General features: G+C 70.7%; 43 protein-coding genes (2 of these 43 only partly in view). 16 read left to right on the top strand and 27 right to left on the bottom strand.

Translation table 11 applies throughout. The features are described 5' to 3' along the window. Positions 1-281 carry the beginning of an alpha/beta hydrolase family protein gene (locus tag QMG73_RS26370; protein ID WP_281900028.1) on the bottom strand. The gene continues 1,150 nt to the left of window position 1, outside the view, so only the first 281 of its 1,431 coding nucleotides appear in the window; the start codon lies at positions 279-281; its stop codon lies off the left edge, out of view. Positions 282-369: 88 nt separating this feature from the next. Between QMG73_RS26370 and QMG73_RS26365 the strand changes: the two genes are divergently transcribed. Further along, positions 370-936, top strand: coding sequence for a DUF6891 domain-containing protein (locus QMG73_RS26365; RefSeq protein ID WP_281900027.1), 567 nt, complete (start codon positions 370-372; stop codon positions 934-936). A 53-nt stretch (positions 937-989) separates the two neighbouring features. Here the strand turns inward: QMG73_RS26365 and QMG73_RS26360 are convergent, their stop codons facing one another. The 4 genes from QMG73_RS26360 to QMG73_RS26345 all read right to left on the bottom strand — a co-directional run bounded on the left by QMG73_RS26360 (position 990) and on the right by QMG73_RS26345 (position 8,428). Next, positions 990-6,425, bottom strand: a complete 5,436-nt coding sequence (locus tag QMG73_RS26360) for a phospholipase A2 (RefSeq protein WP_281900026.1) — start codon at positions 6,423-6,425, stop codon at positions 990-992. A gap of 108 nt (positions 6,426-6,533) precedes the next feature. Continuing rightward, positions 6,534-6,737: a hypothetical protein gene (locus QMG73_RS26355; protein ID WP_281900023.1), complete on the bottom strand. Its 204-nt coding sequence runs from the start codon at positions 6,735-6,737 to the stop codon at positions 6,534-6,536. A 32-nt stretch (positions 6,738-6,769) separates the two neighbouring features. Next, positions 6,770-7,531 (bottom strand): alpha/beta hydrolase, encoded by a 762-nt coding sequence (locus QMG73_RS26350; RefSeq protein ID WP_281900021.1) that lies wholly within the window; start codon positions 7,529-7,531, stop codon positions 6,770-6,772. Positions 7,532-7,567: 36 nt separating this feature from the next. Beyond that, the gene (locus QMG73_RS26345) at positions 7,568-8,428 is read right to left on the bottom strand and encodes a CPBP family intramembrane glutamic endopeptidase (protein WP_281900019.1); all 861 of its coding nucleotides are present in this window, start codon (positions 8,426-8,428) and stop codon (positions 7,568-7,570) included. A gap of 157 nt (positions 8,429-8,585) precedes the next feature. On the opposite strand from QMG73_RS26345, the gene QMG73_RS26340 reads away from it, so the two are divergent. Continuing rightward, the gene (locus QMG73_RS26340; protein ID WP_281900017.1) at positions 8,586-9,167 is read left to right on the top strand and encodes an RNA polymerase sigma factor; all 582 of its coding nucleotides are present in this window, start codon (positions 8,586-8,588) and stop codon (positions 9,165-9,167) included. Between the two features lie 8 nt (positions 9,168-9,175). Further along, positions 9,176-9,808, top strand: coding sequence for a hypothetical protein (locus QMG73_RS26335; protein WP_281900015.1), 633 nt, complete (start codon positions 9,176-9,178; stop codon positions 9,806-9,808). Positions 9,809-10,235: 427 nt separating this feature from the next. Here QMG73_RS26335 and QMG73_RS26330 read toward each other — a convergent pair whose 3' ends face one another. From QMG73_RS26330 to QMG73_RS26305, 6 genes are all read right to left on the bottom strand, one after another. Beyond that, positions 10,236-13,514 carry a S8 family peptidase gene (locus QMG73_RS26330; RefSeq protein ID WP_281900013.1) on the bottom strand — a complete coding sequence of 1,093 codons (3,279 nt, stop codon included), beginning with the start codon at positions 13,512-13,514 and terminating at the stop codon, positions 10,236-10,238. 246 nt (positions 13,515-13,760) lie between these two features. Further along, complete coding sequence (locus QMG73_RS26325) at positions 13,761-14,675, bottom strand: ADP-ribosylglycohydrolase family protein (protein ID WP_281900010.1); 915 nt, start codon at positions 14,673-14,675, stop codon at positions 13,761-13,763. A gap of 72 nt (positions 14,676-14,747) precedes the next feature. Continuing rightward, positions 14,748-15,329 (bottom strand): dihydrofolate reductase family protein, encoded by a 582-nt coding sequence (locus tag QMG73_RS26320; RefSeq protein ID WP_281900008.1) that lies wholly within the window; start codon positions 15,327-15,329, stop codon positions 14,748-14,750. Positions 15,330-15,395: 66 nt separating this feature from the next. Continuing rightward, positions 15,396-16,226, bottom strand: coding sequence for a helix-turn-helix domain-containing protein (locus QMG73_RS26315; RefSeq protein WP_281900006.1), 831 nt, complete (start codon positions 16,224-16,226; stop codon positions 15,396-15,398). A gap of 103 nt (positions 16,227-16,329) precedes the next feature. Then, positions 16,330-17,817, bottom strand: a complete 1,488-nt coding sequence (locus QMG73_RS26310; protein ID WP_281900004.1) for a M23 family metallopeptidase — start codon at positions 17,815-17,817, stop codon at positions 16,330-16,332. Positions 17,818-17,932: 115 nt separating this feature from the next. After that, entirely contained in the window at positions 17,933-18,310 is a 378-nt protein-coding gene (locus QMG73_RS26305; RefSeq protein WP_281900002.1) for a hypothetical protein, read from the bottom strand. 331 nt (positions 18,311-18,641) lie between these two features. On the opposite strand from QMG73_RS26305, the gene QMG73_RS26300 reads away from it, so the two are divergent. Both QMG73_RS26300 and QMG73_RS26295 read left to right on the top strand, forming a co-directional pair. Continuing rightward, positions 18,642-19,247, top strand: a complete 606-nt coding sequence (locus QMG73_RS26300) for an isopentenyl transferase family protein (protein WP_281900000.1) — start codon at positions 18,642-18,644, stop codon at positions 19,245-19,247. A 98-nt stretch (positions 19,248-19,345) separates the two neighbouring features. Further along, positions 19,346-19,681, top strand: a complete 336-nt coding sequence (locus QMG73_RS26295; RefSeq protein ID WP_281899999.1) for a cold-shock protein — start codon at positions 19,346-19,348, stop codon at positions 19,679-19,681. 292 nt (positions 19,682-19,973) lie between these two features. Here QMG73_RS26295 and QMG73_RS26290 read toward each other — a convergent pair whose 3' ends face one another. Then, on the bottom strand, positions 19,974-23,246 hold the full coding sequence (locus tag QMG73_RS26290) for a proprotein convertase P-domain-containing protein (protein ID WP_309299527.1): 3,273 nt from the start codon (positions 23,244-23,246) through the stop codon (positions 19,974-19,976). 223 nt (positions 23,247-23,469) lie between these two features. On the opposite strand from QMG73_RS26290, the gene QMG73_RS26285 reads away from it, so the two are divergent. Beyond that, positions 23,470-25,743: a DUF1707 domain-containing protein gene (locus QMG73_RS26285; RefSeq protein ID WP_281899996.1), complete on the top strand. Its 2,274-nt coding sequence runs from the start codon at positions 23,470-23,472 to the stop codon at positions 25,741-25,743. A 191-nt stretch (positions 25,744-25,934) separates the two neighbouring features. Then, positions 25,935-26,546, top strand: a complete 612-nt coding sequence (locus tag QMG73_RS26280; RefSeq protein ID WP_281899994.1) for a hypothetical protein — start codon at positions 25,935-25,937, stop codon at positions 26,544-26,546. A gap of 250 nt (positions 26,547-26,796) precedes the next feature. On the opposite strand, the gene QMG73_RS26275 is transcribed toward QMG73_RS26280, so the two are convergent. Further along, positions 26,797-28,248: an MFS transporter gene (locus tag QMG73_RS26275; protein WP_281899992.1), complete on the bottom strand. Its 1,452-nt coding sequence runs from the start codon at positions 28,246-28,248 to the stop codon at positions 26,797-26,799. A gap of 101 nt (positions 28,249-28,349) precedes the next feature. Here QMG73_RS26275 and QMG73_RS26270 point away from each other — a divergent pair, with 101 nt between their 5' ends. Beyond that, positions 28,350-28,874 (top strand): MarR family transcriptional regulator, encoded by a 525-nt coding sequence (locus QMG73_RS26270; protein ID WP_281899991.1) that lies wholly within the window; start codon positions 28,350-28,352, stop codon positions 28,872-28,874. Here QMG73_RS26270 and QMG73_RS26265 read toward each other — a convergent pair. The 8 genes from QMG73_RS26265 to QMG73_RS26230 form a co-directional block, all read right to left on the bottom strand. Next, positions 28,871-29,524 carry an isochorismatase family protein gene (locus tag QMG73_RS26265; protein ID WP_281899989.1) on the bottom strand — a complete coding sequence of 218 codons (654 nt, stop codon included), beginning with the start codon at positions 29,522-29,524 and terminating at the stop codon, positions 28,871-28,873. The genes QMG73_RS26270 and QMG73_RS26265 overlap by 4 nt on opposite strands. 17 nt (positions 29,525-29,541) lie before the next feature. Beyond that, positions 29,542-30,315, bottom strand: coding sequence for a 2,3-dihydro-2,3-dihydroxybenzoate dehydrogenase (locus QMG73_RS26260; protein WP_281899987.1), 774 nt, complete (start codon positions 30,313-30,315; stop codon positions 29,542-29,544). A 14-nt stretch (positions 30,316-30,329) separates the two neighbouring features. Then, positions 30,330-31,691, bottom strand: a complete 1,362-nt coding sequence (locus QMG73_RS26255) for a phenylacetate--CoA ligase family protein (protein ID WP_281899985.1) — start codon at positions 31,689-31,691, stop codon at positions 30,330-30,332. After that, on the bottom strand, positions 31,691-32,497 hold the full coding sequence (locus QMG73_RS26250; RefSeq protein ID WP_281899984.1) for an amidohydrolase family protein: 807 nt from the start codon (positions 32,495-32,497) through the stop codon (positions 31,691-31,693). The genes QMG73_RS26255 and QMG73_RS26250 overlap by 1 nt, the downstream gene beginning before the upstream one ends. Next, positions 32,494-33,594 carry a 3-dehydroquinate synthase II gene (locus tag QMG73_RS26245; RefSeq protein ID WP_281899982.1) on the bottom strand — a complete coding sequence of 367 codons (1,101 nt, stop codon included), beginning with the start codon at positions 33,592-33,594 and terminating at the stop codon, positions 32,494-32,496. The genes QMG73_RS26250 and QMG73_RS26245 overlap by 4 nt, the downstream gene beginning before the upstream one ends. A gap of 11 nt (positions 33,595-33,605) precedes the next feature. After that, entirely contained in the window at positions 33,606-34,466 is an 861-nt protein-coding gene (locus tag QMG73_RS26240; protein ID WP_281899979.1) for a 2-amino-3,7-dideoxy-D-threo-hept-6-ulosonate synthase, read from the bottom strand. Between the two features lie 15 nt (positions 34,467-34,481). After that, complete coding sequence (locus QMG73_RS26235; RefSeq protein ID WP_281899978.1) at positions 34,482-35,726, bottom strand: aspartate kinase; 1,245 nt, start codon at positions 35,724-35,726, stop codon at positions 34,482-34,484. 124 nt (positions 35,727-35,850) lie between these two features. Beyond that, the gene (locus tag QMG73_RS26230) at positions 35,851-37,446 is read right to left on the bottom strand and encodes an FAD-dependent monooxygenase (protein WP_281899976.1); all 1,596 of its coding nucleotides are present in this window, start codon (positions 37,444-37,446) and stop codon (positions 35,851-35,853) included. Positions 37,447-37,605: 159 nt separating this feature from the next. On the opposite strand from QMG73_RS26230, the gene QMG73_RS26225 reads away from it, so the two are divergent. Genes QMG73_RS26225 through QMG73_RS26215 form a run of 3 tightly spaced genes read left to right on the top strand, consistent with a single transcriptional unit; the run spans position 37,606 to position 41,413 of the window. Continuing rightward, a complete protein-coding gene (locus QMG73_RS26225; protein ID WP_281899974.1) occupies positions 37,606-39,120 on the top strand; it encodes an FAD-binding oxidoreductase in 1,515 nt (504 codons plus the stop codon). A gap of 12 nt (positions 39,121-39,132) precedes the next feature. Further along, positions 39,133-39,726, top strand: coding sequence for a UbiX family flavin prenyltransferase (locus tag QMG73_RS26220; protein ID WP_281899972.1), 594 nt, complete (start codon positions 39,133-39,135; stop codon positions 39,724-39,726). After that, entirely contained in the window at positions 39,716-41,413 is a 1,698-nt protein-coding gene (locus QMG73_RS26215) for a non-oxidative hydroxyarylic acid decarboxylases subunit C (protein WP_281899971.1), read from the top strand. Before QMG73_RS26220 ends, QMG73_RS26215 begins: the two co-directional genes overlap by 11 nt. Before the next feature lie 82 nt (positions 41,414-41,495). Here QMG73_RS26215 and QMG73_RS26210 read toward each other — a convergent pair whose 3' ends face one another. From QMG73_RS26210 to QMG73_RS26190, 5 genes are all read right to left on the bottom strand, one after another. Continuing rightward, a complete protein-coding gene (locus QMG73_RS26210) occupies positions 41,496-42,668 on the bottom strand; it encodes a 3-deoxy-7-phosphoheptulonate synthase (protein WP_281899969.1) in 1,173 nt (390 codons plus the stop codon). A gap of 65 nt (positions 42,669-42,733) precedes the next feature. Further along, positions 42,734-45,493 carry an AAA family ATPase gene (locus QMG73_RS26205; protein ID WP_281899967.1) on the bottom strand — a complete coding sequence of 920 codons (2,760 nt, stop codon included), beginning with the start codon at positions 45,491-45,493 and terminating at the stop codon, positions 42,734-42,736. Positions 45,494-45,711: 218 nt separating this feature from the next. Further along, positions 45,712-47,607 (bottom strand): anthranilate synthase family protein, encoded by a 1,896-nt coding sequence (locus tag QMG73_RS26200; protein ID WP_281899965.1) that lies wholly within the window; start codon positions 47,605-47,607, stop codon positions 45,712-45,714. A 13-nt stretch (positions 47,608-47,620) separates the two neighbouring features. After that, positions 47,621-49,006: an FAD-binding oxidoreductase gene (locus tag QMG73_RS26195; protein WP_281899964.1), complete on the bottom strand. Its 1,386-nt coding sequence runs from the start codon at positions 49,004-49,006 to the stop codon at positions 47,621-47,623. Continuing rightward, on the bottom strand, positions 49,003-50,061 hold the full coding sequence (locus QMG73_RS26190) for an aldo/keto reductase (RefSeq protein WP_281899962.1): 1,059 nt from the start codon (positions 50,059-50,061) through the stop codon (positions 49,003-49,005). The genes QMG73_RS26195 and QMG73_RS26190 overlap by 4 nt, the downstream gene beginning before the upstream one ends. Before the next feature lie 207 nt (positions 50,062-50,268). Between QMG73_RS26190 and QMG73_RS26185 the strand changes: the two genes are divergently transcribed. From QMG73_RS26185 to QMG73_RS26165, 5 genes are read left to right on the top strand one after another with little or no spacing between them, the layout of a single operon-like run. After that, entirely contained in the window at positions 50,269-51,621 is a 1,353-nt protein-coding gene (locus QMG73_RS26185) for a glycoside hydrolase family protein (protein ID WP_281899961.1), read from the top strand. Positions 51,622-51,673: 52 nt separating this feature from the next. Beyond that, positions 51,674-52,591, top strand: coding sequence for a pseudouridine-5'-phosphate glycosidase (locus QMG73_RS26180; RefSeq protein WP_281899959.1), 918 nt, complete (start codon positions 51,674-51,676; stop codon positions 52,589-52,591). 1 nt (position 52,592) lies between these two features. After that, positions 52,593-53,279 (top strand): HAD family hydrolase, encoded by a 687-nt coding sequence (locus tag QMG73_RS26175; protein WP_281899958.1) that lies wholly within the window; start codon positions 52,593-52,595, stop codon positions 53,277-53,279. Beyond that, entirely contained in the window at positions 53,276-54,328 is a 1,053-nt protein-coding gene (locus QMG73_RS26170; RefSeq protein WP_281899956.1) for a methyltransferase, read from the top strand. The genes QMG73_RS26175 and QMG73_RS26170 overlap by 4 nt, the downstream gene beginning before the upstream one ends. A 25-nt stretch (positions 54,329-54,353) precedes the next feature. Continuing rightward, positions 54,354-55,115, top strand: coding sequence for an SDR family NAD(P)-dependent oxidoreductase (locus tag QMG73_RS26165; RefSeq protein WP_281899954.1), 762 nt, complete (start codon positions 54,354-54,356; stop codon positions 55,113-55,115). Between the two features lie 83 nt (positions 55,116-55,198). Here the strand turns inward: QMG73_RS26165 and QMG73_RS26160 are convergent, their stop codons facing one another. After that, positions 55,199-57,671, bottom strand: partial view of a DUF2961 domain-containing protein gene (locus tag QMG73_RS26160; protein ID WP_281899952.1) — the 3' portion only. It continues 476 nt past the right edge of the window; only the last 2,473 of its 2,949 coding nucleotides appear in the window; its start codon lies off the right edge, out of view — the gene reads right to left on this strand; its stop codon occupies positions 55,199-55,201.

The raw sequence follows: 57,671 nt of genomic DNA, 5'->3' as shown, positions 1-57,671 counted from the left end.
CATGCCTCGGTCCCGGACCGGTCCGGCGGCCGGTTCGAAAGCCAGATCCCGCCCGGTGGCGGGAAACCGACCGGCCAGTTGCCATGGCTGAACAGCACCAAGGTGCCGTTCCACCGCTGCGGCGTCTCGACCCTGAAGTCGGCCCCGTCGATCGTGCCCAGATAGGTGTGACGCCCCGTGGCGGCCGCCACGCCCGGTGCCACCGCCTTGGCCGGCGACCCGCTGACCAGTAACCCCATCAGCAACCCGGCCACAGCCAGGCCACGTAGTCCTTTACGCATCTCGCGCCTCCTGTCCCGTGGAGTCGCTGCAGTAAACCAGCCGGCGACTTCAATCCGGCTTCACTCTCTTGATGTCATGATCTCGTGTGTGAATGACTGGACCTACAACGACCGTCCCGAGGACAAGATGTGGTCCTGGATCCTGCGCGGGGAGGACGACGCCGCCGATTTCGCGGCCGCCTACGAGAGGGCGCTGGAGGTCCGCCGAGCCCAGCAGCGTGAGCTGGGTGACGTGCGCAGCAACCTGACCCAGGCCTTCGACGAGCTCAACCAGCTCGGCGTGCTGGCCCGCGAGAACTTCACCTGCTGCGGCACCTGCGCCGCCGCCGAGATCCACGACGAGCGCGACGACTCCCGGCACTGGCACGGATACCTCTGGTATCACCAGCAGGACACCGAGTCGCTTGTTTCCAGCCCCGACGGTTCGGTCTACCTCGGCTACGGCGCCTACCCACCCGAAGACTTCGACGAGGCCGCCTATGCGGCCCTGCCGGAAGAGCAACGGCAGGCTGGCTACCAGTCCGATGTGGAGCGGATGCTGGACGAGCTGGTCTTCCCGGTGCTTCGCAAGTACGGCATGCGGGTCGAGTGGAACCGGAGCCAGGCCACCAGGGTCCTGGTCACCGGTGCACGCTGGTATGCGCCCCTGGCCTGAAGGCGGCCCGTTGGGTACGAGCTTGAGCGCTCGTACCCAACGTCTTGAACCGGTCAGGAATCGGCCCAGGCGCCGTCGCCGAAGTCTCGCACCGCGTTGTAGTAGATCGAGGCGATCCCTAGACAGGTGGTTCGGTCACCTGATGGGAGTGCCCCGCACATTCTGCTCAGGTCCCACAGCAGGGTTCCGTCGATGCGTTCCCGGTAACGCTCAGCGCTGAGGCCGACCGTGCGGTGGTTTCCGTAGCCGAAGTCGTGCCGGTCGCACGCCGGCTTGAAGTTGTATCCGAACGGATAGTCCGGCGAGTTGCTGCATCCGTTGTTGGCCCAGTCGAACCCGTACGCACTCCACGCGCCGGATCCGGCCTGGAACGAACTGCGTCCCTGGCTGGTCGGTTCCGTTATCAACCAGTACGCCTGTGGACGGGAGAGCATCACGTTGGCGGCGGCCACGTTGGACACCGATTGGGTGATCCGCTCGGCGATGAGGCGGTACTCGATGCGCTGGCCCCGCGCGAACGCGGTGGTGTCGAAGTGGAAGGACTGTTCACACAGCCCCACCGAGTGCACCACCGGAAGCGGCAGGCGCCGCCATGCGCCGCTGGTGCGGTATTCGATCCAGAGGTAGACGTAGCCGCCGGGGAACAGCGTGCACTGCCAACTGAGCCGTGCGTACCCTGGCCGGGCGGACGCGCTCAGCGTCGGCACGTACGGGGGTGGCGGCAGCGGGCGGGCGCTGACGGTGTTGGAGTAGCCGCTCTGGCCGGCTTGGTTCGCGGCGGTCACCTTGAACTCGTAGGTGTAGCCGTTCGCCAGCCCCGTGGCCACGAACCTGGTGTTCGTCGTCGGGTACTGGAAGTAGTACCAGTTCGCGTGTCCCTGCGGCCGGAAGTACACCCAGTAGTACACGTTGGACGTCGCACTGGCGTTCCAGGTCAGCGTGACCTGGGCGTCTCCGGCCACCGCACTGAGCCCGGACGGCGCGGCCGGCAGGGGCAGGAACGGTGTGGCCGCCGCCGTGTTGGAGAACCCGCTCTGCCCGCCGCCGTTGGCCGCGGTCACCTTGAACTCGTACCGGAACCCGTTCAGCAACCCGGTCGCCACGAACCGGGTGTTCGTCGTCGGGTACTTGAAGTAGTACCAGTCGGTGTGACCCTGCGGCCGGAAGTACACCCAGTAGTACACATTCGGCGTCGCACTGGCATTCCAGTTCAACGTGACCTGGCCATTGCCGGCCACCGCGGTCAGGCCCGACGGTGCGGCGGGCGGCGGCTGGAACGGCGTGGCCGCGACGGTGTTGGAGAACCCGCTCTGGCCGCCCAGGTTCGCGGCGGTCACCTTGAACTCGTACCGGAACCCGTTCAACAGCCCTGTCGCCACGAACCGGGTGTCGAGCGTGGGGTACTGGAAGTAGTACCAGTCCGTGTGACCCTGCGGCCGGAAGTACACCCAGTAGTACACATTCGGCGTCGCACTGGCATTCCAGTTCAACGTGACCTGGCCATTGCCAGCCACCGCGGTCAGGCCGCTCGGGGCCTGCGGCGCGGGTGGTACCGGCGTGGAGCTGACCACATTGGACGGGCCGCTCTCCCCCGCGGCGTTGACGGAGGTGACGCGGAACTCGTACCGGTGACCGTTGGTCAGGTTTTCGACGGTGTGCCACCACTCGGGCACCGAGTACGGCAGCTTCGTCCACGCCGTCTGCCCGGCGGTGACGTCGCGCAGGTAGATGTTGTAGGTCGTGGCGGTCGCGTTCTGGTTCCAGCCGAGGCCGACCTTGCCGTCGGCCGCGATCGCGTTCAGGCCCGTCGGCGCGGTGGGCGCGGGCGGCAGCGGTCGAGCCTTGACCACATTGGATGGCTCACTGTCGCCCGACGCGTTGGTCGCGGCCACCTTGAACTCGTACTCCGTGCCGTTGGTCAGGCTGCCCACGGTCGCGGTGGTTCCGGTCGCCGGCCACTCCAGCCGGGTGAAGCCGTCGTTTCCGGCCGTCTGCCGGTAGTAGATCCAGTAATAGACGTTGGGTGTGGTGCTGGCCGTCCACGACAGCCTGACTTCGCCGTTGCCGGCTACCGCGGTCAGGCCGGTCGGCGGGCGGGGCAGGCCGCCCTGGGCGGTGACCTGGATGGTGTTCGAGGCGGGTCCCTCGCCGCCGCCGTTGATCGCGGTGACCTTGAACTCGTACACGTGGCCGTGCACGAGCGCACCGCTGGTCGCCGACGTGGTGGTCGCGGGGTAGATGCCCTTGGTGAAGGCGGTCTGCCCGGCGGTCACGTCGCGCTGGTACACCCAGAACCACAGGTCTTCGCCGGGCGAGTCCCAGCTCAGGTTGACGGTGCCGTCGCCGGCGGTCTGCCCGCGCAGGTTCGTCGGCGCGCTCGGCAGGGCATAGTGGACGGTCGCGCGGACCGGGGCGGCGGTCGGCCCGTCACCGGCCAGGTTCGTGCCGGCGACCGTGAACTCGTACACGTGCCCGTGAGTGAGCCCCTTGACGGTGATCGCCGTGCCGTCCGTTACCGGGTACGCCAGCTTCGTGTAGTCGGACTCTCCCGCCGTCACGTCCCGCCGGTACACCCAGTAGTAGAGGTTCGGGCCGGGCGCTGTCCACTCCAGACGGACGCCGCCGGTGTCGTTGGCCGTGGCGGTCAGACCGGTCACCACCTTGGGCAGCGGCGGCATGGGCTTCGCCTTCACCACCGCGCTGGCGCCGCCCTCACCGGCCGCGTTGACCGCCGACACCTTGAACTCGTACTCATGGCCGTTGGCCAGCCAGCCCAATGTCGCCGTCGGGCCCTCGGTCACCGGGTACTGCGCCTTGGTGAACTGGGTGTCGCCCGCGGTGATGTCGCGGTAGTAGACCCAGTACCAGGAGTTGGGAACCGCTGTCCACTCCAGAACGACCTCGCCGTCGCCCGGTGTCGCCCGTAGACCGGTCGGCACACCGGGAAGGTCGTGACGGGCGGTCACCCGTACCGTTGCGCTGCGCGGCCCGTCACCGGCGGCGTTGATGCCGGCGACCGCGAACTCGTACTCGTGCCCGTCGAGCAACGCTCCCGGCCGCGCAGCCGTGCCCTGGGTGACCGGAAGCTCCAGCCTCCGGAAGTCGGCTTCGCCGCTGGTCACGTCGCGCTGGTAGACCCAGTAGTAGAGGTTCGGGGCGGGTGCCGTCCACTCCAGACTGACGCTGCCGTCGCCGTTGGCGGTCGCCACCAGACCGGTTGGCGCACCGGGCTTGTCGTGCCGGGCGGTCGCGCGGATCGTGCCGCTGCGCTGGCTCTCCCCACCCTGGTTGATGGCCGACACCGCGAACTCGTACTCGTGCCCGTCAAGCAGGGCTCCCGGCCGGGCCGTGGTGCCCTCGGTGACCGGGTACTCAAGCTTGCGGAACTCGGTCTCGGCGGCGGTGACGTCCCGCAGGTACACCCAGTACCAGACGCCGGCGCCGGAACCTGTCCAGTTCAGCGTCACGCTGGCATCGGCGTTCACCGTCGCGGCCAGCGCGGTCGGCACGCCGGGCAGGCCGTAGCGGGCCGTCGCCCGGACCGGCGCGGTCGCGACGCCTTCACCGCCGCCGTTGATAGCGGAGACCTTGAACTCGTACTCGTGCTCGTGCAGCAGCCCCGCGGCGTTGAACGACGCCCCCTGCGTGACGGGGTACTCCAGCTTGGTGAACGCGGTCTCGCCGGCCGTCACGTCCCGCTGGTACACCCAGTACCAGACGTCGGGGCCGGCCGCCTGCCAGGCCAGCCGCACCGCGCCGGCACCGTCCGCGGTGGCGGTCAGCTGCCCTGGCGTACCCGGAAGGGCGTAGGACGCCCGCGCGGTGACCGCCGCGCTGCGCGGACTGTCCCCCGCGCCGTTGCGGGCGACGACCACGAACTCGTAGTCGTGCTGGTGGACGAGCTTGCGCGCCGTCGCGGTCGTGCCGAACGGGGAGTCCGGTTCGAGCGTCGCGAACTCCTCCTGCTGCTCGGTGAGGTCCCGCAGGTACACCTGGTACTGCGCCGGCCCCGTCACCGCCGCCCAGCTCAACGCGATCTCGCCGTTGCCGTTCGGGGTGGCCGTCAACCCCGTCGGCGCGGCTGGCGCCACGACGTCGATCGTGATGGACCTGGTGTCGCTGGGCTGGCTCTCCCCGACGGCGTTGACCGCCGCGATCCGGAACTCGTACGCGTGCCCGTCGGTCAGTAACGCGACCTCGGCGCTGGCCTGCGACTCTACCCGCGGTGAACGAGTGAAATGAGTCTGGCCGGCCGTGACGTCCCGGCGATACACCCGATACCCGGTGGCGCCCGGAACCGGCGTCCACGCCAACCGGATGGGGTCACTGCTGCCCTCGACGGTGAACCCGGCGGGGCGGGCCGGCACCGTCGCCGGGTCCGGCGCCGGCAACGGCCACGCGAACTCGACGAAACGCGGCCGATAGATACGGGCGTCCGCGGTGTTGTCGCCGTCCCGCAGGCTGTTGACGTTGTACGAGATCAGCAGCTTCCCGTCCGCCGCCAGCGCCGGATGGGTACGGGCGTCGTAGATGATGTGCGCCGGGTTCGCGGCGGGCTCCGGCGCGTCGACCAGATACCGCGGCGCACCGAACGGCCCGGTCGGGCTCGCGGCCACATGCGCCACCACCGACGGACCGAACATCGTGTTGGTGTCCTGAGTCACCAGCACGTAGTCGTCGCCGATCCGATCGACGGAGTAACCACCGACACCACTCATCAACCGGCTCGACTGCGCCTCGTTCGCCGACCAGGCCGAGCCGGTCCAGAACTGCCAACTCCCCGCCAGGCCACCGGTGGCCCGGGCCACATGCGCGAACTTGAGGCCGTCGACGTCTTCCAGACCGTACACATAGGTCTGCCCACCATCCTGCAGGATCGTCGTGCCCCAGGCGATCCGGTTGGTGAGCGGCAGCGCTGTCACGCTGCTCAGCGTCAGGCCGGGCAGCGCGAACGTCGCCAGCGCGGTCCCGACGAGTTCGACATCCAGCGGGCCGGTGCCGGTCTTGCGGTAACGGTTGTAGAGCACCTTCAACGCGCCCTCGTCGACGACACCGTCCGTGACCCAGAACAGCTCGTCGGCCACGCCGGTGTCCACAAGGGCCTTCGGCGCCGCGGCGGTGCCGCCGTGCAGCGTCTGCCCCAGGGTGTTGCCCTGCTGAACGACCAGGGTGTTGTTCACCATGGGCGCGTCGGCGGGCCGGCTGTGGTCGGCGTTGACCGCGCCGAGATAGGTGTCGGAGTACAGCCAGGCGACCCGGCCATCCGGCAGCGCCACCGAGACGGTGGAGTCGCCGCCGGTCCAGTGGCCGCCCGCGTCGCCGTACGCGCCCCACAAGGAGTTCAGGGCACTAGCGGACATTGTGGACGCCTGCAGGGCGGCGGAGCTCGGCACCGCCCACAACAGACTCACGACCATGAGGGCGACCAGCGCCCGTACCCCGAACTTGCGCCTCTTGACCGCACTCACCGACGCTGTGCTCACCGACATGGCGAGCATCGTCGCCGGCAGCCCTTTCAAAAAGTCTTCATTTCTGCGTCATCAGCACCCGCGACGCCGGAGGGGCGCCTGCCACCTCCGCGTCACGGGGCCGGAACCCTACTTCGGGCGGCCCGTGCCTTCCGCGGCTTTCCGCTGCGCGTCCATCTCGGCCTGCACCTGCTCGTCTGTCAGCGGCACGCACGTGCCCGGCTCACTGTCGAACAGCGTGATGGTGGAGCCCAGGTCCCCGTTCTGCCCTCGGCCAAAGACCACGAAGCTGAGGACGGACCCCTCGGGCATGGCCTTCGGTGCAATGACCATGCGTACATCAACGTTTGAGCCCCGCCCTCCACTTACTCTGGCTTGAGAACTTCGTCGAGGAAGTCGAGGGACGCCTCGATCAGCGCGGCGACGTCGGGCGCGCCCTCGAAGCAGTGGTCGGCGCCCGGCACGGGGTAGAGATCGCAGCGCACGCCGTGCGCGTGCAGCGCCGCGGCCAGGCGCTCGCTCTGGGAGTACGGGACAAGCCGGTCGCCGGTGCCGTGCACGCATAGAAACGGCGGGGCGCCTGGGTGGGCCTGCTCGACCGGGCTGGCCAGCGCCCGCTCCCGCGGCGACCGGACGCCGCCCAGCGGCCCCGTGCCCGGGTCGTCCGCGTCACCACTGTCCATGGTGGATAGATCGGACACGCCGAACCAGTCGACGACCGCGTGCACCCGCGGCCCGTCCGCCGCCAGCCCGGCCAGCGCGGCGAGAGTGCCGCCCGCGGACTCACCCCACACCGCCAAGCGCCCCACGTCCAGGTGGAAGCCGGCGGCATTCCCCCGCAGCCACCCGATCGCCGCCCGCACGTCGTCCAGCTGGGCCGGGAAGGTCGCCTCGGCGGACAGCCGGTAGTCGACGCTGGCCACCGCGTACCCGCGGCGCTGGATGCGGTCGAAGAAGCCCAGCGTCCCGTACGTGTCCGGCAGGCTCTTGCGGTCACCCATACGCCAGGCACCGCCGTGTATCCAGACGACAAGCGGCCAGGGGCCCTCACCGGCGGGCGCGTACAGGTCGAGGCGCAGGGGGCGGTAGCCGAGAATCGCGGCATAGACCAGGTTCGCTTCGAACATACCGACAGCGTAGCCAGGACGTTCATCGAGTCCTGATCATGGGAGGAAGATGGGGAGGAGGATGAGGGAGTTGACCGCGCCATGCGCCGCGATGATGGCCGGCAGGCTGCGATACCTGGCCCACAGGTACCCGACGAACAGGCCGAAGCCGCCGTTGAACAGCACGATGACGGCCAGCATGACGCCGGGTGGCCCGTCGTGCAGCCGATTGATGTGCATGAGCGCGAACAGCAGCGCACTCGCCACGATCGCCGGCCAGCGCCCCAGCAGCTCCTCGAGCCGGGTTTGCAGCATGACGCGGTAGAACAGTTCCTCGGTGACGCTGGCGGTCAGAAACGTCAGCAGCATCGTCACGGCCAGGTAGGCGCGGTCGAGCTCACGGTATTCGGACAGGTCGCGGTCACCGGCGAGCGGGCTGTAGTAAGTGAGGTACGCCCACGCGGCGAGCGCGGGCAGTGGCTCCAGCCAGCGTGCGGCCGCGCCGACCGCGCGCCGGTGGGCGGCGGCCGCCGCACCAGCGAGCCGGGCGTCCCGGTCCGTGCGCCAGGTCCGCAGGATCAGCCAACCGCCGCCGAGCAGCACGGTCACCTTGAGGATGCCGTACCAGAGGCCGGTGCCGGTGAGCACGATCAGCGCCGGGTACGCGAACGCGAGACCAACCAGGGCGTACGCCTGGCGCTCCCGAACCCGGCCGCGGACGAGGGTGGGAAGTCGCGGCGGCAGCAGCCTGATGAGCAGTAGAGCGACCGCCAACGGTACGACGACCGCCGCCAGCGGTACCAAGGGTGCCTCGTCATCGGCGGAGGTGCGCACCTCGGTGTGCCCGGTGAGCAGCAGCCCCGCGAACGCGACAGCGAACACGACGCTGCCCGCGGCGGTGAATACCCGTAGTCGCATGGGCCAAGTGTCAGGGCGCGGTCGCGGCCGTCCCTCCACCCGCGAGATGGTCTTGCGGTACATACTTCGACGGACCCTTGACCAAGTTGCTGTGTAACACCGGTCCACGGGCGCCCAAGTACGGATGAAACCATCCCTACGACATGGACGGAGCCCAGTGCCTGACACCGAGAGGGAGAAACGCGACCTGGCCACGATCGGCCAGGACCCAGACGCGTTCGAACGCTTCTACCGGGCCCACGTCGACATGGTCGGGCGCTTCATCGCCCGGCGGGTCACCGACCCGCACACCGTGGCGGATCTGACCGCCGACGTGTTCATGGCGGCGATCGCCTCCGCGCACACCTACCGGCCCGACCGGGGCAGTGTGGCCGGCTGGATGCACGGCGTGGCTCGCAACGTCGTCGCCAGCGAGTTCAAGCGGCGGGTCCGCGAGCGCGACGCGGCCCAACGCGCCGGCGGTCGCCGGGCGGTGGGCAGCGAGGACATCGCCCGCATCGAGGAGCGCATCGACGCCGAGAAGACCGCCCGGCGCACGTACGAGGCGCTCATCACCTTGCCCGAGTCGGCCCGCCAACTGATCGAGCTGGTCGCGGTCGACGGGCTCACGGTCGGTGAGGCCGCGGCAGCGCTCGGTATCACGCCGATCGTCGCCCGCGTCCGCCTGCACCGCGCCCGCAAGCTGCTCAAGGGCGTCACCGAACGACACCTGTCCATGCCTGCCTCGTCGATCGCCTGAGGAGCATCATGAACACCACCGAACGCCCCCTCGCACCGTACGAGGAGCGCCTTCTCGCCGAACTGCGCGGCGTCGTAGCCGAGCGGGCCACCTCGACCGCCGCGCCCGTCCGCACCTTCCGCGCCAGCCGGCCCCGCGCGCGCTTCGCCGTCGGGCTCGGCGCCGCGGCCGCCCTGGCCATCGCGGCTGGCATCGGCGGGCCGGCCCTGCTCGGCGCCGGAGACGGCCCTGCCTTCGCCGCCGACAAGGACCCGGACGGCTCGATCCGCATCTACATCAGGGAGTACAGCGACCCCAAGGGTCTGCAGGAGCGGCTGCGCCAGCTCGGCGTCGACGCGGTCGTCGACTACGTACCCAATGGCAAGCAGTGCCGGGAGCCGCGTGCGACGTACGTGCCGTTCGACCAGCAGCCGGCCGACCTGGTGACCATCTCGCCGCCGCCCAAGGGCGACGAGGGCACCTACCTGAGGCTGCACCCCGAACTGATCGGGGAGGGACGCACCTTCGTCTTCACCACCACCATCATCGGCGACCTCGACGACGAAGAGCACCAGGCCAAGGCTCAGGTCAGGCTCGCCACCGGGCCGGTCGCCGACTGCGAGCAGGTCCCTGGACCGGTGCTGCCCCGCAACGGGGGCTGATCGGTTCGCCCGGAAAGCCGGTGTGGATCCCCACACCGGCTTTCCCCCCGCGCCGTTCGCCGCACCGCGCCGCGCTAGCCGCGCCCACCGCGCCGCGCTCACTGCGCCGCGCCCGCCGCGCCCGCCGCGCCGCGCCCGCCGCGCCCACCCCGTCGATCAAGGGCAAACGCACGTGGTTCGATCTCTTTTCCGCGTGCGTTCGCCCTTGATCCATGCGAATGGCCTTGATCGACGGCCCGTCGCGGGGCAAGGGCAAGCCCAGAACCAGGACCGAGCTCTGAGCTACCGCGACGTCCGTCGTGCGCGAGACCGCTGCTCCCGCGGCCTCACCGTCCGCGCCCCCCACAACCCGGCCGGACGAGACCGAGGGCGTCCCTCAAGTAGTTACGACTACTTGAGGGACGCCCTGACATGTGGGGGCGGTGGGTCAGGACAGGGCGTACGCGCGGAGGATGGTCTGCTCGACCGCGTTGCCGTTACTGTCCACAGCGGACGCCTTCAGCGAGACGTGGCCGCTGCCGGTGGGATGGTCGAGCAACGCCAATCGGTCGACGCCGGAGCCAGCGAGCCGGACCCGCTGCCAGGTCTTGCCATCGTCATACGAGGCGTCAACCGTCAAGCCGGTCAGCTTGCCGTGCTCCGAGCCGGTATTCCACTGCACATGCACCGGTATCGCGAACCGCCTGCCGGCCGGCGCCCGGTTGAGGTCGTCGAGCTTGGGCGCGAACCGCACCGCCATCAGCGGCGTCCTGCTGACCGACCCGTCAGTCGGGCGGGCGGACGAGAACGTCCACGTCGCCGAGACCTCTGTGGACAGTGGTGACACCGACCGCTTCGCCGCCGCCTCCAGGCGGTACGTGGCGCGCTCGGCCGGCACCGGAAAGACCGCTGACATGCTGGCTTCCTCGCCGACCTTCACGCCGTCCCGAGACAGGACCAGCCGGGCGGTGTCGGTGCTGGACGAGCCGCTGCGCTGCCGGCCCTGGTCACCGAACATGTGCAGGTCGAAGCCCAGCCAGTCTTCCTCCCGCCTGGCGAGACTCCACTCGTAGCCCGGGAACGAAGGCCCGAACACACCGGCGTTCCAGCGCTCGACGACCGGCTTACCGCGCTTGTAGGTGACCGGAGCGCTGCCGATGGCGCCGATGTCCTCACCGTCATCCCCCGGCAGGTCCAGGGAGGGTTCGAACGGCATGCCGGGGCTGTAGTACTCGGTGATGGTCGCCGGCGCGGTCAGCTCGACAACATGGTTCTTGACGACACGCTGGCCGAGGTAGGCCGCGGCGATTCTGCTGTGGACGGTCGCGAGATCCCGGTCGCGGATGCGGCGGTCCACGTTGGTGGTGACCCTGCCGGCCTGCGCCCACTGGATCTTGTACAGGTACGGGCTGCCGTCGAAGCCGCCCTGACCGTCGGGGCGGGCCAGGTCAGCGTGGAGCGTCATGGTGAACTTCTCCGGCATCGAGGCGGTGGTCGCCGATGGCATGACGGAGATGTCGGCAAGATTGTCGAACCCCCCGATCACCGCGAAGTGACCGCCCCACGCGGTCCTCCGGTCGAACACCAGAAACGCCCCTACGAGGGTCGCGTCGGGCCGGTCCAGCAGGGTGAGGCCGAGCGGCTTGGCGCGCCGGGCGTCGACGACCAGCTCAAGGTCTCGGTCCACCACCACCTCCGGCTCGCTGAGAATCGCGATTTTCCGCTCGGTCCACACATTCGCCTCGAAGAGGTACCGGCCCTTGGGCACGCGGGTCGTCACGGTGCCCGGCGCGGGAACGACCCACAGTCTGCGCTCCACGGCGAGGTCGATGAAGCTGGCGAAGTACATCGCGGCTGGCTCACCATTGGCGTCTACAAAGGACAGCTTGACGTCGTAGCTCTCCTCCTCGCGCACGACACCGACGGGAGTACGTATCGACACGTCACCGCCGGTGGCGACGACGGTGCCGCCGTAGACGCCGTCCGGGGCGTCCACTGTGGTATCGGTGACCAGCTTCACGCTGGCCGTGCCGCCGGCGGGTACCGTCACCCGCGCCGGGTCGAGGGTGAACATGCCGGCGGGCGCCGGAGCGCCGGTGGGGCCGCGCACGTCGACGGCCAGGTCCAGCGTCATCGGCTCAGACCCGAGGTTGCGATATCCGACCTTGTCGCTGATCGGTTCGTCGTCGCTGTGTGGCCAGCGCACCACGCCGTTGCTTATCGAGCCCAGTGTCGACACGATTGGCTGGCTGACGGCGCGGGCTACGTCGAGACGGCCGGCGCCCTGCTGGTAGACGCTGAGGTCGGGGTTGGGTTTGGCGCTGCCCATCAGTGCCGGTTTGAGTTCGTCGGCGTCCCAGTCCGGGTGCTGCCCGGCCAGGATCGCCGCCGCGCCCGCGACGTGCGGCGTGGCCATCGAGGTACCGGGAAGCTGGAGATACTGGCCATCCACCACCGGATAGCTGTTGCTCAGTACGGCACCCTTGGCCAGCGGCGCGACGATGTCGACGCCGGGTGCGGTGATGTCCGGCTTGACCGCCTGATCGCCCAGGCGCGGGCCGACGTTGGAGAACTCGGCGATCGCGTCCCGCTTGTCGACCGCGCCGACGGTCAGCGCCTCATCCGCCGAGCCGGGGCTGGCCACCTTTCCCTCCGGTCCGCTGTTGCCGGCGGCGATGACGAACAGCGTGCCTGTGTCGCGGGTCAGTTGGTCGACCGCCTGGTCCATCGGCTCGACGCCCGCGCCGGACTCGCCGCCGAGGCTCATGTTGATCACGTCGACGCCCTGCTCGGCTGCCCACTGCATGCCGGCGATGATCCAGGACTCGAAGCCGTCGCCGGCATCGTCGAGGACCTTGCCGTTGAGCAGCTTGGCGTCCGGTGCGACACCCTTGTATTTCCCGCCGGAGGCGGCGCCGTCGCCGGTCACGATGCCGGCCACGTGGGTGCCGTGCCCGTACCGGTCGTCGGCGCCGCTCTCGCTGCCGGTGAAGTCCCGCGCACCGACGACCGCATCAGCCAGGTCGGGGTGGTCGGTGTCGATCCCGGTGTCGAGCACCGCAACCGTGGTGTCTTTGCCGGTGTGCCCGGCTTGCCAGGCGGCGGGCGCGCCGACCTGTGGCACGCTGGTGTCGAGCGAGGCGGTCACCTTGCCGTCCAACCAGATCCGCCGCACGCCGGCACGGGCGGTCGCCGCGTTCGTGACGGCGCCCCAGAATCCGGACGCGTCCTTTTTGGACACCTCGATCGCGTCGCCACCGACGCTGGGCAGCTCCGAGGCCACCCGGGCACCGGAGGCGGTCACGCGGGCTTCGGCCGAGCGGGCCTGCGCGCCACCGTACGCGACGATCAGCCGCACCGATCCCGTCGCCCTGTCGTCGTACCCGAACTCCAGCAGCTTGGAAACGTTGAACAACCGGCCGTCGACGCGGCCGGCGGCGACCAGCGGCGCCGCGTCATCCGGGACGACGTACAGGTCGCCGCTCTCCTTCCGCTGCAGGAAGCGCACGTGGTCGCGGCCCTTGCCGTGTCGCTCGGTGACGACCCGCTCCTGCCCGCCGCTGGTCTGGATCAGCAGCCGGTCGCCGGTCACCAGCGTCAACCAGCGGTTCTCGCCGGGTGGCGTCGCCGCACGGGCCTCCTCGGCCTCGGACGCGGACATGGACAGCGCCACGGGTGTGGCCAACGCGCACGCGACGAGCGCGGCCAGCGCCGTTCTGACTTTCATCGATCCTCCCTGGGGATGGGCCTTCGAACCCATCACCGATGACTTATTCGTCAGGAGAGCGGCGTTACAGCCTCACAGGATCTTTTTCGCTGACCGCCAACCACGCGGGTGTTGGGTTACTTCGCAGCCGTTGGCCCTGGGGTGGGGGACATAGTCGGGGAGCCGCTGCGGTGCCTGTAGCCACCCTCGTGGTCGGCCCCGGCGCGGTCGAAAGGGGGTGTGCGCCAGCGCCGCGAAAGGGGCTGATCATTCGGTCCGACCGACCGGTGATCGCAGGTCGTTCGGAAGAGGCTCGCGGTTGTGTAGCCAGGACGCTGGAATGCCGTTGTCGGCCCGTCCGGTGTAGGCGGCGACGATGCCGCCGACGATGGCGGCCGTGGTGTCCATGTCGCCGCCGGCCTCGATACACGCCAGGATGGCCGCTCGATAGTCGTGAAGATGCGTCGCGGCGACCCACAACGCGAACGGAACGGTGTCTTGCGCCAGGACCTGTGAGCCGTTGCCCAACTCGTAGGCGGCCTCGGCGACACTGACACCCAGCAGACGCCGCGCGCGGACGATGCCGGCATAGGTACGGCAGGGCACCAGGTAGGCCAGTACCGCATCCAGGTAGTCCCGCGGTGCGGGACGATCCTGAACCTGCCGTGCCCAGCCGGCTTCGGCGGCGGCCACCGCGACCGCGGCGGCGCCCAGCACCGCTTCGGCGTGGGCATGGGTGACCTCGGCCGAGCGCATACCTTCCAGCGCCGCCGTACGGGAATCACCGGCGTGCCAGGCTCCCAATGGTGCGACGCGCATCGCGGCGCCGTTGCCCATCGATCCCTGGCCGCCAAACGCGGCCTCGGCGGCCGCGCGCCAGCCGATGCCGTTGCGGATGCTTCGCAGGATGACCACCGCGCCGCCGCCGTAGCCACGGTACGGATCGAAACGCTCGGCGAACGTGGCGGCCAGGGCGTCCTGATGCACGTGGTCGTATCGACGCAGGACCTCGACCAGGCAGCAGGCCATCTCGGTGTCATCGGTCCACGGCCACGCCTGCTCAGGTGCATGGCTGCCATCCAGAATTCCCAGCGAGGTGCCGGGAACGAAGAACTGGGCGCCGACTGCGTCGCCGACAGACAGCCCATCCAAACTGTCCAAACACAGGGTCCAACTGGTCATGTCGCACGCAATCCTGCCATGCGAACCCCAGACCCGACGACCGGTCCGGCGCCGGGTCTCCGCTCAGATCGGTCAACGGCGCACCCGATAGCGCAGGTGAAGCACCCGGTTGCCCTGAATCATCACGTCGGGATCCTCCAGCAGGTGCTGTGCGTCGACCGAGCCGAAGTAGCGCTTGCCGGACCCGAACACGACGGGTGCGACGTCCATGCGTACCTCGTCGACCAGACCCGCGGCAAGCGCCTGGCCACCGACGTCGCCGGCGGCGACCTCGACTATGCGGTCACCCGCGAGCTCCTGCGCCTTGGCCACCGCTGCCTCGACGCCGTCGACGAAGTGGAACGGCGCCTCGGGGTCCCAGCCCTCGGGCGGCGGCCGGTGCGTCACGACGACGACGTGGTCGATGCCGCTTGGAGGCTTTCCGTCCCAGCCGTCCGTCAGGTCGAAGACGTGGCGGCCGGCGATTGTCGTCCCGATCTCGTCCCAGTACGCCCGGGTGTAGTCGCGGGACGTCGGCGACACCTTCAATACGCCACTCTCGTCCAAGGGGACCTCACCGCTGGTCAACCAGTCGAACAGCGGTCCGGGCTGGTCGTTCTCGTCCGCGATGAAACCGTCCACCGACACCGAGGCGTACATGACTACTTTGCCCACGGGGCTCTCCTCTGCTTTGCGATACCCCCAAATTAGTGCGTCGTGAGCTGTTGTTCTTGTAAGAAATCAATCGGCCGGCAGCGGCCAGCCGTCGAGCGTGTGGCCGGGATGTTCGCGCAGGAACCGCCGCCGGACTTCGAGGTACCGGGTCGGCGTGAGCCCGGTGAACGCCCGGAACTCGTGGACGAAGTGGGCCTGGTCGAAGTAGCCTGCGCCACCGGCCAGGTCGCCCCAGTCGATCGGTCCGGCGGGGTTGATCGCGAACACGGTGGCGGTGAATCGGTAGGTGCGGGCCAGCCGCTTGGGCGTGATGCCGACGAGCTCCTTGAACCGCTGTGCCAGATGAGTGCTGCTGACACCGGCTGTCACGCTCAGGTCGCCGATCGTCACCGCCCCACCGTTCGCCGCGATGACGCCGCTCGTATGGCGGACCAGCCCCAGGCCGGCGGTCTCGCACAGCCGTCGCATCAGCTCCTCCTCGAGCAGAGTCAGCATCTCGCGCGGTCCGTGCGCCGTGGCCAGCCGGTCTCGTAGCTCAGAAATGGCTGAGCGGCCCCATACCTGCTCTACCGTGACCGGCCGGTCACACAGCTCGGCCGCCGGCATCGGCAGGAATGGCGCCAGCCCCCACGGCTTGAAGTGCACGCCGACGGACCGGGTCCGGAGTGGGTAGCCGAACTCCCACGCACGGGTGGGCATGGTGACCACGCAGCCGTCGGCGTACTCGGCCGTCTCGATGTCGGTGCTGGCGCGGACGCGGAACGGCGCCCCGAGGTTGACGATGAGCAACGCCGACGGCGCCGGCGGCAGCGTCAGCCGGGCGTACGGCGACGCACCCTCCAGGTAGTAGAGGTCGTCGATCAGCCCGTCCAGCGGCGGCCGCGGCACTCTGGACACGTACTCCACCCACACAGCATCGCCCACGCCCGGGCTAGAGAGTTTTCGGGGCGCCCCACCATCCAGGGGTGATGGGGCGCGGAGTCCGAACGAGCCTCGTCGGTCAGGCTAGCTTCACGCGCTCCCACTCGAAGTTCCCGTTACCCGAATCCCACCACATTTGCGGCCAGCCGAAACCACCACCGGTCGAGGCCGCGGTGAACAGCGCCGACCGGCTGTTGTCGTAGTTGTAAAGGAGCCCGACGTCCATCCGGCCGTCGCCGGTGTGGTCGCCGACGGTGAGTTTGACGCGCTCCCACTCGAAGTTGCCCACGCCCGAGTCCCACCACGCCTGCGGCCAACCAAAACCGGTGCCGGTAGAAGTGGCCACGAACAACGCAGACCGAGCGTTGCCATAGTTGTACAGCAAACCGCCATCCGCCCGACCATCACCGGTGAAGTCACCCGACACCAGCTTCACGCGCTCCCACTCGAAATTCCCACTACCCGAATCCCACCACGCCTGCGGCCAACCAAAACCAGTGCCAGTAGAAGCCGCCACAAACAACGCAGACCGAGCGTTGCCATAGTTGTACAGCAGACCGGCGTCGGCGCGGCCGTCGTTGTTGTAGTCGCCGACGGTGAGCTTGACCCGCTCCCACTCGAAGTTGCCGACACCCGAGTCCCACCACATCTGCGGCCAACCGAACCCACTACCGGTAGAAGCGGCCACGAACAACGCCGAGCGGCCGCTGCCGTAGTTGTACAGCAGACCGGCGTCCGCCCGGCCGTCACCGGTAAAATCCCCGGCCACCACCTTCGTGCGCTCCGCTTCGAAGTTGCCCACACCGGAGTCCCACCACATCTGCGGCCAACCAAAACCAGTGCCGGTAGAAGCCGCCACGAACAGCGCCGACCGGGCATTGCCGTAGTTGTAGAGCATGCCGACGTCGCCGCGCCCGTCGCCGGTGAAGTCGCCGCGCAGGTGCACCGACTGCCCGTCGGCGACGCCCTGTACCGGCTGCCCGCAGTTGCGGCTGATTCGGGTCACCGCTGGCGACTGCGGCTCGCCGGCCGGGTAGCCGTCCGTGGTGATGCCGGACGGAACACCGTCGAACCAGGACTCGACCTTGCTTCCGTCGCGTCGCTGCTCATAGTGCAGGTGCGGGCCCGAGCTTGCACCGGTGCTGCCCACCCGCCCGATCTGCTGGCCCTGCGCGACCACCTGGCCGACCCGCACCGGCGGGTACTCGATCATGTGCAGGTACAGCGTCTGCCACCCGTTGCCGTGGTCGATCCGGACGTAGTAGCCGCCGCCCTTGGACAGGTCCGGGTCGTCCTGCCCGGCGCGGACGACCGTGCCTCCGAACGAGGCGAGGATGGGACGTCCGTTGGTCGTGCCGGTCGTTGCCGTCATGTCAATGTCGTAGTCGTCATGCCCCGGATACGTGCCCAGCCGCCATGATTCGCCGCAGGGGAACGGCAACTGGAACAGAGGCCGCGGCCCGGCCGCCTGTGCGGCCGGCGCTGCCACGACCGCCGCGATGAGGACGCAGACCGCCGACAGGAATATGACCGGCCACCGTAGGCGGCCGCGCGGGTTGATGGACATGGAGCCTCTCCTTTTCTGTAGGGGGAACCGCCACGCCGGCCAGGAGGCAGGCATGTGGGCACGGTGCGGCCACCGCATGGCCGCGGTCGGGATGGGGCGTGTGAAGGGTCGAGCGCTAGACGCAGCTACCGCAGAACGGTCGATCGCTGGTCTGGAGCCACGTGAAGAGGGCGCCGGTGAACCGTGGATCGTCGTTCGGGATCGGAACGGCGGCCGGGAGGCCGTAGACCTCACCGGAACCGATGCAGGCGACCGGATCTGCTCGCATCAGCTCCGGTTCCTGAGTGGACGGTCGTAAATTGTTGACGACACAGGCCGCCCAGGTGTCGAGCCGACCGTCCCACGTCTCGAACGAGAAGGTGACGGTGGTGCTGGCGTGGGCGAGGGGGACGGTCCGCGAACACCGGTCCGGGCCCGCCAGCGAGAACGACCAGTGACCCAGCGGCTGGCGCGAAGCCGCTCGACCACCTTGGCCGCGGGCCGGGCCGTCCACACTGGAGTTTGCTCTGACCGCCGTCGCGAGCCAGCGGTGAGGGCACCGTCCTCGTGCAGCTCCGCCAGCGCGGCGGTCACTCTCCAGCGCGCCAACGACGGAAGCGCCGCACCTACCGGCAACGACGCGCTCCTGGCAAATACACCACCCATCGTCATCCTCCCCCGTGGTGATGCGGCCATACAACCACGCACTCCGATGGAGCGGATCCGCTGTCCGATTTCTGAGCCCCAATTTTCTGTAAAGCGCAACCGCCGCCGAGCCGGGCAGCGCTTCCGCGGCGTTATTGCGCGCGTCGCTGTGGCCGCCGGTGACCGGCGAGGATCAAGCAATGAGGGTGCCATCAGTGACTCCCCCGTGGATCGTTACGCTCGTGTGTGGAGCATCCGGCGTCGGCAAATCGAGCGTCGCGATCCCGCTGGCCCGCCGGTACGGGGTGCCGCTCGCCGAGGCCGATGACATAGTGACCGCACTCAAGGCACTGACGACGCCTGAACAAGCACCGATGTTGCACCTCTGGGATACCCACCCTGGAGCACGGAGGTGGACACCAGCACGCATCGTCGAGCACACGATCGCTGTCGCGGAGGAGATGCACCGCGGGTTCGAAGCCGTCATCGCCGACCATATCGAGTTTGCGACGCCGGTTGTCATGGAGGGCGACTACCTACTGCCAGATTTGATCACCGGATTCGGTGACGCCGTCAGGGCGGTGGTCGTCTCTGAGCCGGATGAGAGTCGGATCGTCGCGAACTTCCTGTCCCGTGAGCCTGGCGAAGATCACAGGTTCCGCGCCAGTGTGAGCACGCAGATGGACGCGGAGCTGTCGGCTCGGGCAGCACGGGTGGGCGTTCCCGTCGTTCCTGCTTGGCCGCGGTCGGACGGCCTCGGTCGAGTTGACGCGGCGCTCGCATCCGGTGCGGAACCGCCTCGCTAGGGAAGACGTCACTTCAGCGGCCCCAGCACGGCGGCTGGAACTGACTGAGCCGCGTCGCCACGCCACGTGTGATACTGACCTGGTGACTGCACGGAACCGTGCGGGAATGGCACGTTGACGAGGGCTGGGGAGTCATCGACTCCGACGCCACTCCTGGCGGATGCTGGGCCCACTTCGGCACCGTCCTGATGAGCGGTTACCGCTCCCTCAGCCCCGGTCAGCCGGTTTCGTTCGAGTTCGAGACCGAGTGGCAAGACGGATACGACTACCGGGCCGTCGCCGTCTGGACCGGCAATGATCGCCCGGCGACTCCCGCCCGTCAGAAGCCCTCGGCGGCCTACCACAGCATCCTGCGCCTCGAGTTCGATGCACCAGCAGACGGCGAGGCCACAGACCGTGTAGAGCGACCGCTGCAAGAGCCTGGTAACCAGTAGACGGTGGCGGCGTGGTGCCTGGAAAAAGGAGCAGGAGCTGCTCGAACGCCAGCCGGCCCTGCCGGACGGCGAGCCCCGGGCCGAAGAGACGAAGCGGATGATCGACCGCGGCGGGCGGCTGGCCGGCACGGTCGTCGCTGTCATGCCGCCACTGTCCCCGCCCAGCAGTGATCGCGGCGGATGTGGGTAGCCAATTGGCGATGACGTTTGCCATCGTACGGCCCGTGACACGGCATCTACGATGACCTGGTGTGTGGGAGCCCAGGGGTGCGATACCCCTGGGCTCCCGAACTTAGAGGGTCAGCGCCCAGGAGTCGATGGTGCCCACACTGTCGCTGTTGTTCCGGACTTGCAGGGTCCAGGTCCCGTTACGCGTCTGGGCGGACAGATTGACAGGGTAGATCACGTCTATGTCATCGGCGCTGCCACCGTTGTAATCGTGCACAACGTAGGTGGAGCCCTCGGACGAGACGAGAGTGATTCGTATGCTGCCGCTGCTCGGATGGAGGATGCGAACCCCCATCGTCGAGAGCTTCGACGCGTCGCCGGAGCACCCGGAGAGCGTGATTGCCGAGGTCACGGTGAACTTCGCGGGGATAGGCACGTCGCTGGCGTTGCTAGCGGCGCAAGGCGGTGGCGCGGAGTCGCTCAGGTCCAGCCTCCACGAGTCGATCGTGCCCGAATGCGCATCCGAGGTGTTCTGCACCCGTAGTTTCCAGGTGCCTCCAGCGTATTCGCCGGAAAGGTCGACGGTGTAGGTCCGGATGAGATCGGCCCCGCCGCCCGAACGGTTGTGCAGCGGGTAGGCGGTGCCGTCGGGGGCGATCAGCGAGACAACCAGGTCGCTGATGGAAGGGTGGGCGATGTCGACCGCCACCACAGAACGGGCGGTGGCTTTGGGCGCGCTCTGCCCGTCCAATACGCAGCCTGAGACGGTGATCGGAGCTTCCACAGTGGACAGATCGCCGATCGCCGTATCGGTGTCAGCGGTGGCGACGCACGCCGGGTACTCCGACCCGGTCAGGTCCAGCGCCCACGAGTCGATCGTGCCTTGATACGAAAGGTATTCTCTGGCGTCCTGTACCCGAAGTTTCCACGTGCCGGTGGCCGCCTCGCCGGAAAGGTTGACACTGTAGGTCTGGTTGAGATCGGTGCCTCCGCCAGAGAAGATGGCTTGTTGCAGCATATAGGCGGTGCCGTCCGGGGCGACCAGCGACACCATGATGTCAACTGTGTAGGGGTGGGCGATACGGACCTCGACCATCGAGCGCACGCCGGCCGTGCCCGCACAGCCCGAGAGGGATATCGATGACTCCACGGTGACCCGGTCGGGGATGGTCACGTCGGCGTCGTTGGACCCCGCGCATGCCGGCGCGGCCCCGTCCAGGTTCAGCGCCCACGAGTCGATCATGCCCACTCTCGGATCCATGGCGTCCCGGACTCGAAGCCGCCAGGTGCCGTTGGCCACCTTGCCGAAGAGGTTGACGGTGTAGATCTGGTGGATGTTCTTGCTGTCGGTGCCCCACTGGTTGTGCAGCGGATAGGTGGTGCCATCCGGGGCCACCAGCGAGACGATCAGATCCCAGATCGAGGGGTGGACGATACGGACCTCGACCGTGGAACTGGAGCTGGCGATCCCCGCACAACCCGAGATGGTCATCGGAGACTCTACAGTGGACTTGTCGGGCACCGTGACGTCCGTGCCGTTGGTCTGCGAACATCCCGGCAGCGCGTTCACGGTGAGGGCGAACGTGGTGACTTGAGTCGCGCCGGGCCCGGTTCCGGTGACGGCCACGGTATATGTGCCGCCAGCGGTGGAACCGCTCGTTGCGATCGTCATCGTTGACACGCCGCCGTCGGAGCCGATCGAAGCCGGGCTGAATACCGCGTTGGCGCCCGCGGGCAGGCCCTGGACGGTCAGGTCCACCGTCTGGGCCGCGCCGAAGGTCCGGGTCGACGTGATTGTCGAGGTGACCGAGGAGCCGGCGTCGACCGAGCCGGAGCTCGGCGACGCTGTGAGGTGGAAGTCGTTGTCTGGGCAGGGCGGATCGTTGCCGACCACGTTGACCGAGGCCCAGGCCGCCTGCACCGCCCGGTACTCCGTCGAGCACCGTCCAAACAGGTCAGTCGTGGCGCTGAGGGTGTGGGTGCGCGAGTTATTGGCGGGGTTGCCGGGGTTGACGTATTGAGTGGTCGATGTGAAGTAGATATCGAGGGCGCGGTACCAGATCTTCTCCGCCTTCGAGCGGCCGATGCCGGTCACCGGGGGCGCGGAACCGCAGACCGGGCTCGTGCCGTAAGGCGTCGCGCCGGTGCCTTCGGCCAGGTTGAAGTAGAAATGGTTGGCCACGCCAGACGAGTAGTGCACATCGAGGTTTTGGGTGGTGGTCGACCAGCAGCTGTGTGAGTGGCCGTCCAGCGACGGGTTGTACATGTAGCGCAGCGGTTTTCCGTCGCCGTCGATGTTGATCTTCTCGCCGATCTCGTAGTCGCCCGGGTCGGAGGCGGCGGCGGCATAGAACTCCACCATGTTGCCGAAGATGTCGCTCGAGGCTTCGTTGAGCCCACCGGACTCGCCGTAGTAGTTCAGGCCCACGAGTGCCTCGGTCACGCCGTGCGACATCTCATGTCCGGCAACGTCAAGGGAGACAAGCGGTCTGGCGTTCTCCAGGCCGTCGCCGTAGGTCATCTGCAAGCCGTCCCAGAACGCGTTGGCGTAGCCGTCGCCGTAGTGGACCCGGCTGGGGACGCCCTTTCCGTCACCGAAGACGCCGTTGCGCCCGTGGACGTTGAGAAAGTAGTCGAACGTCTTGGCCGCACCGAAGTGGGCGTCGACCGCAGCGCTCTGACGGTTGTTGTTCGCGCCAGTCCCCCACGCGTTGTCGACGTCGGTGAAGGTGACACAGGTCGTCGTCCCGTTGTTCATGTCGCATGTGGAGCCGCCGGCTCGTGACGGGTCGATCATCGAGTACAGGCCGCCTGACTCGGTCGTGTCGATCGCGACCGTGCCGGCGTAGAGGCTGTCGCCGGTGCCGTGGACCGACTCGATCTCATCGAATGAGCCGATCAGCGCGCCGCTGTGGGCGTCGGTGATGACGTGCAGCACCGACGGCGTCTGGCCGTCGGTGGCCCACCCTCGCACAACGGTCTCGTAGGCTAGGCGGCCGTCGCCTCTGCTCGCGTCGATGAACAGCTCGGCCCGGCCGGTCTCGGTTATGGTGCCCGTGAACGCGGCCTTCGCCGCTTCGGCGGCGGCCGTCGCCTTGATGCTCGCCTTGGTAGGCAGTGACAGCGGCCGGTTCAGCCCGACCGACACCCCGCCGTAGCTCCCGTCCGCCTTGGTGTGCACGACGAAGTCGCCGCCGTAGACCCGAAGGCCACGATACGTCCGCGTGTAGCGTACGTGCTGCGCCCCACCGCGGTCTACTTTGGACCGCTGAAGATGGTAGGCATCGTCTTTGGCGCTGCGGACGTCGGCCGGATGCGCCGATACGGCTTGCGCCGCACGATCGGCAACCGAGGGTTCCGGTCGCGCCGCAAGGCTTGACGATGCGACAACCGCCACGAACGCGCCGGTGAGCACCGGCACGCAAAGGACGGCAAGGGGTCGTTTCAATGGGTCCCTCCCCGGACTCAGAACAGGTACGGCGGAAAGCCTGGGAAGCTCCCGCCGACCGGAGAGTCAGGGTAGACCAGCGAGTCCCGCACAGCCCGTTGTGCAAAAGAGCTGACGTTCCGTCACGCTCCCACGTCTTGAAGCCAAAGTCATCACGGCTACGATGCGCGCTGTGACGGATGAGGATCGTCGGCACGACAAGCTTCGCGCCTCGGGCGCCGAACGGCAGCGGGCCGCCGAGGTCCTGGCCACCGCGTTGCGGGAGGGTCGGCTCGACGCGCAGGAGTACGACAACCGGTCCCGCGCGGTGCGGGAGGCCAAGTCCGTCGGGGAACTCAACCAGCTTGTCGCCGACCTGCCCAGCCAGCTCGGCGTCCGGGAATGGGTTGCTCACCTACGGATCCGGCAGGCCGACCGGGATCAGGTGGCCCGCTGGCTCGGCGACGCCCAGGGCGAAGGCAGATTGACCGAGGCCGAGCACGAGCGGCGGCTCACCGACCTCGCCTCCGCCGTCACGTACACGGATCTCATGAAGCTGGCGGACGGCGTACCCGGGCCGCCGGACGCACCGCGCGACGCCCTCCTGGTCTCGGACCTGGACCGGCAGGCGGTTCTGGACGGGTTGGCGGCGGCCCTGGCCGACGGCATGATCACCGCTGACGAGCACCGCGACCTGCGAGCCTCGGCGCGACGGGCCAAACGGTACCGGCAGCTCGACGCGCTGGCCATCGACCTGGATGCGCGGGCCGACCCTGCCGAGCGGGCGCGGGCGGTGCGCCGCCTGGACCAGGCCCATGCCGACGGGCAGTTGGACGCGGCCGAGCACGCCAAGCGGATCGGCGCCGCCCGGGCCGCGACCCGCGACGCCGAGCTGGACGACCTGCTGGCGGACCTGACCGCGACGGCCGGTAGCCGGGCGGCGGCCGGGTCGTTGCTGTCGCTGAACCGCCGGCACCGGCTCGCCGACGCCGAGCGCGAGCAGGCCGCGCAGGAGCTGCGGCACGCGCTGGACGACGGCCGGCTCACCCTCGACGAGTACGACGAGCGGGTCCAGAAGGCGTACGCGGCCGGGACCGCGGGAGAGCTGCGACCGCTGCTGAAGGACCTGCTGGCTCCCGCCGCCGGCAAGCCGTCGGCGCCCACGGCGGGTCAGCGCAAGAGCTGGTGGATCGCGGGCGCCACCACCGCGGCCATCATCGCGGTCGTGGCGGGCATCATCGTGTACCGCTCCGGCGAGGGCGATGGCAGCGGCGGCGCCCCAGCGGTTACCGGTGGCGCACCCGAGCTCGGCGTTGTGTGGTCGGCGCCGCTCGACCGTCCCTCCGATGTGGAGGGCGAGGGAAGCTGGATCACGGACCGCACGGTCATCCGGGCGCGCACCGACAGGATGACCGCCTACGACCTCGCGGACGGCCACGTCGTCTGGACCTTCCCTGTTCCGGCCGACCACAAGCTCTGCGGGATGAGCCGCACCATCGACCGGAACCTCGGCCTGATCGCCTACGGACCGGAGGGGAGGTACTACTGCCCCACCGTCGCCGCGCTCGACCTCGGCACCGGGCGTCCACTGTGGCAACGGCAGCGGCCGGAGGCAGCGGAGTTCAACAACACCTACTTCTACGCCGACGAGATCGCTCTCGCCGGGGATGTCGCGGTGCTGCGCGAGGCGCACGCCTTCCTCGCGGTCGACGCGCGGGCCAACACGCAGCGGTGGCGGCTCCCGGTGGCGAAGGGCTGCCGGCCGTACTCCGTCACCGCCAGCGGCGCGGTCGCCGCTCTGCTGACCGCGTGCGACGACCGGAGTGCCCAACTCGCCCTCGTCGACGCCGCGTCGGGCCGTGAGCAGTGGCGCGCGCCGCTGCGCCTGAGCCCCGACGACAAGGGCCAGAACGCGAGCGGCCGGAAACCGACCGTGGTGCTTTCCGTCGACCCAATGGTGGTTCGGACCAGCGACGAGAACGGCGCGTTCATCTCGTTCGACAGCCAGGGCAAACGCCGCGCGACCATCCCGCAGAACCAGCCGGACCTGGACCTCGCGCGCGACGAGTTCCCCAGCTGGACCGCGCGCCCCGGCTACCAGACCACCGTGGTCGACGACGTCCTGATCGTGCCGGCGAACAAACCGGGCCAGACCGACACGGGCCTCGCCGGGTTCTCACTCGCCGACGGCCGCCGGCTATGGGTCACCGACGTGGCGTCGCTCGCCGGCATTGGTGGCGCGGCCGGGACTGTTCTCGCGACCAGCAAGCCGATTCTCGCCGAAGCGGAACTCCGCACGCTGTCCATCCAGGACGGCGCGGTCACGTCGACGAGGAAAATCGGCATGCCCGATGAGATCGGCCTGTCCGGCGACTTCGACCTGTGGAATGTTGGCGACCGATACATCTTCGCCAACTACGCAGGCACCCAATCCCCGCCCGTCACCGTCATCGGCCCCCGCCCCTGACCACAGTTGTGTGGCCGCGGAGGGTGAGGCCGCGGGAGCAGCGGTCTCGCGGGCCTGCTGCTGCGGCGCGCCTGCGACCTGCTGACCGGATTCCCCAGTCGCCCCACCGCCGAACTCATCGCCGGCATCCGCGAACCACCGCCGGCGATATCAGAGAGATCGCCCGCACCGTACACAACACCGCACTGCTGATGATCCCGCACGCCATCAGGCAGCAACCGCCCGGTTTCGAGGCCGCACCCACACTGTCCCGCTTCTCCGTCACAGGCAGGCGGTACCGATCACGGGGCGGCCAGCGGGTCGCGCTCGTCCACGGCACCGACGGCGTCACCCTCACCTCAACGCAGGGACCGGCCACTGTCCTGTTTGACCAGTGCACCGCCATGCTCCGGTACGCCGACGGCGGCCGCCACCTGTATGGCATCGATGGGATCCCCGTCCAGGTCGAGCCCACGTTCTTTGTAATCCCGACCGCTGCGCTGACGCGCATCGACGATGCGGTACCAGCCAACGCGATCGTCGACCTGCCGGCCCGTGAGCCAGCCAACATTCCCAAACCGTCGCGCCTTGCCGGGCTACGCGCCCGCCTGCGCGCGCCGTCGATGCTGTGGCGAATCCCGCCAGATCGCTTCACCTTCCTCAGGGGAGGCGGTGGCTCATACCTGCTGACCATCGCGCTGCTCGGCGCCTTGGCCACCCTGTTTCCTCTCGGGATCGCGCTGGACCAACCCACACTCGGTGCCGCTGGCATGATGTGCGGCGTCGCCCTCATCTGGCGATGGCACCGCAACGACTACTGGTGAGCGAACCGCCAGCCGAGGTCAAACGGGTACAAGCTGTCGCGCTCGGGCCGCGCACGTCCCACCACACCACATCGAGGCCGCGGCTCGATCCTCGACATCCTCCGCGACGCCGACTCCCGCGACAAGGCAGAGATCTACAGCCAGCTCGGGCTGCGACTGTCCTTCGTGTCCTGCCGGGCAACCGAAGGATCATCGGACGGTGGCCGTTCCACGTCGAGGACCGACACGCCGAATCCACAAAGGACAACACTCATGGGCCGCCGGGGTCGCGGGCGGCACGGGGCAGCAACGGCGTAAGCAGTGCGGCGAGCAGGAAGACGGCCGCGTTGTACCAGAGGGCCTTCGTGGCCGCGTCGGCAAACGACCGGGCGGCGGCCGCCGGGTCGCCGGTGCTCTCGTTGGTGAGTGCGAACAGCAGCGTGCCCACGACCGCGACGCCGACCGCGGCGCCGAACTGCAGCACCGCGTTCGTCACGCCGGAGCCGGCACCGGCGCTGCGGTCCGGCACAGCCGCGAGCACCACCGTGGTCAGGATGGAGACGCACAGGCCCATGCCGAGCCCCATCACCAGGATCGGCAGCGCGAGCTGCCAGAACGAGACGCTGGTGCCGGCCGCTGAGAAAATCAGGATCAGCAGCACCATGCCGGCGGTGAGCACCGACAGGCCAACCTGGATGAGACGCCGGCCGTGCGTGGTCGCGAACCGCTGGGCCACCCCGGTGGTGAGGAAGATACCGACCGGAAATCCGAGGCCGGTGAGCGCGGTGCGCATCGGCGACCAGCCGAAGCCGACCAGCAGCGCGTAGTTGAGCACGAGGAACAGCGACGCCAGCCCGGAGAAGAGGACCAGCAGCACGATCAGGCCGACCACGAACGAGCGGTGACGCAGCAAGTCGGGCGGGACCAGCGCGGAACCGTCCAGCCGGTCGCGGCGCCGCTGCGACCGGTAGAAGAGCAGCAGTAGGGGTACGGCCGCGACGAGGATGACGAACATCCACACCGGCCAGCCCTCCTCCCGGCCCTGGATCAGCGGGTACATGAGAGCGAACGAGGTGAGGCTTATCAGCGCGATGCCGGTGAAGTCCATCCGAAGTGGAGTGTCTGATTTGGACTCTGGAATATACTTGAGTGCGCCGAAGAACGCGATGACACCGATCGGGACGTTGACGTAGAAGATGGCCCGCCACTGCAGGTCGAAGAGGCTGTACTCGGTGAAGACCGCGCCGAGCAGCGGGCCGCTCACGTTGGCGAGGCTCAGGGTGGCGCCGTACAGCGCGAATGCCTTTGCCCGTTCCTGCCGCGCGAACATGATCATTATGACGGAGATGACCTGCGGCACCATCAGCGCGGCGGTGACGCCCTGCGCGAGCCGGGCGGCGACGAGCATGCCCGCCGTCGTCGCGGCACCGCAGGCGATCGAGGCCACCGTGAAGCCGGTGATGCCGATCAGAAAGATCCGCTTGCGCCCGTAGATGTCGCCGAGCCGCCCGCCGGTGATCAGCGCCAGCGCGAAGGTCAGCGAGTAGCCGGCCAAAATCCACTGCGCGGCGGCGTACCCGGCGTCGAGGTCGGACTGGATTTGCGGCAGCGCGATGCTGACGATGGTGCCGTCGACGAGGTCCATGAACGCGGCGGTCAGCACGAAGCCGAGCGCCAGCCAGCGTCGCTGGACCGTGCGCGGCGGGCTCTGATCGAGAGTCATGTGAGTCCCAGCGGGTTTGGTAGGCTGAAGATCTAACGAAAGCTGAGAGATTCATATCTCGACTCTCTCGCTTTTAGAGACTTTAGGACGGTGATGGACCCGTGTCAACCGAAACGGGGCACCCGGCGCTGGTCGCGGCGCTCTACGAGGAGCAGCGACTGGCCGCCAACCGGGCGGTCCTGTTCCACACCGCGATGGCCACCCGCGCCGGCATCAACATCACCGACGTGAGCTGCCTCGGCGTGCTGGACAAGGAGGGGGCGATGACCGCTGGCGAGCTCGCCCGGCGTGTTGGCGTCTCCCGGGGCGGCGCCATCACGGCCGTGCTTGACCGGCTGGAGCGGGCCGGCTTCCTGCGCCGCCGCCGCGACGCCGCCGACCGGCGCAAGGTGATGGTGGAACTGGTGCGCGAAGACGCCTACCAGGCCCTGCAGGGCACGCTCGACGCGTTCAGCAGGTCCTACCGCGAACTGATCGAGCGGTACACGGAACAGGAGCTGCGGCTGCTGCTCGACTTCAGCCGCCGCGCCAACGAGCTCGTCGAGGGGCAGACCACCGCGCTGCTGGCGAACGAGCCGGCACCGGCCGCCCCCGCCGGGAGCGAGCCGGTGCCGGCCTCGAGTTAGCGCGCCGCCGTCGCCGCGCCGCGCACGGCGAGGACCTGGTCGGTGGTCACGGTCATCGCACACCGGCGGGCCGCGTACGCGAGGGCCAGCCGGTGGTCGTCCGCGGTGAAGTCGGCGACCGCGTCGGCGACGAGAAAGGGCTGGATATCGGCCGTGAACGCGTCACACGCCGTCATCAGGCAGCCGACGTGGGCGTACACGCCACAGATGATCAGCTGGTCGCGGCCGCGCCCGCGGACCAGCGACTCCAGCTCGGTACGGGCGAACGCGCTGTACCGCCACTTGGTGATCACCGCCTCGCCAGCCGCCGGTCGCAGCTCCGGCACGATCTCACGGCTGCGTGGGTCGGTGGTCATGCCCGGCCCCCAGAAGTCCCGCAACAGCCCCCGCTGTGCCGGAGTCATGCCACCGGGCTGCGCCGAGTACACCACCGGTACGCCCCGGTGCCGCGCCCAGTCGCGCAGCCGCGCGACGTTGGCGAGCAGGTCCGTCCGGGGTGACGCACCGGCCGGAAAGAACTCGACGAAGTACCGCTGCATGTCGTGCACCAGCAGCACCGCCCGATCCGGGTCGGCGCGCCAGGACACCTGGTTCTCCGGCAGCTCGGCCGCCACCGGCATGGAGTACGGCGTGATCGCCGGAATGCCCATCGTCGTTCCCTTCCCCCTCACGCCACGAGCGCGGCGCCACCGTCGACGTACAACTCCTGCATGGTGATGTGGCCAGCCCGGTCGGAGGCGAGGAAGCGCACCGCCTCGGCCACGTCTTCCGGTGTGGCGAGCTTCCCCAGTGGGATGCCGACCCGGAAGGCCGCCGGCGAGCCCGCGATGACGGCGGCGGAACCGTCGACCGCGCCCCAGTACGCCCGCTGCATCGGCGTGTCGGTGGAGCCCGGCGAGACGACGTTGCACCGGATGCCGTACGGGGCCAGCTCCAACCCGAGGCACTTGGTGAACAGCGACGTGGCCGCCTTCGACGAGGCGTACGCGGCCATGCCCACCCTCGGCACCCCGGTCGCGTTCGAGCTGACCGTCACGATCCGCCCGGACCGGCGCGGCACCATGCGCCGCGCCACCGCCCGGGAGAAGTGGAATACCCCGCCGAGGTTGACGGCGAACACCCGGTCCCAGTCCTCGTCGCTGACCTCGATCACCGGACCGGTGCGCAGGACGCCCGCGACGTTCACCAGCAGCGTGACCGGCCCGAGCTCCTCCTCGACCCGCTTGACCGTCGCGTCGACCTCGGCGCTGTCGCTCACGTCCGCCGGGTAGGCGACGATCCGGCCGCCGCTGCCGAGCCGTTCCACCGTCTCCCGCAACCGCTCGCCGTTGCAGTCGACGGCGGCGACCGCCGCGCCGTCCCGCACCATCGCGCGGGCCACGGCGGCGCCGATGCCCTGTGCCGCGCCGGTCACCACCGCGACTTCGTCAGGCGTACCCATGACGCAACTCCCCCTTAGTAGTAGAGAAGGGCCTTGTCCCAGTCCTCGTCCGGGCCGAACAGGCCGCGCGGCTTGACCACGTCGTGGACGCCGGTGAGCACATGGGACGGCACGAGCGTCCCCAGCGGCACCGCCCGGACCTGGCAGGGCACGCCGAACTCGGCACGGACCGCCGCGTCCAGCCGCGCCTGCGCCGCCGCCGCGCTCCGCGGCGGGGCCTCGATCTCGACGCGGAGCAGCTCCCGCTCCGCCTTCGCGCGCCAGAAGAGCACGCCGTCCGCGGCCGGCAGCCCGAAGACGAGTTCCTCCAGCCGGGCCTGGTTCACCTCCGCGCCGCCGACCCGGTAGCCGAACGCGGACCGGCCCAGCACGCGCACGGTCGGCAGCGCCCAGCCGCAGGGGCACTCGCCGTACGCCACCTCGACGTCGTCTTCGAGGTTGTACCGCAGCAGCGGCATCGCCTCGCGGTACAGCGGGGTGACCACGAGCTGGCCGCTGCCCTCGGTGCCGATCCGCCCGGTGGCCGGGTCGTACACCTCGAACAGCGCCCGGTCGGCCCACAGGTGCATCCGCCCGTTCGGGCACTCGCCGGCGAGGCTGCCGGTCTCGGTGGAGCCGTACTCCTCCACCACCGGCACGCCCCACAGCTCGCTGATCCGGCGGCGCCGGGTCGGGCTCAGCGGCTCGCCGCCCACGAACAGCGCCCGCAGGGCCGGGAAGTCGCGGCCCGGCTCGAGGCCGCGGGCCCGCGCCGCCGCGGCCCAGATCAGCGTCTCGGTCGGCATCGACCAGCTCAGCGTCACCCCCAGGTCGTGCAGGACCCGGACCACCCGGGAGTACGGCATGGCGAGCGAGCGGTTGTCCCCCGGCACCACGGTCGCGCCGTGCAGGCGGGCGGCGGCGTGCGCCAGGTGCCCTGTGATCATCAGCGCGTACGGGGTGCGGACGAGGAAGACGTCCGAGGCGCTGATGCCGACCCACTTGCGGGCGTACCGCTCGCTCAGGTCGGTCCAGTCCTCCGCCGTGTAGAACGAGGCGGTCGGCTGGCCCGCCGTACCGCTCGACTCGTGGTACGTGGCGAGCCGCTCCTTCTCCACGGCGAGCAGCCCGAACGGGTACGCGTCGCGCAGGTCCTGCTTCGTGGTCAGCGGCAGGTCGGCAAGCCGGCGGGCGGCGGCGTCCGGGTTGGCTGGCGGCTGGCCACCGGCGAGCAGCCCGTCCCGGGCCTGGTAGAAGGGGGCACGCGCGGCCCAGGCGAAGACCTCCGGCAGCCTCGCGCGCTGTGTGACGGCGAGTTCGTCGTAGCCGCACCAGTCCCCGAGCCGCGGCAGGCGCGGCTGGACGGGCGCCTGGTGAGCGCCGGCTAGCAGGGTCATCAGCGGGCCTCCAAGCTCTTAGGCATCGGGCTTTCCTTCCTTGAACGGGCTTTCCCGAGCAGTCGGTGCGCGTTGTGCCAGGCGACCTGCGCCCACTGCCCTGGTGTGAGGTCGAGCGCGGCGTACTTGGCCAGCTCCACGCGCGGATGCTGGAGCGGAAACTCGCTGCCGAACAGCAGCCGGTGAGCGCCCAGCCGTTCCAGGGCGGTACCGACGACCGTGCTGTACCCGCCCGAGGTCTCCATCAGGATGTTGGGGTGCGGGCCGATCAGGTCGACGGCGTAGTAGTCGATGTTGCCCACGCCGCTGTGCCCGAGGACGAAGGGGATCGACGGGTGTGCCACCGCCAGCGCCACGAGGTCGGCGACGGTGGAGCCCGGCCGGGACAGGCACACCGTGTACACGGGATGGCCCGCCTCAGCCGCGACCGCCAGCAGCGCCTCGGTGCGCTCGTCGCGCAGCGGCACGCCGTGCACGGCCGGCGACACCTCGAGCCCGGCGAAGCCGGCGGCCTCGTCCCGGTAGCGTTCCGGCGGCCGGTGCGGGTTGGCGAAGTAGAACGGCACCAGCCGCCCGCCCGAACCGTCCGCCGCGGCGAACACCGCCTGGTTGTCCGCGTCGGCCGTCACGTGACCGCCCTCGACGAGCTGCCGCGAGAGGCGCTCCAGCGGCAGCAGGCCGCCGGCGCAGATCACCGCACGGTCGACGCCGCATTCATCCATAGTGGACAGGAGCCGGTCAGCCGCGCCCGGCCGCGGCACGAGCCGGGCGTGGAAGTCGAGGACCGGCCCGGACAGCTCACTCACTGTTCCCGGCAGAACTCGTCGATCGGGTACCCGACGTGGCGGTCCTCGGTCGGCAGGTAGCCGAGCAGCCGGTCGCCCGGTTTCAGCTCGGTGCTGTTGAGCACCACCCCGCCCGGGCCGAGCACGCGGACGTGCCAGTCATCCTGCAGGATCAGGTTGACCTCGGTGCCGTCCGGCGCGGTCGCGTCGACCGAGAGCAGCGGCCGCGTCTCGATCTTCACCCGGCCGACCGTGGCGACCCGGGCCTGGCCCTTCACGTCTACGGCCAGCACCTTGCTGCCGGCCTGCAGCTCGCTGAGGTAGTTGGTGCGGCCGTTGGTCGACATCGTGTACGACATGATGGCGCCGGCGTTGACCCGGAACGGCCGCGTCGGCATGTACGGCAACGGGTGGGTCTCGCTGACGCAGAGCACCATGCCCTTGGAGTGCGAGCCGACCAGGATGCCCTCGTCCTGCCGGAAGTACGTGCAGGTGTCCACGCAGGCGCGCTCCCCCATGCCCACGTGCGTGACCCGGGTGACCTCCAGCTCGACCAGGTCGAGGTCGCTGGGACGGTCGTCGGCGGCCGCCTTCAGCGCGGTGGCGTCCCCGACGGCCTTGGGCGCCATCATGACGCCCTCCGAGCCGTGTTCCAGTACGCCGAAGATGATCGTCGCCTCTTCGACGTCCGCCGCGACGGTGATGATGTTTCCGTCGCTGCCGGCGGCCGCGGCCAGCACGATCTCCAGTGGGATCTTCGTGGGGTCGGCGAAGCGCAGCACGCACCAGCGCTCCTCGCGGGCCGCGACGCACGCGTCGTCGAGGGTGGGCGCGTCGACGACCTCGACGTACCGGCCGAACTCCACCCCGGGATGGCGCTGGGCCAGTTCTGGGCCCCGGCCACGCTCCCCCGCCACGATGACGACGTCGGCGTCGCCGAGCTCGTCGGGCACCGGGCCGTCGCCGGCGAAGAGCACCTTGCGTACCGTCGGCGGCAGGCCGGTGAAGGCGGACGGGTGCGCCGCCACGATCGCGTCGACCCGCTGGTGCACCGCCTCTTCGACGATGGCCGCCGTGGCCTCGCCGGCAGCGCGGACGTCGAGCCAGCACAGCTTCATACCTGCACTCCTCACTGTAGAGCGACCGGCGCGGCACCGGTCAGGTTCGGTTCGAACCGCTGGCCGCCCAGGTGGCCGCCCAGCGGCGCCACCTCGGGCCGGCGGTGCACGACGCCGGCGACGAGCCGCGCGGCCGCCCCCGGATCGACCGCCTGGAAGATGTTGCGCCCCATCGCCACGCCGGCGGCACCGGCGCGCAGACCGTCCTCCACAAAGGACACAAGCTCGCGGGTGGAGTCCCGCCGGGGCCCGCCGGCGAGTATCACCGGCAGCGGGCAGTCACGGGTGATGTCCCGCAGCTCGGCGGTGGTACCGGCCGGCACGGTCTTGACGATGTCGACGCCGAGGTCGACCGCGATCGCGACCGCGTGGGCCACCACCGCCGGGTCCCGCGGGTCGCTGATCTTCGGCCCGCGGGGGTACATCATGGCCAGCAACGGCACGTTCCACCGGTCGCAGGCGTCCGAGACGGTCGCCAGGTCGCGCAGCTGCTGGGCCTCCTGGTCGGCGCCGAGGTTGACGTGCACGCTGACCGCGTCGGCGCCCAGTCGCAGCGACTCCTCCACACTGGACACCAGGTACTTCGCATCGGGATCCGGCGCGCGAACGGTACTCGCGCTCAGGTGCACGATCAGCGACATGTCGGCGAAGCGGGCGCCGTCCAGGTGGCGCAGCGCCCCCTTGTGCAGCACCACCGCGTCGACGCCGGCGTCGGCGAGTTCCCCGACGAGGCGGTCGAGGCGGGTGCCGCCGCTGATCGAGCCGTCGGTGACCGAGTGGTCCATCGGTACCACCAGCAGGCGGCGATCGCCGTACCGGTAGAGCCGGCGCAACCGCACGCGGCGCGCGAACGAACTGTTGATCGACGCCATCCCTCACTGTCCTTTCTAGACGGTCGCCATTGACGGCACGGCGCCGGCGAGGCCGAACGTCTCGTGCAGCAGGGACACCGCCTCCACGACCCGGTCCCGCGGGACGATCGCCGACGTACGGAGCTGGGAGATGGAGACCCAGCTCGTCGGGATTCCGGCCGTCGCGAGGGCGGCGAGCATGCGGGCGGTGCACTCGGGCCGGTTCAGCAGACCCATGCCGATCACCGACACCTTGCCGACGTGCGCGTCCACGCGCACCCGGCCGTCCAGCGGCGCCACCGCCTCGCGCAATGGCGTGAGCACCTCGTCGACGTCGCTGCGACGGATCGTGAAGCCGATCCGGAACTCGTCCTCCTGCGGGCCCGAGCGGGCCACCAGGTCGACCGGTACGGTGTGCGCGGCGAGGACCGCGAGCACCTCGGGTGCCGGGTCACGGCCGCTCGTCGCGGTACGCACGAGCACGCGGGCCACGTCCAGGTCATGCGCGACAGCCACGATCGAGTTACGGGTCTCCAGCATCTCCTCCACGGCCCTTCCCGAGATCACGGTGCCCGCACCCGGCATGAACGAGCTGCGCACGTGCACCTCGACGCGTTCCATCGCGGCCAGCTCCACGGCGCGCGAGTGCAGCACCCGCGCGCCGGCGAAGGCCATCTCGGCCATCACGTTCGGATCGACGCCCGGCAGCACGCGCGCGTTCGGCACGACCCGGGGATCGGCGGTGAGCACGCCCGGTACGTCGGTGTAGATCTCGCACCGGGCGGCCGACAGCTCCGCGGCGAGCGCCACCGCCGTGGTGTCCGAACCACCCCGGCCCAGCGTGATGACGTCCCCGGCGGCGTTCAGCCCTTGAAAGCCGGCGACCACGACGACGTCGCCGTCGGCGAGGCGGTGGCGGATCTCGGTGGTGTCGACCGCGGCGATCACGCCCGCGCCGTGGCGGCCACTCGCGAGGATGCCGGCCCGCGGGCCGCTCAGCGAGTGCGCCGGTACGCCGAGACGCCGTACCGCCATGGCGAGCAGCGCCGCGGCGGCGCACTCGCCGGTGGCCAGCAGCTGGTCCACCTCCCGCGGCGGCCGGTCGGGGTTGACCTCGCCGGCCAGGCGCAGCAGCTGGTCGGTCTCGCCACCGCGCGCCGACACCACCACCACGGTGGGGTTCCCCTCGTGGTGGGAGTGGGCGACCCAGTCGGCCACCCGCCGCATCGCCGGTACGTCGGCCACCGAGGTCCCGCCGTACTTCTGTACCGTCGTCCGCACCGCCCGCCTCCCCTGCTGTGCTCGCCCTGCCGAGCTCGACGGCATCGAGCGTTCCGCGCGCCGCCGCGCGGTGGCATCCCGGACTCGCGTGATGCCACCGCGAATGGCGCGACCACGTGGTCGGTCAGTGGCCGCGGACACGGTCCAGGACCGTTGCCCAGTCCGCGGGCGCGGCGCCACCCCGCCAGGCCGCGTGCTGGTCCGGGCGGACCAGCACCAGGTCGCTTCCCCACACGGCCCGCGCGTCCGGGTCGTCGATCGGCAGGTGGCACAGCGGCATGCCGCGCTCGCCCGCGGCGGCCACGGCGCCCGCGCCGGCGCCCCGCCCGGAGAAGTCGACCAGCGTGAACCCGGGACCGAACCGGTCGAACAGCGCCGAGCCGTCCGCGAGGAACACGCTCGGCACGCGCGAACCCGGCCGGGTCGTCGGGGTGATGCTCCGCCACCGCCACGGCGGCTGCGGACCGTCCTCCGCGCAGATCACCGGCGAGTCCGCGTACCGGTAGTCAAAGTGGATTCCGGTGTTGTCGATCTGGTACGAGTCCTGCTCCAGGAAGCCGGCCAGGTGCTCGCGGGACGTGCCCTCCATGGCCAGCTGCGGAAACCGCCGCCACACCTCCAGCAGGTTGAAACACATCTCCCGGTTGAACAGCGCGACCGGGCGGCGCTCCGGCTCGTAGCTGGCCAGCAGCCCCGGCCCGCCCCAGCCGCCCAGGTCGGCGGCGAGCTTCCAGCCGAGGTCGACGGCGTCGCCGATACCGGTATTCGCGCCGTGGCCACCGGTCGGGTAGAACTGGTGCGCCGCGTCGCCGGCGATGAACACCGATTCCCGCCGGTACGACTCGGCGACGGCCATCGCGCCGCGCCAGACGGCGACGTTCATCACCTCGTCAACGGCCAGGTCGTGGCCGAGCCGCCGCCGCATCAGCTCCACCGGGTCGGCCTGCGCCTCCGCCTCGTCGAAGAGCGGGAAGAAGCCGGTCCACACGTCGGCCTCGTCGCGGGAGACGAGCGTGATGCCACCCGCGACCACCATCAGGAAGCAGCGGCCGTGCTTGCGCAGTGCGGGATCGGTGCTGCGGAAGTAGACGTCGCGGAACTCGCCGGTGGGGCCCGAGCCGACGACCTGTATGCCGGCCGCGTCGCGGACCGCGCTGCCGGCGCCGTCGCACGCCACCAGGTAGCGCGCGGCGATGAGGCGCTCCGCGCCGGTGGCGGCATCCCGTACTCGCGCCACCACGCCGCCCGCGTCGTTGCTTACCAGCTCCTCGAAGGCCGTGCCCAGGCGCATATCCACCAACGGCCGCGCGCTGGCGCGTACCCGCAGGATCTCCTCCAGCACGTTGCCGGGCAGTCGTTGGTACGGTTCGAGCCCGCTGGTGCCGTCGTTCACCTTCCGGATGCGTTCCGCGGTGTCACCGACGGACGGGTACTCCCATGTGGACAGTGGCGGCTCTGGCAGGCTCCGGGTCCACAGGAAGTTGAACGAGTGCTCGGCGCCGATGCCGCGCCGGCGGATCTCCTCGACCACACCCAGCCGCCGGTACAGCTCCATGCTGCGGCCGTTGAGGTAGTCCATCTTCGGGTGCGGCGAGGGGCGCGGGTGCCGGTCGATCAGCACGCTGGACTGCCCCTGGTGGGCCAGTTCCAGCGCCAGCGTCGCACCCACCGGCCCCGCTCCGACGATCAGTACCCCGACCTGTTCCCGCACGGTGTCCATCCGGTCCTCCGTCCTGGCGGCGTTTGCTCACCACCATCACCGGCGGAGCGGGCCGCGTTCATCACGAGTTCTCGTGATTCGGCCGGGCGGCTCCCGGCGCTAGCGTTGCGCCGAATGCCAAGCGGACAAAAGGATTCCGGCCGTATCGAGGAGACTCACATGATCGATCGCAGAAGGTTTCTCGCCGCCGGTGGGCTCGCCGCGGTCGCCGCGGCGACCGGTGCGCCGGCCGCCGCCGCGTCGTCGGACGGCGGCCGGAGGCCGGACTGGGCCGCGCTGCGCCGGGCGATCGACGGCGAGGTACTGGTGCCGGGCGATCCGGCCTACGAGAGCCGGTATCCCAGCTACCTGTCCCGGTACGACGGAATCCGGCCAGCCGCCGTCGTGCGCCCGCGCCGCGCCGGCGACGTCGCCGAGGCGGTGCGGTTCGCCCGGCGGTATGGGGTGCCGTCGGTCGCCCGTTCCGGCGGGCACAGCTTCGGGGGCTTCTCGACCGGTACCGGCATGGTCGTCGACCTCTCCGCACGGGCGCGAACCACCGTCTCCGGCGGGCGGGCCCGGCTGGAGGCCGGCGCCAAGATGGTCGACATGCAGCAGGCCCTCAACGCGCGGGGCCTGAGCATCACCGGCGGGATGTGTCCCACGGTCGGGATCGGCGGGCTCACCCTCGGCGGCGGTTTCGGCATGGCGGGCCGGCGGTACGGGCTGGCCTCCGACCGGCTCACCGGCGTCCGGCTGGTACTGGCCGACGGGCGGCTCATCCGCTGCGACAGCCGCCACGACCCGGACCTGTTCTGGGCGCTGCGCGGCGGCGGCGCGGGCAGCTTCGGCATCGTCACCGACTTCGAGTTCGACCCGTACCCGGCCGGCGAGACGACCGTGTTCCAGATCTTCTGGCCCTGGTCCGCCGCCGCCGACGTGGTGGCCGCGTGGCAGGAATGGGGCCCGGACGCGCCGCCGGACCTCACGGCCGGACTCTACGTGCGCACCTTCGACCCGTCGATGGAGCCGGAGGTGTTCGCGTTCGGGCAGTGGGCCGGCCTCCCCTCCGACCTCGACCCGATCGTCGGTGACCTGTACGCCCGCGTCGGCCACTCACCATCCACTGTGGACCTGCGCACCGTGCCGTACCTGGACTCGGTCCTGTACTGGGGCGGCTGCTCTGAGCTGAGCGTCTCGCAGTGCCACGCACCCGGACAGACGCCGGACGGCGCGCTCCGCCGGCTGGAACACGCGCTGACCAAGTCGGACTTCTTCCGGCGTTCGCTGCCCCGGGACGGCATTGACGCGCTGCTGCGAGCGCTGGTCCGCGACCAGCCGCCCGGCGAGCTGCGCGGCCTGGAGTTCCACGCGTTCGGCGGCGCCTACAACCGGCCGTCGCCGGGCACGACCGCGTTCACGCACCGCCGGCAGCGCTTCCTGTTGCAGTACCTGGCGCAGGTGGGCACCGGCGCGACGCCGGGGCAGAAGGCCGCCGTCGACCAGTGGGGGCGGGACATCTGGGCCGCGATGCGCCCCTGGGCGTCCGGCCACGCGTACCAGAACTACACCGACCCGGACCTGCGCGACTGGCAACGGGCCTACTACGGCGGCAACTACCGGCGCCTGGTCGGCGTCAAGCGGCGGTACGACCCGCACCGCTACTTCGACTTCGCGCACGCCATCGGCCGCTGAGGCGGTACCGGCATGCGCCTGATCGTGGCCATGACCGGCGCCACCGGTGCGGTGCTCGGTGTCCGGCTGCTGGAGACGCTCCGTACGCGGCCGGACATCGAGTCGCACCTGGTGATGAGCCGCTGGGCACGCAGCACCATCCAGACCGAGACCGACCTGAGCGCGGCGGCGGTCGCCAAGCTCGCCGACGTGGTGCACAAGCCCGACGACCTCGCCGCACCGATCGCCAGCGGCTCGTTCCGCACCGCCGGCATGGTGGTGGTGCCGTGCAGCATGAAGACCCTCGCCGGCATCCGCACCGGATACAGCTCCGGTCTGATCGGCCGGGCCGCCGACGTGGTGCTCAAGGAGCGGCGGCGGCTGGTCCTGGTGGCACGGGAGACGCCGCTCAGCGAGGTGCACCTGTCGAACATGCTGGCCCTGCGCCGGATGGGCGCCGACATCGTCCCGCCCATGCCGGCCTTCTACAACCGACCGCGCACCGTCGACGACCTGGTCGACCACCTCGTGGCCCGGGTGCTCGACCAGTTCGGCCTCGACGTGCCGGCGCGCCGCTGGGACGGCCCGCCGCAGCCACCTAGGAGGAGGAGTTCCGATGGCCCATGACGACCTGCGCGCGTACCTCGCCGCGCTGGAGAAGCACGGACAGCTCCGGCGGATCAGTGACCCGGTGGACGCGGACGTCGACCTCTCGGCGGCGGCCAACGCGGCCGGGCGGCTGGAAGGTACCGGCCCGGCGCTGCTGTTCGACAACCTGCGCGACATCACCGGCGGCCGCGTCGCGCTGAACGTACACGGCTCGTGGGCCAACCACGCCGTCGCCCTGGACCTGCCGCCCGCGACCCCGGTGCGGCAGCAGGTCGAGGAGCTCGCGCGCCGGTGGAACGACTTCCCGGTGCCGCCGGACCGCCGGACCGACCCTCCCTTCACACAGAACCGCCTCACCGGCGAGGATGTCGACCTGTTTCGGGTGCTGCCCCTGTTTCGCCTCAACGACTCCGACGGCGGCTTCTACCTCGACAAGGCCGCGGTCGTCAGCCGCGACCCGACCGACCCCGAGCACTTCGGCAAGCAGAACGTGGGCATCTACCGCCTCCAGGTCAAGGGCCGCAACCGGCTGGGCATGCAGCCCGGCTCGATACACGACATCGCGAAGCACCTTCGCCTGGCCGAGGAGCGCGGGCAGGACCTGCCGGTGGCGATCGCGGTCGGCGTCGACCCGGTCACGTCGATCGTCGCCGCCACCCCGATGCGGTACGAGGACTCCGAGTACGAGATGGCCGGCGCGCTGCGCGGCGCGCCGGCGCCGATCGCCACCGCGCCGCTGACCGGGATCGACGTGCCGTGGGGCACGGAGGTGCTGCTGGAGGGCGTGATCGAGGGCCGGGTACGCGAGGTGGAGGGCCCGTTCGGCGAGTTCACCGGCCACTACTCCGGCGGCCGCAGCATGGCAGTGGTGCGCATCGACCAGATCTCGTACCGCACCGACCCGATCTTCGAGCACCTGTACCTCGGCAGGCCGTGGACGGAGATCGACTACCTGATGGGGCCGGCCACCTGCGTCCCGCTGCTCGCCCAGCTCCGCACCGAGTTTCCGGAGGTGCGCGCGGTCAATGCCATGTACACCCACGGACTGCTGGTCATCGTCTCCACCGCCACCCGGTACGGCGGCTTCGCCAAGGCGGTGGGGCTGCGCACGATGACCACCGCGCACGGGCTGGGCTACTGCAAGGTGGTCATCGTGGTGGACGAGGACGTCGACCCGTTCAATCTCCCGCAGGTGATGTGGGCGCTCTCCACGAAGGTCAACGGCCCCGCCGATGTGGTCAACCTGCCGCAGATGTCGATCCTGCCGCTGGACCCCGGCGCCGACCCCCAGGGCATCAGCAACAAGCTGCTCATCGACGCCACCACGCCGGTGCGCCCCGACGCCCGTGGGCGGCACGAACACCCGGTACGCGACCTGCCCGGCGTGGACGCGTGGATGCGGTGGCTGCGGGCTCCGCACACCCCCGTGCCGGCCCACGCCGCGTCCACTGTAGAGGCCGAGCCGCCGGCGGTCTGCCCCCGCTGCGCCGAGCCCTCGCCGGAGCGCCAGGCCGCCTCCGCCGAGCCCGGCCGGTGGGAGATCTACGCCTGCGGCCGCTGCCACTACGGATGGCGTACGACCGAACCGCCGCACCGCGTCCGCCCGGAGTCCTTCCCGCCCGGCCTGCGCTGGACCCGGCTGGACATCGCGGGCGCCCCCGAACTCCCGCTGATCCCCCCGTTACTCCCCCCGGCGTCACCGTGACACCGACGTCACAGTGATCAGGGCGTCCCCGAAGTTGTCGCGGCGACTTCGGGGACGCCCTGATCACGCGGGCGGGAGTGGGTCAGGTCCAAGCGTCGATCAGCGTGGCGGCCTGGTCGGGGTTGAGCCGGGGATCGCAGAGCGTCGTGTACCGCGAGCGCAGCGCCGCGTCGTCCGCGACGGTGCCGCCCACGCACTCGGTCACGTCGGCCGCGGCCACCTCCAGGTGAAGGCCCCCGGCGTGCTGGCCGTGCCCCTCCAGGATCTCGCGGAACGCGCTGGCCTCGGCCGCCACGTCGCGCAGGTAGCGGGTCTTCATGCCGTTGCCGGCGCGGACGGTGTTGCCGTGCATGGGGTCACTGAGCCAGATCACCGGGTGCCCGGCCCGGCGTACCGCGACGACGATGCCGGGCATGGCGTCGGTGATGCCGCGACGGCCCATGCGCATGACGAGGACGAGCCGTCCGGGTACGCGGTCGGGGTCCAGCAACCGGCAGAGCCGGACCACGTCGTCCGGCGCGGCGTTCGGACCGATCTTGCAGGCCACCGGGTTCGCCACGCTGGCCAGCAGCGCCACGTGCGCGCCGTCGGGCTGGCGCGTACGCTCGCCGATCCATGGCAGGTGGGTCGAGGCCAGCAGGGTGGTGCCGCTGGCCGGGTCGACCCGCACGAGGCTTTCCTCGTAGTCGAGGACCAGCGCCTCATGGCTGGTCCACGGGCCGGTGGCGGCGAGCCGCCGCTGCCCGACCAGGTGGGTGACCACGGCTGCCGCGTCGTACGCGAGCACCATCCGGTGGGGATCGGGCTGGCGTGCCGCGGGTGTGGCCAGGGTTGAATTGATCATATGGCCGCGGAAGGTGGGCAGTTCGCGGCCGCAGTACCACTCGGTTGCCCGGGAGCGTGGCTTGGCGAACTGCCCACCGATCCGGCCGACCCGCACGACGGGTACGCCGGTGCGCGCGGCCATCCGCTCGGCGAGCCTGTCGAGCACCGCCAGCTTGCCGGCGACGTGCTTGGCGGTGCACTCCGACAGGCTCTCCACGCAGTCGCCGGCCTGCAGCAGCACGGCACGGCCCGCGGCCACGTCGGCCAGCACGGTCCGGAGATCGGCCACCTCGGCGGCGGTCACGAGGGCGGGTGCGGTGGCGAGCTTGCGGCGTGCGAGCTCGTACTGGGGATGATCCGACCACTGCGGCTGGTGCGCGGGGCGCGGTCCGGTGTGGACCTCACGATCACGGACCTTGGTATCGAACACGTCTGTCCCTTCGCCATCCGGGGCGGTGACCGGTCCAGCCTTGCCCAGCCGCGGGCGGCGCCACATCACGTCTTCTCGGGATGCTGGCTCTCGGGATGCTGCGCGAGGTCCTTCAACACCTTGCGGGTCAGCTGCACCCGGCTCGAGACGCCGAGCTTGGCGAAGCTGCTGCGCAGGTGACTGTCCACTGTGTGTGGTGACAGGTAGAGCCGGCTGGCCACCTCGCGGTTGGTCAGTCCCTCCGCGACCAGCGTGACCACGCGCACCTCGGACTCGGTGAGGCCGCCCCAGTCGAGGTTGTCGGGAGCTTGCCGGGGTGCCGGGGCGGGCGCCGGCACGGGCGGCGACCCGCTGGCGTGGCGGTCCAGCGCGGCGCGTACCCGGGCGGCGGCGCGCTTGGCGCCCGCCTTCCGGTAGTGCTCGTACGCCTCACGCAGCAGCGGCAGGGCGGCACCCGCGTTGCCGGCGGCGGTCTCCGCGTTTGCGGCGTCCTCCATCGCGGCCGCCCGGGCCAGCGGGCGGGCGCTGCCCCGGTACTTCTCGACGGCCGCCCGCAGCATCCGCCGGTCACCCCGGACCAGCGCGGCGGCGTGCGCGGCCCCGGCCGCGATCGTGCGGTGCGGCTCGTTCCGTGACAGCAGCCGCCCGACCGCCTCCGCCACCACCTCCGCCTTCTCCGGCTCGTCGGCCTCGTGGGCGATCCGCACGAGCGTGGCGGCGGCCTGCGGCTCCTCGGCCAGCACCAGGGGGCGCTGCGGCAGCGCCTGGTACATCGGGACCAGCGTCGCCAGCGCCTGCTGGTGGTTTCCGGCGGCGTGGTGGAGCAGGGCGGTCCGCCAGGCCACCTCCAGCGCGCCGCATCCGCTCGCCGGCGCGAGCTGGTCGGCCTGGTGCAGGTACTGCCGGGCGGCGGGCATCTCGTCGCGCAGCATCGCCAGGTAGCCGAGCAGGGCCAGGGGTCGTACGTGGGAGGAGTTGAGCGGGCGGGTGGTGGAGATGGCGGCCTCGGCCTCCCGCATCGCGTCGTCGAGCCGGCCGCCGACCATGCGCAGCAGCGCCTTGTGGTAGTGCGCGACCGGCCTCGTCCAGGGTGTCGAGGAGGTGCGGTCCAGCCGCTGGGCCGCGTCGAGCACCGCCTCGGCCTCCTCCAGCCGGTCGATGGCGATCAGCGTGCGGGCGAGCCAGAGCTGCGGCCGGTGCCGGCACTGGTGCTGGTCGAGCTTCTCCACCGCCGCGGTCGCCTCCCGGGCGTACCGGACCGCCTCCTCCAGCTCGCCGTCGGCGCTGGCCAGCACGCTCAGGCCGAGCGTCGCGATCGCCCACGCCTCGCAGTCGTCGGCCCGCTGTGCCAGCTCCACCGCCACCTGGGCGGTCTCGCGGGCGGCGAGGTAGCCGTGCCCGTGCAGCAGGGCGTGCGCCTGTACGGCGCGCAGGCGGGCGGTGGCGGCGGCCGTGAGCCCGGGCTTGTCCAGCGCCAGCCGCGCCGAGGTGCCCAGGTCGATGTCGAGCCCCGCGTAGGTGACGACCTCGGCGAGCTCCATCAGCAGCCCGCTGCGGTGCTCCGGGTCCAGCCGCAGCGGCGGCGTACGGTCGATCACGGCCCGCGCCTCGAACAGGCGGCCGGCTGCCAGCAGGTGCCGCACCGTGTCGCCGACCAGCTCGTGCGGCTGCCCGCCCTCGTCCTCCCCGACGACCCCCAGCAGCCGTTCGACGAGCTCCTCGCCGCTCCACCCGCCGTCGACCACGTGCGCCGCGATCTCGGTGCCGGTCGCCGCCCCGCCGGCGCCGAGCAGGGCGGCCGCCTCGCGGTGCAGGACCACCCGCACCGGGCCGGGAAGCAGCTCGCGGATCGCGGTGCGGACCAGCTCGTGCCGGAACGAGAACGCCGCGCCGAGGTCCACGAGCAGGCCGGCGTCGACCGCGGCCCCGATGTCGCGTACGACGTCGGTCGCCGGCCGGCTGACCAGCCCGGCCAGCTCGTGCACGGTGAACGGACGGCCGAAGATCGAGGCCGCGTCGACGAACCGGCGTACCTCGGGCGGCAGCGAGCTGAACTCCCGGTCGACCGCGTTCAGAAAGCTGGGCGGCAGCACCCGGGTCAGCAGGCTCGCCACGCCCTCGTGGACCTGCACGAGACCGGCCTCGCGCAGGCCGAGCAGCAGCCGGTGCAGCAGCGCCGGGTTTCCGTCGCTGCCGACGGTCAGGGCGAACAGGTGCCGGTCGGGCGGCGCGCCGAACACGCGGACGCACATCTCGACCACCGCGTCATCGCTGATGGGCCCCAGTCGCAGCCGCCGCGCGTCGGCGACGAGCAGGTCGTCGAGCGCCTCCTGCACGGTGCCGGTCGCGGGCGCCGGCCGGCGGGCCAGCAGCCAGAGCACCGCCGCGTCGGCGAGGCCGGGCACCAGCAGCCGGATGCCGAGCGCGGTCAGCTCGTCGACGCGGTGCACGTCGTCCAGCGCGATGATCAGGGGGCGGTGGGAGGTGTACTGGGCGATCCGGGCGCGGATCTGGTCGACGAAGCCGAGCCTGCGCGGATCGGCGTCGAGCAGGTCGGCGGTGTGCAGGGCGGGGACGGTGCCGCCGCGCAGCGCGGCCAGCAGCGAGGTGAACGGCACGGCCCGGTCGACGCCCGCAGCCCGGCCCTGGGCCACCGCCAGGCCTCTGCTCGTACCCTCGTAGGCCGCCACATCGAGCAGGCGGCTCTTACCCATCCCGGCGTCACCCTCGATGATCAGGCAGCCGCCCTTGCCGTGCTCCACCGCCTCGATGGTTTCGCGGATCACCGATACTTCTGCGTCTCGACCAAAAAGCCCAGGTTGCATCGAAATCCCCCGCCCCCGTGTGGCGGAAGCTGACTCCCCGCTGAGCGCAGCCCCCGCCCGTCAGCATTTGGCCGATGCCGTCAAATCCGGCACCGGCCGCCGCATCGAGCCTCTCTTATCGGAGCGAGACACGCAAGAGTCGCATGACATTGCGTTGATTATTTGACTACAGAGTGCACCGTAGACAATGTGCCCGTGACGTGCCGTTCAGCCATTCGTCACCAGTTCGCGCCATCCGTCGAATTCAATGCCCATTTGCTGAAACCCGCAAGGATATCCGGACCCGTCCGACTCAGCAATGACTCAGGGTGAAATTGTAGTGACACAAAGCCACGGCCGCGCAACGCGTGCACCTCGCCGGTCCGCGGGTCCCGGCTGGCCCGCACCGGCCCGCGTGCTCCCGCCGTCGTCACGACCGCACCGCCCGCCCGCGCGGCGAACGTGTTGTAGAAGCCGACCTGCGCCAGCTCGCCGAACAGGTCGATGGTGCGCTGCACGCCCTGGTTCGGAGTCGGGCGGCGGACCAGTTCCAGCCCGAGCGCACCGGCCACCACCTGGTGCCCGAGGCACACCGCCAGGAACGGCCGGTCGCCGTGCACAAGCCGCTCGGCCAGCCTCGCCATCGCCCGGACCCGGGGGTCCTCCCGGTCGCGCGGGTCGCCCGGCCCGGGACCGAGCACGACCAGCCGCGCCGGGTCCGGCTCCGCGCCGGCCACCCGGTGCCACGGCTCGATCCGCACCGCGAGCCCCAGCGAATCCAGCTGGCCCGCCAGCATGGCCGTGAAGGTGTCCTCCGCGTCCACCACGAGCGTCTGGACACCGGCGAGGTCGGTGCGGTGGTCGGCCCGGCGGTCCGGGTCGGTGAACCAGTACCGGGCCATCGTGGCGTTGCGGCGTTCGAGCAGTCCCCGCACCTCGGCGTGGCACGCCAGGCCCGGCGCCGCCGGCTCGGCGGGGGCCGCGGCGGCGTCCGCGGACGCCGCCTTGAGCAGGCCGGAGACCTTGGCCCAGGTCTCCGCGGCCTCGGACGCGGGATCGGAGTGCCGCACCAGCGTGGAGCCGGCGCCGATGCGTACCCCGCCGTCGCGGTCGATGTCGGCCGTGCGGATCAGGATCGCGGAGTCCATCCAGCGGCCGCCCTGACCGTCCCGCCCGATCAGCGCGATCGCGCCGGCGTAGTAACCGCGCCCGGTCGGCTCGTGGTGCGCGATGACGCGGCAGGCGTTCTCCAGCGGGCTGCCGGTCACCGTCGGGGCGAACATCGTCTCGCGCAGCACGTCGCGCACATCCAGCTCGGTGCGCCCCTCGATGAGGTACTCGGTGTGCGCCAGCCGCGCCATCTCCTTGAGGTACGGGCCGACCACCCGCCCGCCCCGCGGGCAGAGCCGGGCCATCATCTTCAGCTCCTCGTCCACGACCATGTACAGCTCGTCGGTCTCCTTCTCGTCGCCGAGGAAGTCGAGCACGTCGGGCAGTGTCGGTCCGGCCGGCGGGTAGCGGAACGTGCCGCTGATCGGGTTCATCACCACGGTGCCGCCGTCGAGACTGGCGTGCCGCTCGGGAGTCGCCCCGACGAACGTACGGTCGCCGAGGTGCACGACGAATGTCCAGTACGCGCCCGGCTCGCTGCGCAGCAGCCGGCGGAACAGCGCCAGCGCGGCCCTCGGCGGCGCTCCGTCCAGCTGGGCCCGGAAGGACCGCTTGATCACGAAGTTCGAACCGGCGCCAGCGCCGATCTCGTCGTCGATGATCCGCTTGGCGATCGTCGCGTACTCGTCGTCGTCGATGTCGAATCCCTGCTCACGCCAGCTGACCGGCTCGTCGGGCAGCCGGTCCAGGGCCTCGGCCAGCGGCACCTCGGCGTGGTGCTCGACCCGCAGCACCCGGATCGGCTCACCGTCGTCGCGGCTGGCGAAGCCCCGCTCGGCGATCAACCGGTACGGCAGCAGCGCCACCAGCTCCGGCGCCGCACCACCGGCCGCGTCCGGCAGCGACAGGTCGGCCAGCCCCGGTACGGTCTCGGCCCGGCCGGTCAGCACCGTCACCCGCGGCGGCCCGGCGTTGCCCGGCCGGTGGATCAGCGCGAACGGCCGGTCCTGCGCGACATCGATCACGATGACCTCCTTCTCAAGGCCGACGGGCCGGCGGGATGTTGTGGCCCAGCCGGAAGACGTTGTCCGGGTCGTACCGGCGCTTGAGGGCGGCGAGCCGGCGGTGGTCGTCCGGCTGGTAGGCGGCCGCCGTGCGCGCGGTGTCGCTGAGGAAGTTCAGGAACACGCCACCGGAGGCGTACGGCCGCAGGCGCGCGGCGAGGCCGGCCATGTGCGCGCGCACCTTCGGCAGCGTGGCCCGCTCCAGTTCGGGCGCGACGGCGATGAGCGAGTACGCCGCACCGGGCGGGCCGGACATGCCGCCGTACGGGCGGGGGCGGGCCAGCGCGCCACCCCAGTGCCGCAGCTCGATGACCGTCACCGGCCCGGCCCGGTCGTCGATCTCAGCCAGCAGCAGGTCGACCAGCGACTCGTCGAGATCACGGAACAGGTCCGTGTGCTCCTCGCTGATCTGCGCCAGCGGCTGCGGGTCGGCCAGCGCCGTCGTGTCCGGGTACGCCATCGGCCGGAAGCCACCGAGCAGCGGCGGTCCAGCGGCGGCCAGCAGCGGCGCGAGCGCCCGCTGCCCGTGCTCGGCGGGCCCGGCGTAGCAGGCCCGCAGCGCCAGCACGACGCGCCCCCGGATCGGCTCCGGGATGGCCGGCAGGTCGGGCAGGCGCAGCAGGATCAGCGCGGTGGTCAGCTCGTCCGGCTCGTCCGGCGCCACCTCGCGGTAGCGGGCCAGCACCTCCGCGGCCCGTTCGGCGGCGAAGAACGCGACCCCGCCGAACACGCTGTCGACCGGGAAGAGCCGCAGCCGCAGCTCGGTCACCACGCCGAAGTTGCCGCCGCCGCCGCGCAGCGCCCACCACAGGTCCTCGTCGGCGTCGGGACCGGCGCGCAGCAGGTCGCCGCCGGCGCTGACCACGCGGGCGGCGAGCAGCGAGTCGGCGGCGAAGCCGTACCGGCGCGACAGCCAGCCGAGGCCGCCGCCGAGCGTGTAACCGGCGACGCCGACCTCGGGCGAGGAGCCGGAGATCGGGGCCAGCCCGTGCGCCGCCGCCGCGGCCACCACGTCCGCCCAGCAGGCGCCGCCGCCGACCTGGGCCACCCGGCGCGCCGGATCGACCTCCACTGTAGACATCCGGCCGACGCGCAGCAGCAGGCCGCCGTCGCAGGGCACCAGCGCGCCGTGGCCGGTGGCCTGGACGGCGAAGGGCACACCGGCGTCCCGCGCCGCGGTGACCGCCCGCGCCACGTCGTCCGCGGTGACCGGCTCGACGATCGCCGCCGGGCGCGCGTCGACGTTGCGCCGCCAGGGCAGCCGCCGCTGCTCGTAGCCGGCCTCGCCGGGGCCGTACCAGCGCCCCTCGAAGCCGCGCCACCGCCCGGCGGCGAGCGGCGTACCCACCGGTGCGCTCATCGGATCACCGTGGCCGTGGTCAGGTCGCGGCGGCGGCGCAGCGCCGGCTCGGCCAGCGCGGGCGCGGTGTAGTGCGAATCGGCCTGGTTGAGGGCGGTACCCGGCGGGACGATCTCGTCGATCCGGTCGAGCAGCTCGTCGTCGACGCCGACCGAAGCGCTCGCCAGCAGGTCCTTGAGCTGGTCGAGGGTGCGCGGCCCGAGGATCACCGACGTGACCGCGGGGTGCGCGCGGGCGAACGCCAGCGCCAGGTGCACCAGCGAGCAGCCGGCCTCCGCGGCCAACTTGATCAGCCGCTCGACCGCCTCCCGCTTGCGGATGTTGCCCGGCAGCGCCGGGTCGAACTGGGCGCGATGCGCCGCCTGCCGGCCGCCGCTGAGGTCGATCTCGTCCTGGTACCGCCCGGTTAGCCAGCCCTCGCTCAGCGGGCTCCAGGTCATCACGCCGACGCCGTACCGCTCGCAGGTGGGCAGCACGGCGGCCTCCGCCACGCGGTTGAGGATCGAGTACGGCGGCTGCTCGGTCCGGAACCGCACCAGCCCGCGCCGCTGCGCGATCCACTGCGCCTCGACCAGTTGCTCCGCGGGAAACGTCGAGGTGCCGATCACGCGTACCTTGCCGGAGCGGACCAGGTCGGACATCGCCTCGAGGGTCTCCTCCAGGTCGGTGTCCGGGTCCGGCCGGTGCACCTGGTAGATGTCGATGTAGTCGGTACCCAGCCGCCGCAGGCTGTCCTCGACAGCCCGCATGATCCAGCGGCGCGAGTTGCCGCCGCGGTTGGGTGCGTGGCCCGACGGGTGCATCGGGTAGTGGAACTTCGTGGCGAGCACGATCTCGTCCCGCCGCCCCCGCAGCGCCCTACCGACGATCTCCTCCGAGCCGCCCCACGAGTACACGTCGGCGGTGTCCACGAAGTTGATGCCCGCGTCGAGCGCGGCGTTGATGACCGGTGCGGCGTCGTCGTAGTCCGACCCGCCCCAGGCGCCGAACATCATGGCGCCGAGACAGAACGGGCTGACCCGCATGCCGGTCCGGCCCAGCGTACGTAGCTCCATAATCGATCCACTCCTCTCCGTCGCCTGACCCTCGCAGCCGTCATGGGCAGGGGGCATCACGCGTTTTCGTGACTGCGGCGGCACGCCCGCGGTGCCGCCGTCGACCGTGCCGTTGGCGTGATTGCGCGATGCCTGGGGCGCGGCAACCGTGCCAGCCTCACCGGGGTAAGGCGCTCACGGCGCACCGGTCGTCCGAGGGGACAGCACATGACAGCGACGCGGTCCGGGGTCGGCCCGCTCGATCTGCGGTTGCGGGTGACGCACCGGTTCCGGCCGGTGGAGATGGTCGCGCCCGGCTTCGTGGAGTTCGACACCGACCGTCCCGAGGACGGTGCCCTGGTGCGCACCGGCGTGGGGATGCGCGCACCGTTCGGCGCGGTCGAGGTGACGCCCGCGGGCACCGCCACCGTACGGGCCGGATGGGCCACTGTGGACGGTGAGGCGATCCTCGCCGAGTACGACGCCGTGCGGCGCATGGTCGCCGTCAAGCAAGGTGACACCACGCTCGCTGAGGCCCCCGTGCCCGACGCCGCCGTACCGGCACGGTTCGCGGCCACGCTCACCGGTCGCAAGGTGACCGCCGTGGTGCTCGACGCCGAAGGCGCCTGGGTGCCGCTGGCCACCGCGCTGGTGGAGTCGCCCGACCTGCGCCGCCCGGAGGTGCTCGCACGATACGAGCACGCCTACGGCGGCGCGGTCACCCACGTGCGGGCCGGCTATTTCGGGCAGGTCGGGCTCCGCGACCCGCACCTGATCACGCACGCCGATGGGCGGCCGTACCTGCGCGAGGGCGGCTACCTGTTCACCGTCGGCAACGCCGGCATGGGCTTCGCGCAGGAGGCCCACTGGTCGGTGTGGGCACTCGACCCGGACGACCCGGAGCGGATGGCACAGGTGGCGAAGCTCTTCTTCGCCCACGACGGCATCGTCACCGGCGACAACGCCGGCCAGATCGTCTGGGACGACGAGCGGGAGCGGTTCGTCATCCTGGTCTGCGGCGGCGACCTGCCGACCCCGGGCGTACACGTGCGCCACGCCACCACCACCGCCGACATCACCCGCGGCGTCCACGTCATCGCGAACGAGCGCCTACCCGGGCCGGTCCACCTCAGCTCATGGGAGCCGGCCATCGCGCGGATCGACGGGCGCTGGCACATCGCGTACGCGGACGTGGTCCAACTCGACCCGGAACTGGCCTTCCACCCCGTGCTCGTCACCGCGCGCGAGGGCGGCGACTACCACGAAGGGCTCACCGTCCGGGCGGCGGACACGGCGGTACGGCGTACCGAGGGCTGCGTGCTGCAGCGGTTCGACACCGGCTGGCACCTGCTCGCCACCGACGACGAGGACCGCCGGTACCGCGTGTACGACCTGGATCTGCACGAGATCGGGGCGCTCGACGCCCCGTACCTCGAAGGCGGCCCGCATCCGCAGGTGTTCCCCCTTGCGGGGGACGGCCGCGACTTTCTGATGCTCACCTTCGCCAATGTCCAGTTCCACGAAAAGGTCCTCGGTTACGGCACCGAGGGAGACGTCGTCGTGCTGCGCGGTCGCGCCTGACCGCCTTCTACAGAGACCTGACCGCCTTCTACGGAGAAAGGAACGACCAGCGATGGATACCCTGCTCAGGCTCAGCGACGAGGTGGCGGCGGCCCTCGCCGACCACCGCCCGGTGGTGGCGCTGGAATCCTCACTCATCGCGCACGGCCCGGCGTACCCGATGAACGTGGAGATCGCCGTGGCGATCGAGAAGGCCGTCCGCGACTCCGGCGCGGTGCCGGCGACCGTGGGCATCCTCGACGGGCGGATCGTGATCGGCCTCGACGACAGCGAGATCGCGCGCTTTGGCGAGAAGAAGGGCATCCCGAAGGTCAGCGCTCGCGACATCGGCCGGGTCCTGGCCGGCGGCGGTCCGGGCGCGACCAGCGTCGCCTCCTCCATCGTCGCCGCCGAACTGGCCGGCATCCGGGTCTTCTCCACCGCTGGCATCGGCGGCGTGCACCGCGGCGCGCAGGAGAGCTTCGACATCTCACCGGACCTGCTGCAGTTCACCCGGAGCCGGATCGCGGTCGTCTGCGCCGGCGCGAAGAGCATCCTTGACCTGCGGGCGACCGCGGAGTACCTGGAGACGGCCGGCGTCCCGATCCTGGGCTACCAGTGCGACGAGCTGCCCGCCTTCTACGCGCGCTCCTCCGGGCTGCCGGTCCCCCGCGTCGACGACCTGACCGAGGCCGCCCGCGCGGTCGAGCTTCACTGGCAGGTCAACGGCGGCGGCACGGTGCTGCTCACCGCGCCGATCAACGAGGAGGACGCGCTCGACGGCGCCGAGATCGAGGCCGCGATCACGCGGGCGATGGAGGCGGCGAAGGCGGCCGGCGTCAGCGGCAACGCGGTCAGCCCGTTCCTGATGAAGGCGGTCGGCGAGGCCACCCAGGGCCGCAGCGGCGCGGCGACCCGCGCCGTCCTGATCAGCACGGCGGCGCTCGCCGGCGAGTTCGCGACCGCGATGAGCGCGGTCCGGGAGGGCTGACATGGGTACCCGGATTCGGGCGGCCGTCCTCGACCTGGACGGCACGCTGGTGGACACGCCCAACGCCATCGCCACGATCACGGCGCGAATCCTCGACGAGATGGGGCGGCCGGCTACCGAAGCGGAGATCCGCGGCCTGGTCGGCAAGCCACTGGACCGCAACTTCGCCCAGCTGCTGCGCGTACCGCCGGAGCACGAGGACGTGGCCCACGCGATCGGCCGGTACCGCGAGCTTTTCGGCAAGCACGTGCGGCAGCAGGGCAGGGCGCTGCTGTACCCCGGTGTGGCCGAAGGACTGGCGCGGCTGAGGGAACGCGGGCTGCTGCTGGCGATCGCGACGTCCAAAGTGTACGAAGCCGCGGTGAAGACGGTCGCCGCGACCGGGATCGCCGAGCTGTTCGACGTCATCGCCGGCCACGACTCGGTCACCCGGGGCAAGCCGGAGCCGGACATGGCCGTGTACGCCGCCGGCAAGCTCGGCGTCCCGGTCGCCGAGTGCGTCGGCGTCGGTGACGGCGTCGGCGACATGGAGATGGGGCGCGCGGCCGGGATGGTGAACATCGGTGTGACGTACGGCGTCGCCACCGAGGCCGAGCTGCGCGCCGCCGGCGCCAACGTCATCGCGCACAGCTTCACCGAGGTGGTCGAGCTGCTACCGGCTGGCATCGCGGTCGAGGAGAAGGCATGACGACGACACCGCACCGCATCCCGATCCACCCGGACACGCGGTCCCGGCTGGTCCGCCTCGTGTACGGCTACATGGCCGCGCAGATGGTGCACACCGCCGTGCGGCTGGGCATCCCCGACCTGCTCGGCGCCGGCCCTCGCGACAGCGCGGAGCTGGCCGCGCGGACCGGCGCGCACCAGCCCTCGCTGCACCGGCTGCTGCGCGCGCTGGCCAGCTTCGGCGTGCTCACCGAGCCGGAGCCGGGACGGTTCGGCCTCGGCGACATGGCGGTCCCGCTCACCGAGCACGCCGAGCACCGGTTCACGGCGCTGACCCAGCTGTTCTGCTCGACCGAGTTCTGGCGATCGTGGAGCGACCTGGAGCACAGCATCCGCACCGGTGGGGCGGCGTTCGAGCACGTGTACGGCGTGCCGTTCTTCCAGTACCTGACGGACGCGCCGGAGCTGCTGGCCACCTTCAACGCGGCCATGGCGGAGAACGCGCACTTCGAGGCGCCCCGGTTCGTCTCCGGCTATGACTTCGGCCGGTATGACTCCATTATGGACATCGGTGGTGGTGACGGCACGCTGCTGCACGCGATCCTCGACGCCCACCCGTCGATGCGGGGCGTCATCCTGGAGACGCCCGCGGTCGCCGAGCAGGCTCGGGCGGCCACCGCGCTGGCCGGCCTCTCCGACCGGTGCGAGGTCGTCGCCGGCGACTTCTTCGAGGGCGTACCGGCCGGCGGGCAGGCGCTGCTGATCAAGAGCGTCATCCACAACTGGGACGACGAACGGTGCGTGGCGATCCTGCGCAACTGCCGCGCGGCCATCCGCCCGGACGGCGTACTACTCGTGCTGGAACCGGTGCTGCCGGCCCGGATGGAGTCCGCCACCTGTGTCGAGACCGTCATGAGCGACCTGAACATGCTCGCGCTGACTTCCGGCGGGTTCGAACGCACCGAGGCGGACTTCCGCCGCATCCTCGGTGCCGCCGGCTTCACGCTCAGCGCGATCTCGGAGACCATCCCCGCCACCGACTTCAGGGTCATCGAGGCGCGGGCGAGCTAACCCGTTCTACTGTGGAGGGACATCGATGTCAGCACGCTTCAACGACAAGACTGTGCTCGTGACCGGCGGCGGCAGCGGCATCGGCCGGAGCGTCGCGCTGGCCTTCGCCCGGGAGGGCGCGGCGGTCGTCGTCGCCGGCCGCTCCACCGAGCCGCTCGCGCAGGCCGTCAAGCAGATCGAGGCCGACGGCGGCCGGGCGACCGCGGTGCCAACCGACGTCACCCGCTCGGCCGACGTGGCCGCGCTCGTGCGGCGAACGGTCGAGGCATACGGGCGGCTGGACGTGGCGGTCAACAGCGCCGGCGTTCTGACCGCATTCGGCCCGGTCGCCGACATCGACGAGGAACAGTGGTCGACCATCGTCTCGGTCAACCTCACCGGCATCCTGCTGTCGATGAAACACGAGATCGCCCAGATGCGCCGCGACGGCGGTGGCGTCATCGTCAACGTCTCCTCGAACCTCGGCTCACACCTGCGCGTGCCGATGCTGGGTGGGTACGCCGCTACGAAGGCCGCGGTCTCGGTGCTGACCCGCACCGCCGCCCGCGACCACATCGGAGAGGGCATCCGTATCAACTCGGTCAGCCCCGGCCCGACCGACACTCCGATGTCGTACCAGCCCGGCGAGACCAAGTCCGACCGCGACACCCGCCTGCGTACCCAACTCCCCGTCGGTCGCGTGGGCGCACTGTCCGAAGTGGCCGCCGCCGTGCTGTACCTGGCGTCCCCGGAGGCCGCCTTCACCGTCGGCACCGACCTCGTCCTGGACGGCGGCGCCACGGCCTGACCGTCGCGGGAGAGCAGAGCGGTGAGCGTCGCTCGAACGCCGGTCGCGGCGCGGAACGGCTGTCGGGTGTCCGACATACTCGCTCAGCGGACTGCGTCGGCGGGGAAGCCGAAGGTGTCGTGCCAGAGCCGGCTCGGGCTGAACGTCCAACTGTCGCTGGTGGCCACGAAGACGTCTGCCGCCGGCGTACGGGTGAACGTCACCAGGTCGGCCAGGCCGTTGCCGTCCACGTCGCCGGTGCGCGGGTACTCGCCGGCCGGGCCGAAGTAGTCGTGCCAGCGCTGCCCCGGCCCGAACGACGTACCGGTCGACAGTGCCACGTACACGTCCGCTTCGACGCCCTGTGTGAAGGTGACGATGTCGGCGAGGCCGTCGCCGTCCACGTCGCCGGTGCGTGGTGTTTCGCCGGCCGGAGCGAAGAAGTCGTGCCAGCGCCGGGCCGGCGCGAATCCCGCCCCTGTGGACAGTGCTACGTAGACGGTCGCCCACGGCGACTGGTGGGTGAAGGTGATGAGGTCGTCGCGACCGTCGCCGTCGACGTCGGCAAGCGCCGGGGTCTCGCCGGAAGGGGCGAAGAAGTCGTGCCACCGCTTCGGCGCGGCGAAGGCGGTGCCGGTGGACAGGGCCACGTCCACGGCCGCTGCCTGGTCGGCGGTGACGATGTCGTCGCGGCCGTCGCCGTCGACGTCGCCGGTCAGCAGCCAGCCGCCGGTCCGCGCGAGGTCGTCGTGCCAGCGCGTCCGGGCGGCGAACGCGGTGCCGGTCGACAGGGCCACGTCGATGCCGGGCTGGCCGATCGAAAGGATGTCGTCGCGGCCGTCGCCGTCGACGTCGCCGGTCAGCCAGCGTCCGGTCGGTGATCCGAAGTCACTGTGCCACGCCGTGGCCGGTGCGAACGCGCCGCCGGTCGACAGCGCCACCTGAACGGTGGCGCCGTGGAAGGACAGGATGTCGTCGCGCCCGTCACCGTCCACATCGGTGCCGCCCAATGAGCGGGTCCGGACCGGGGACACCAGGCTGGTCGTCGTGTACCGGGCGGCGGTCCACGCCGGTGCGCCGGGCAGCGGTTCGAGTCGTATGGTGATGGCGGCACGGCCGGCTGTGAGGCTGGCCGGCAATGCGAACCCGTCCTCCAGCCAGCGTTGGTGCGGATTGCCCAGCGGCTGCGACCACAGTCCGGCCGGGACGCCGTCGACCAGTACCTGGGCCGCCTGGTAGCCCTGGAGCTGGTCGGAGAGGCGTCGCAGCAGTACGCCGCGGTTGGCCGGATCGATCGCCATCTGGAAGCTCACCGCTCCGGCTGTGGCACGTACCTGGTCGGTGACGGTGACGTGGTCGTGGTCGCCCTCGAACACGGCGGCCAGGTCAGCCTGGCTCGCACTGCCCGCCTCGGTGTAGGCGTGCGCGGTGCGGGCAGCAGGATCACCGGTGTCGAGCGTGTCGGTCAGGCGCCCACCGCGGCTGGCCTGCGTGTACAGGAAGGTGGTCGACCCGTAGCTGGCCAGGTTGACGTTGGTGCCGCCGTGCTCTATGCCGAACCGCAGCCGGCTCTGGAACGGCACGGCGTCGCTGAGCATGATGCGGTAGGCGGCATCGCACGCGTACACGCAGTTGTTCTCGTCCCGGCGCTCGTAGGCGCTGTGCCCGGTCAGGGGTGCGCTGAACAGGCCGTTGACGAAGTACCAGCCGCCACTGTAGAAGTCCTCGGTGCCGGTGCCGTGCCACTGTGGACTCCTGCTGCCGTCGACGTGGATCCGCTCATCGCCTTCCAGGTAGGTACGACCGAACGGACCACCGTCGGTGCTGCTCATCGTGTGCGAGACGCCGACCACCTTGCCGCGGCCACCGAGCTCGGCGAAGATCCAGTCCGCGCCGTACTCGACGTCGCCGCGGCGGGACAGCGCGGTGAAGTAGCCGGCGTCACCACCCAGGGCGAGCGCGGAGCTCCACTGTGGATCGGAGGCGTAGGTCACCGACAGGTCGGCGTTCACGGCCGCCTGGCCGCTCGCATTGACCAAGGTCACGGTGGCGCTGGTCGCGTACGGCATGGGCCACCATGTGGTGTACCAGCCGCTGGCAGCCGGGTCGACGGCGAAAAGCAGCGAGTCTACGCGGTACTCGCCGAGCCCGGATCCGAAGAACTCCCCGACCGGGGCGTCCACTGTGGTGTGGCCGTCGAAGGCGATCCGCAGGCGGGTGCCGGCCAGGATCTTGTCGTCGGCGGGGTCATGCCCGGACACCTGCGGCAGCCGCAGGCGCAGCGTGGTGATCGCGCCCGACCCGGTCAGCGTCACGGGCGTGGCCTGCCGGCCGGCCGGGAGTGTGAGGGTACGCGTGAGCGTCACCGTACCCGGCTGAGCCGGCTTCGGGTCGGCGGAACCCGCGGCCTTGAGCTTGGCCAGCACGTCGTCGGCCCGGTCCGCCGGGTTGAAGGTGGTGACGCCGGCCGGGTCGGGGAAGCGCCGGTACGACAGGTGGTAGAAGCCGGGGTTGTTCTGCACGGTCACCCGCATCGACGACCGGTAGGGCATCGGCACTTTGATGTACACGCCACCG

The organism is Phytohabitans aurantiacus, from assembly GCF_027923225.1.
Lineage (GTDB): Bacteria > Actinomycetota > Actinomycetes > Mycobacteriales > Micromonosporaceae > Phytohabitans > Phytohabitans aurantiacus.
The sequence above is the reverse complement of the archived record's forward strand: the minus strand, read 5'-3'. Positions and strand labels throughout refer to the sequence as shown.

What these genes read in the sequence shown, in the direction of transcription:
- QMG73_RS26360 (WP_281900026.1), bottom strand. Translation starts at nt 6,425, where the DNA reads ATGTCGGTGAGCACAGCGTCGGTGAGTGCGGTCAAGAGGCGCAAGTTC.
- QMG73_RS26355 (WP_281900023.1), bottom strand. Translation starts at nt 6,737, where the DNA reads ATGGTCATTGCACCGAAGGCCATGCCCGAGGGGTCCGTCCTCAGCTTC.
- QMG73_RS26350 (WP_281900021.1), bottom strand. Translation starts at nt 7,531, where the DNA reads ATGTTCGAAGCGAACCTGGTCTATGCCGCGATTCTCGGCTACCGCCCC.
- QMG73_RS26345 (WP_281900019.1), bottom strand. Translation starts at nt 8,428, where the DNA reads ATGCGACTACGGGTATTCACCGCCGCGGGCAGCGTCGTGTTCGCTGTC.
- QMG73_RS26335 (WP_281900015.1), top strand. Translation starts at nt 9,176, where the DNA reads ATGAACACCACCGAACGCCCCCTCGCACCGTACGAGGAGCGCCTTCTC.
- QMG73_RS26330 (WP_281900013.1), bottom strand. Translation starts at nt 13,514, where the DNA reads ATGAAAGTCAGAACGGCGCTGGCCGCGCTCGTCGCGTGCGCGTTGGCC.
- QMG73_RS26325 (WP_281900010.1), bottom strand. Translation starts at nt 14,675, where the DNA reads ATGACCAGTTGGACCCTGTGTTTGGACAGTTTGGATGGGCTGTCTGTC.
- QMG73_RS26310 (WP_281900004.1), bottom strand. Translation starts at nt 17,817, where the DNA reads ATGTCCATCAACCCGCGCGGCCGCCTACGGTGGCCGGTCATATTCCTG.
- QMG73_RS26300 (WP_281900000.1), top strand. Translation starts at nt 18,642, where the DNA reads ATGAGGGTGCCATCAGTGACTCCCCCGTGGATCGTTACGCTCGTGTGT.
- QMG73_RS26280 (WP_281899994.1), top strand. Translation starts at nt 25,935, where the DNA reads ATGATCCCGCACGCCATCAGGCAGCAACCGCCCGGTTTCGAGGCCGCA.
- QMG73_RS26275 (WP_281899992.1), bottom strand. Translation starts at nt 28,248, where the DNA reads ATGACTCTCGATCAGAGCCCGCCGCGCACGGTCCAGCGACGCTGGCTG.
- QMG73_RS26265 (WP_281899989.1), bottom strand. Translation starts at nt 29,524, where the DNA reads ATGGGCATTCCGGCGATCACGCCGTACTCCATGCCGGTGGCGGCCGAG.
- QMG73_RS26260 (WP_281899987.1), bottom strand. Translation starts at nt 30,315, where the DNA reads ATGGGTACGCCTGACGAAGTCGCGGTGGTGACCGGCGCGGCACAGGGC.
- QMG73_RS26255 (WP_281899985.1), bottom strand. Translation starts at nt 31,691, where the DNA reads ATGACCCTGCTAGCCGGCGCTCACCAGGCGCCCGTCCAGCCGCGCCTG.
- QMG73_RS26245 (WP_281899982.1), bottom strand. Translation starts at nt 33,594, where the DNA reads ATGAAGCTGTGCTGGCTCGACGTCCGCGCTGCCGGCGAGGCCACGGCG.
- QMG73_RS26240 (WP_281899979.1), bottom strand. Translation starts at nt 34,466, where the DNA reads ATGGCGTCGATCAACAGTTCGTTCGCGCGCCGCGTGCGGTTGCGCCGG.
- QMG73_RS26230 (WP_281899976.1), bottom strand. Translation starts at nt 37,446, where the DNA reads ATGGACACCGTGCGGGAACAGGTCGGGGTACTGATCGTCGGAGCGGGG.
- QMG73_RS26225 (WP_281899974.1), top strand. Translation starts at nt 37,606, where the DNA reads ATGATCGATCGCAGAAGGTTTCTCGCCGCCGGTGGGCTCGCCGCGGTC.
- QMG73_RS26220 (WP_281899972.1), top strand. Translation starts at nt 39,133, where the DNA reads ATGCGCCTGATCGTGGCCATGACCGGCGCCACCGGTGCGGTGCTCGGT.
- QMG73_RS26215 (WP_281899971.1), top strand. Translation starts at nt 39,716, where the DNA reads ATGGCCCATGACGACCTGCGCGCGTACCTCGCCGCGCTGGAGAAGCAC.
- QMG73_RS26205 (WP_281899967.1), bottom strand. Translation starts at nt 45,493, where the DNA reads ATGCAACCTGGGCTTTTTGGTCGAGACGCAGAAGTATCGGTGATCCGC.
- QMG73_RS26195 (WP_281899964.1), bottom strand. Translation starts at nt 49,006, where the DNA reads ATGAGCGCACCGGTGGGTACGCCGCTCGCCGCCGGGCGGTGGCGCGGC.
- QMG73_RS26190 (WP_281899962.1), bottom strand. Translation starts at nt 50,061, where the DNA reads ATGGAGCTACGTACGCTGGGCCGGACCGGCATGCGGGTCAGCCCGTTC.
- QMG73_RS26185 (WP_281899961.1), top strand. Translation starts at nt 50,269, where the DNA reads ATGACAGCGACGCGGTCCGGGGTCGGCCCGCTCGATCTGCGGTTGCGG.
- QMG73_RS26180 (WP_281899959.1), top strand. Translation starts at nt 51,674, where the DNA reads ATGGATACCCTGCTCAGGCTCAGCGACGAGGTGGCGGCGGCCCTCGCC.
- QMG73_RS26175 (WP_281899958.1), top strand. Translation starts at nt 52,593, where the DNA reads ATGGGTACCCGGATTCGGGCGGCCGTCCTCGACCTGGACGGCACGCTG.
- QMG73_RS26170 (WP_281899956.1), top strand. Translation starts at nt 53,276, where the DNA reads ATGACGACGACACCGCACCGCATCCCGATCCACCCGGACACGCGGTCC.
- QMG73_RS26165 (WP_281899954.1), top strand. Translation starts at nt 54,354, where the DNA reads ATGTCAGCACGCTTCAACGACAAGACTGTGCTCGTGACCGGCGGCGGC.